The organism is Gryllotalpicola ginsengisoli DSM 22003 (assembly GCF_000419445.1).
Classification (GTDB): domain Bacteria; phylum Actinomycetota; class Actinomycetes; order Actinomycetales; family Microbacteriaceae; genus Gryllotalpicola; species Gryllotalpicola ginsengisoli.
The window spans coordinates 1-57671 of record NZ_AULK01000009.1 but is presented as its reverse complement, the minus strand read 5'-3'; the positions used below and the strand labels follow the sequence as shown (position 1 = coordinate 57671).

Genomic DNA, 57671 nt, shown 5'->3' with positions numbered 1-57671 from the left:
CGTCGGCTTCCGCAGACCCTCGATCACGCTGAGCGTGGTCGTCTTGCCGGCGCCGTTCGGGCCGAGGAGCCCGAAGATCTCGCCGCGCTCGATCGAGAAGGAGAGGTCGTTCACCGCTCGGCGGGAGCCGTAATCGACGGTGAGGCCGTCGACGACCAGGATCGGGTCAGTCACGATGCACCAGGCTAGAGCCTCGGCCGCACGCCGGGCCAGGTTTGAAGGCCGTCGATGTCATATCGGGTCGTGTCCGTTCGGTTGGCGTCATTTCAGGTGGAAGAGGAGCCAGATTCCCACGGCCGCCACGACCACGGCCGCCGCCGTCACGAGGGCGATGGTCAGGACCGCGCGGCGCCGCCAGGACAGGCGCGCCGCGACCTGCTCGTCGAGGATCGCGGACGTGTCGGCCGAGCGCGGGGTGCGGGGCGGGACGGTCCACTCGGCGTCGAACGGGGGCAGCTCGGTGACGGTGAAGCCGGCCCGCGTCGCATACCGCACGACGCTGCCGCTCGGGACCTCGGGCGGTCGGAACTCGAGCAGCGTGATGTCGTTCACGGGCGGTGCCTGCGGCGGCAACGCCCGCGCCACCCGGTATTGCGCGGCCTCTGAGGAGGCGCGCGGAACCACGCGGATCGTGTCGTCATGGGCCGCTTCCATGGGCACGGTGGGCGGGCCGTCGGTCGAAGCCGAGCTGTCGCCGGCGTTGTCCGGCTGCGGCTTCCGGCCGGTCACGACGGTCTCGTCGTCGGATTCGGGCTCCCAGGGCGCGTCCCCCGGCGGGCGGCCGGTCACAACGGTCTCGTCGTCGGGTTCGGAAGGCGCACCCGCTGCCGCCGCACGGCCTGTCACGACCGTCTCGTCGTCGGATTCTGCGGATGCATCCACCGCCGGCGGGCCGCCGGTCACGACCGTCTCATCGTCGGCGTCGGGCTGCGGAGCCGGCGGGCGGCCCGTCACGACCGTCTCATCCTCGGACTCGTCGGACTCGCCGGACTCGCCTGCGCGCGGCGCTGGGCGGCCGGTCACGACCGTCTCATCGTCGGCGCCGGGCTGCGGAGCCGGCGGGCGACCCGTCACGACCGTCTCATCCTCGAACTCGCCGGACTCGCCGGACTCGCCTGCGGGCGGCGCTGGGCGACCGGTCACAACGGTCTCATCGTCGGACTCGGGCTCCGGGGCCGACGGGCGACCCGTCACGACCGTCTCGTCGTCCGCCCCGTCGTAACCGCCGGACTCGTCGGCGGGCGGCACCGGGCGGCCCGTCACCACGGTGTCATCGTCGTCGAAGGGGTGCCGGTCAGGCATCCGTCGCCGCCTCGTGCTGCACGTCGACGACGATCACCGTCACGTTGTCGTGCCCGCCGTTCTCGAGGGCGCGGTCGACCAGTGCGCGCACCGCGTCGGCCGGGTCGGGGTTCGCCTCGAGCAGCTCGAACATGTCGGCCTCGGCGACCTCGCCGTGCAGCCCGTCGGAGCAGATCATCAGGCGCTCCCCCGGCTCGACCGGGTGCACCCAGTAGTCCGGCGGGCTGTCGGGGGCGCCCACCGCGCGGGTGATCACGTTCTTGTGCGCGAAGGTCTCGGCCTCTTCGAGGGTGAGCAGGCCGGCGTCCAGCTGCTCCTGCATGATCGAGTGGTCGATCGTCATGCGCTCGAACCTGCTGCCTCGCACCCGGTAGACGCGCGAGTCGCCGACGTTCACCACGAGCCAGTAGGGCACGCCGTCGTGCCGTACCTGCACCACTCCGGTCAGGGTCGAGCCCGCCCCGCGCGGCGTGTGGTCGCTGATCGACACGACCGACTGGTGCGCCTTGCGGATCACGTCGGCCACCTCGTCGGGCCGCACATCGCGCCGGCCGACGAGCGGCGTGAACGCACGGATGACCGCGGCGCTCGCCACATCCCCCGCGTCGTGCCCGCCCATGCCGTCGGCCACGATGTACACCGGGAACTCGGCCAGGTGCGAATCCTCGTTGCCCGAGCGGCGGTTGCCGCGATCCGTCGCCGACGCCGCGTGCAGCCCGCCCTCGGCCTCGCTCTCGACGACCGTCACCCGCTCGTCACCCGACGCGTCAGCCAACGGGAACCACCTTGATGCGCAGCTCGCCGAGCAGCACCTCGGGTGTCATCGGCGCGCGGTTGTGGGCGCCGAGCTCGGTCTCCGCCCCCGTGTCCGGGTCGACCAGCCACACGCCGTTCGTCGAGCCGAGGTCGGTGATCATCCACTCGCCGTCGATCTGCTCGAGCACCGCGTGCGAGGCGGACACCGATCGCTGCGCATCCGTCATGGTCACCAGCTGCGCGTGCGGGTACAACGGATGCTGCACCGGCCGCCTGCCGACGATGACCGCCGACCCCGTGAGCTCGACGCGGGCGCCGAGGTCGGACTCGACCCGGAAGCGCGTGCGCCGGCGCGCCGACACCACCGTCGCGTCGGGGTCGGGAGTGAAGCGGTTCTTCGAGATGACCGTCGCGTCGTCGGGCGCCTCGGTGCTCGCCGGCTGGGCGGGCGGGGTCGCAGAGCCGGGGGCGGTCGCGGGCCGGGGAGGCGCCGGCAGGTGCTGGTACTGCTGCGTCGGCTGCACGGCCGGGGCCGGCGGCGGCGCGCTCGGGGTGGCGGCGGGCACGGCCGGTGGGACGGACGATGCCGGCGGGGCGGCGTCTGCGGAACGCGTGGGCGACGGCGACGAGGCGGGCGCGGCGGGCGGGACGGACGATGCCGGCGGGGCGGCGTCTGCGGAACGCGCGGGCGACGGCGCGGGCGACGAGGCGGGCGCGGCGGCCGGCGCGGGAGCGACCGACGGGGGCGGAGTGATCCACTGCGGTGAGCGGCGGAGGGTTTCGGCGGGTGCCGCCGCGGGCTGCGCGGACGCCGGCGGGACCGGGGCGGAAGCCGCGGCCTGCGCGGACGCCGGGGCTGCCGCGGGGGCGGCGGGCGGCGACGACGCGGGCGGCCTGGCCGGAGCGTCGGCGGGCGGAGACATGCGGCCGATCAGCGTCGTGGAGGGCTGGGGCGAAGCATCCGTGAAAACGGGCGCGGCCGGGCCCTGCTGCGAACTCGCCCAGGAGCGCGACGCCGAGCGCGACGCCGAATCGTCGGGCATCGCCGCCGACGGCTCGGGCCGCGGGGTGAGCGACCACACCACCGGCTCGCCGCCGCCGGCCGACGGATTCGTCTCGGCGAGGCGGCCGAGCCCGAGCACGAGCGCCCACACCCACCACACCAGCACGGCGAGCACCGTGTAGCCGGCGCCCTTGCCGAGCCGGCGGTTGATGTTGTGGCTCGCCACGAACAGGACGATCGCGCCGACGGCCGACGCCCCCGGGATCACCAGCGCGATGACCCAGAACTCGCTGAACCCGCCGAGCCGGTACACCGTGGCGAGGTTCGCGAACGGGATCCACGCGCGCGACTTCGGCACCCCCAGCGCGGCGAAGATGCCGGAGAGCCCGATCGGCACGACGACGAGCCAGATGATCAGGCCGGCCGCGATCCCCGCCCACGCGAGCGTCGTCGCCACGGCGAGCGCCTGCGTGACCTGCGAGTCCATCAGCCTCGTCCTCTCCCGGTGCGGAAAGATCGCAGCGAGAATCTGGCGAACAGCCGCTTCCAGGTGGGGAAGCCGGCCGCGAGCCGTTCGAGCTGTTCGTCGAGCGTCGCCCAGTAGCCCTCGGCCGCCTGCGCAGGCGGATCGAATGCCCCGAACACCGCCTCGTCTGCGTCAGCAGCCAGTGTACGCAAGGCCCGCGGGTCGGCCGACCGCACCACCGACGCGTACAGCGTCGCCGCCTCGGCGCGCGTGCGCACCCCGGGCGCGGGCAGCCCAAGATCGACGGCGGCGTCGACGAGCTCGTCCCAGCCGGCGGCCATACGCTCGGCGGCGCTCGCGGCCCGCCTCCGCTCGCGGCGCCGCGCGGCCTTCACGATCAGCACCGACGCGAACGGCGCCGCGAGCACCATCAGCACCAGCACGATCGTGCCGCCGATCCTCAGCACCGGCACGAGCAGCTGCGAGTCGTGCGAGGTCTCGGTGTTGCTCTGCTCGGGTCGCCGGTCGTCGCCGCTCGGGTTCGCCTCGGGCGGGTTCTGCACCTGGGCGCCCTTCTGGTCGACCTCGGTGCCCTTCCACGGATAGCGCTGCTTGGTCTGGTCCGGCGACAGCGGCTGCGTGAACTGCGGCGTGGTGTCGACGGCGATCCACGTGTCATCCGCCCCCTTCACCTCGACCCACGCGCTCAGGTTCTGGCCGCGGCAGACGCCGTCCGCGCACGCCTTCACCCCGTCGTTCGCGCCGCCGGTCGCCGAGGCGGTGAGGTCGAAGCCGAGCACGACGCGCGCGTCGTAGCCGAGCGACTCGGCGATGAGAGCGGATGCCACGGCGAACTGCTCGTCGTCGCCCACCGCCGCAACGAGGTCGGCGTCGTCGGTCGAGTCGGTCTGCTGCTGCGCCCGCAGCAGGTCGGTGAACATGTCGCCGATGCGGTCCATCGACTCGCCGGCGGGGCTCGCCTGCCACTTGTACCCGGGCGCGGCCTGCCTGAGCTGAGCCACCCAGCTGTCTGCGTCCGGCACGTCGGATGCCGGCTTGTCGAGGGAGTGGCTGAGGTAGCCGCGGGCGCGCAGCCTGTCGATCAGCTTCTCGAGCCCGGCGCCGTCGGCGGAGACGCCCTGCTGGCGCACCCACTCGGTGAGGCTCTTGGGGATGTCGCTCGTCTGCGTGGCGGGCGCCGGGGCCGGCAGGTCGGCGAGCGTCTGCGACTGCGCCGAGCCGCTCGTCGAGGCGGCCAGGGTGTAGCTGTCGCCGCGGTGCAGCGGGTTCAGTTGCACGCCGGCGTCGGCATCCGTGTTGTAGTAGAAGCCGTCGGTGAGGCTGTTGGCGCGCGATCCGGCGAACGAGACCGAGCTGAGACCCGAGACGGTGGGCAGCCACGCCTCGTCCCAGTCGTCGATCGTGACGGTGACCTCGGCGTCGTCCCCCGCGCCGCCGGCCGTGAGCTGCGGGATGCGCTTGAACGCGGTGGCGACGTCGCCGGTCTGCGAGAGCACCTGGAACTGCTGCCCGTTGTAGTAGCTGAGCGTGGCCACCCGCAGCCGGCCGACCTTCGCCAGGTCGCCCTTCACCGTGAGCAGCGGCGTATCGAACTGCGACGGGGTGAAGGCGGTGCGGTAGGTGGTGAGCGGGCTCTCGTAGCGGCGCAGCTGCACGGTCGGGTCGATCGAGGTGCGCAGCACCTGCCGGTCGCCCGGCGCGAGGGCGGTCGAGGCGATCGGCACGGCGACGATCACCGCGACGAGGGAGACGCCGGCGGCCGCCGCCGCGCGCCGCAGCGTGGCCCAGCCGCCGCCGCTCGCGCGGTGCACCCCGCTCGCCGACTCGGCCGTGCGCAGGGACACGCGGCGGGCGTGCTGCGCCCGCCACACGAGGAAGCCGCCGCACAGTCCGAGCGCGAGCACGGCCAGCAGCAGCTGGAGCGGGGCGAGGACCCGGAACCCGAAGACCGAGATCGCGTCGCTCATCCTGCTCGAGCCGAACGCCGGCCCGAACGCGATCGGCACGAGCATCACCGGCACGACGGCGCCCTGGCCGCGCCGGCCGCGCAGCACCAGGGTGAACGCGACCAACGCGCAGACGAAGAGCACCAGGTAGAACGGCACCAGCAGCTCTTGATAGTGGCCGACGGGCAGCGGCACGGTGACGAGCCGCTTGAAGCCGAACACGGTCGCGCTCGCGAGCTGCCGGTAGCCGAGCGCGAGGTCGAGCCGGGACGCGAACGACTGCGGAATCGCGAGCGGAACGCCGAACGCGGCGTAGCAGAGGAGCGCGGCGAAGGTGGTGGCGAGCCACGACCAGCGCAGCATCCGCCCCAGCGCGGTCACGCCGTACGCGAGCGCGAGCGCCCCCGCGGCGGTGAGCAGCAGGTACGGCGTCTCGTAGATCGGCCACGCGGCGAACACCGCCACCGCGGCGAGCGCCACGATGAACGCCGCGTCGACGGCCGCCGCCGGGTCGTACGACCGTGCCCCGTGCCTGCTCATACGCCCGCCCTGCGCAGAAGGTGGCGGAAGTCGTCGAGTACGGCGACGGTGAACACGCCGATGCGGCCGAGCCAGCGGAAGCCGGGCTCCGCGCCGGGGTTCGCGATGACGGCGACCACCTGCACGCCCGGCGGGAAGTGCAGGGTCAGCTGGCTGAGCCGCTGCCGCTCGACGTTCGACCCGCACAGCACGAACACGATGGACAGGTCGCTCATGGCCTGGGTCGCGAGGTCGCACACCTCCTCGAACGCCATCGCGTACGGCGAGCGCTCGACGGTGGCGAGGTCGTCGAGCAGCGCGTTCGGCGTCGTCACGGTCAGCGACTGCATGGCGCGCACCGAGCGCCGGGCGACGTCGAGGATCTGGTCGCTGGCGAGCACGGCGACGTCACGGCCGTCACGGATGGCCCGCACGCCGAGCGACCCCGCCACCGACACGGCGAGCTCGTACTCGTCGTCGTCGGCGAACTCGCCCTCGTGCATGCCGAGCACGATGGCGAGCCGGCTGCGGCGCGTCTCCTCGAACTCGCGCACCATCAGTTCGCCGGTCTTCGCGGTCGACTTCCAGTGGATGTGCCGCTGGCCGTCGCCCGGCTGGTATTCGCGGATCTGGTGGAAGGAGATGTCCTCCGCCGCGATGTCGCGGGTGGGCGTGCCCTCGAGGTCGCGGACGAAGCCCGAGCTGGTGGACGGGATCGACACGGTCTTCGGATGCACGAAGAGCCGGTGCACCTCGGCCCACGACGCCTCCCGCTTCAGGGTGCCCAGCGGGTCGGTGCGCACGGTCGTGACGGGGCCGACGTCGATGATGCCGCGGCGGTGGGCCGGGATCACCACCTGCTCGGCGTGCGAGTGCCCGGGGCGCAGCAGCGGCACCCACAGGTCGGTGAGGCCCGCGCCGACGGGCACGTCGATGCGGCCGGGCAGTTCCAGGTGACGGGAGGTGTTGGTGACCTTCAGCTCGCCGGTCACGACGCTGCCGGCGACGACCCGGTCGACGGGCAGGCCGAAGTCGACGCTGTAGGCGAGCGTGCCGGCCAGGAACGGGATGGCGATCAGCAGCACCGCCGCCGAGATGAGGCCGGCGAGTACGAGCTCGATCCAGCCGAGCTCCAGCCCGACGGGCAGCAGCACGACGACGGCGAACAGCGCGAGCCATCCGACCGGCGTCACCGTGTCCGACACGCGCTTCCAGAACGACGTCGCCGCCGACTGGATCTCGCGCCACGACCGGACCGCCCACACGGCGATGCGCGCCCGCGTGCTCCACTGCTCCCTGGTGAAGTGCGTGGCGGTGCCGGTGGCGGTGCCGGAGATGGTGCCGCCGGTGGTGCCGGTCTGGTCGATGGTCACGCGGCGCTGCTCCTGACGGGAGGCACGACGTCGAGCAGGACCTGGCCGATCACGGCGGCGCCGGTGACGCCGTCGAACTCGGCCTCGGGGTCGAGCACGAGGCGGTGGGCGAGCGCGGGGACGGCGAGGCTCTTCACGTCGTCGACGGTCACGTAGCCGCGGCCCTGCGCGGCGGCCCACGTCTTGGCCGCCTTGGTGAGGGCGCGCGCCCCGCGCACGCTGACGCCGACCCGGGTCTGGCTCGCGGTGCGGGTCGCCTCGACGAGGCGGCCGATGTAGTCGAAGATCACCGGATCGACGTGCACCGCACGGGCGATGCCCGACATGCCGACGAGCGCCTGCGGGGTGATCACCGGGTTGAGCTCGTGCGGCAGCTCGCTGGTCGCCTCGAGGATGCGCACGGTGGCCGCCAGGTCGGGGTAGCCGAGGCTGGTCTTGATCATGAAGCGGTCGAGCTGCGCCTCCGGCAGCGGGTAGGTGCCCGCCTGCTCGATGGGGTTCTGGGTGGCGATCACGAGGAACGGCGCGCCGGTCGAGCGGGTGACGCCGTCGACGGTGACCTTGCCCTCCTCCATCGCCTCGAGCAGCGCCGACTGGGTCTTGGGGCTCGCGCGGTTGATCTCGTCGGCGAGCACGACGTTGGCGAAGATGGGGCCGGCGTGGAACTCGAACTCGCCGTTCTTCTGGTCGTACACGGTGATGCCGGTGACGTCGCCGGGCAGCAGGTCGGGCGTGAACTGGATGCGCGTCGACGTGCCGTGCACCGTCTGCGACATGGCCCGCGCGAGGCTCGTCTTGCCGGTGCCGGGCAGGTCTTCGAGCAGCAGGTGCCCCTCGCTCACCATGGCGGTGAACGCCAGCTCGATGACGTGCCGCTTGCCGAGCACCACCTGCTCGACGTTGTCGGCGAGCGCCTGGAAGGTGCTCTGAAACCACGATGCCTGTTCTTCGCTGATCGCCATGCGTGTGTTCCTATCCCCCGGTGCCCGGGTCTGCTGCTGCGGGCGCGACCTCGCACGAGTCGGGAGTCACGCTTCCGCCCGTGTAGCTGTCGAAGCCACCGGCCCCGAATGTGATCGTGTACTTCGTCACCACGACGTTCGTCGCGCCCGCCGGAATCGGCTTCGATGCGTCAGCGCCGGTGTGAGGCGTGCCGTCGGCCGCGGTGTAGCTGTAGGTCACGGGCTTGATCGACGCGCCGGCGGCGTCGGTGCCCTCACCCTGCAGCGTCATGCCGAGCGTGGTCTGGCCGTCGGTGGTCGTGCACTGCGCCGCGACCGAGTCGACGCGCATCTGGAACTTCGCCGACCCGGAGTTGCTCACCGTCACCTGCTTGCCGCAGTACTGGCCGAGTGCGCAGTACTCGGCCGTGATCTGCTCGGTCTCGCCGTAAGCGGATGCGTCGTAGCCGTCGAAGGTGAGCCGGTAGCCGCTCTCGATCGTGCCGCTGGTGCAGTCGGGGGCACCCTGGCCGAACTCGTAGTCGGGCAGGCCGTCGCCCTGCTGGGTGATCGAGTACGAGCATCCGGTCGGGGTGGGAGCGTTCGACTGGTCCCACACGAGCACCGGGTCGTCGTTCAGCTTCTGCTGCGCGACGCCGTACTGGTTCGTGTAGCAGGCCCACACGTCGTAGCGGCTGAACGGCTGCAGGCCGCTGATCGTCTGCGAGGACGAGGATGCGTCGCCGCCGTGCGCGAGCGGGTCGGCGTTGCCCGGGTAGAACGCGCAACCGGGGCTCGCCCCCGGGTCGGTCGCGACATAGACGATCTCGCCCTGCTCGGTGCTGCCGTTCTTGTCGACGACGGGGCTGCCGAGGACCGTGATCGAGCTGTCGGTGGTGCTCGTCTTGGCCGGAAGCGTGCTCCAGCTCACGCCCGGCGTGCCCGCCGTGACGACCGTGGTGCTCGCCGACTGCGGCGCCGGCGCGTCGCCCGGCGGCAGCGAGTACTTGCTCTGCGGGGTCACCGTGACGCTGGTCGGGGTGCCCGCCGGCGCAGAGAGCTGCTTCGTCGTCTTCGCCCCGCTCGAGGCTGTGATCGTCTGCGCCGGCTGCCCCCCGACCGTCACCTGGTACGACGCGGTCGAGTCGTCGGTGTTGGTGATGCTCAGGTTGAAGAACCCGGTCGACTGCGAGGTCTGGTCGACGTATACAGGGTCGGTGTCGAGGCTGCCCACGTCGGGGGTGCGGTAGGCCCAGGCATCCGTCGTCGCCGCGCCCTTCGACTCGCCGACCGCGTTGAACGCGCGCACCGTGTAGGTCTGCTTCTGCCCGTTCTGGCGGCCGCCGATCGCCTCGCACACGCCCGCGGCCGTGCAGCTGCCGACCCGCTTGCCGCCCACGTACACGTGGAAGCCCTCCAGAGCCGGGAACGCGCTGGCCGCGTCGCCCGGGGTCACCGTCAGGGTCACACTGTCGCCGGTGTAGCCGGTCTGCACCACCGCGGCGGGCGCGCTCGGGAAGCCCTGCAGGCTGAACGCGATCGAGCCGTCGCCCGATCCGGCCGCGCTGCGCCGGCCCTGCGCGTCGGTGACCTGGAACGGCACCGTGCAGGTGCCGCCGGGGGCGCTGTCCTTCCACGAGGCGGTCACGGTGGACGCATCCGCCGCCTTGAAGGTCACGCCCTCGCAGCCGGCCGCCGTCGACGAGACCCCGGCCAGCTTGAGCGGCGTGTTCGCGTACGCGTTCACCTCGCCGGGCGCGCCGATGACACGGATGCTGCAGCTGCCGCCGCTCGCCTCCGAGCAGGTCTTCGCCACCGATCCCCCGCGCGGCAGCGTCGACGGCGCCGGGCCGACCTTCAGCGTGATCACGCCCGACGGCACCGAGTAGCCGACGAGCGAGACGGTGACCGTCTGCTCCAGGCCGGGGCTCGCCGTGTCCTTCGCGCGCACGCTGAGCGTGTGGCCGTCGGCGCCGAGCGACACGTCGAACAGGGAGCCGTGCGGCGTGACCGTGTAGCGCAGCTGCGGGTGTTCGCCCGCGCCGCTCCACGTCGTCATGTCGGCGAGGTCGTAGCTGAGCGCCGGCTGCCCCGGGCTGACCGTGAGCGACGCGGGCCGCAGCGACGGCTCGGGCTTGAGCGGGGTGATCACGATCGGCACCGCGAGCACGGTGTAGCGGTCCTGACCGAACAGCTTCACCGGCACCTCGCAGGTGTCGGTCCACGGAGAGCCGCGCCCGGCCGCGTACGTGATCTGCGCGTTCACCGCGGTGCAGCTCGCGTTCTTCCTCGTGCCCGAGGCGGCCACCGCGTCGGACTGCACGATCAGCCGCTGCCCGCGCGGAACCGTGACGAGCTTGGTCATGTCGAACGTGGCCGAGTCGCCCTCCTTGACCTGCACCGGCTGCGCGTCGGATTTGAGCGCCAGGATCAGGTCGTCGAGGGCCGGCACGCGCAGGAATCCGTACGTCTTCACGCTCGCGCCCGAGAAGTCGCGCCCGGTCAGCTCGAACGGTACGAGCAGCCCGCCGTCGGGCACCGAGGCCACCTTCAGCTCGTCGCCCGAGACGGTGACCCCGCTCGGGTCGCCCCACAGCGACAGCTTCAGCGCGTCGACGTCGCCGCCGCCCCACGACACCTTGCCGGCGACCACGTCAATGCCGTCCGAGAGGCGGTCGCGGTCCTGCGCGGAGACGACCGTGTCGGTGACGACCGGGTAGTCGGGCACGTGCGCCGACACGACCTTCACCACGATCAGACCGGCCCCCACGTCGCCCTGCTGGTTCTTCACCGAGTAGGTGTAGGTCATGGTGCCGACGCGGTCGGGAGCCGTGATCACCACGGTGCCGTCGGAGGCCGAGCTGAGGTGCGACTTCAGCTCGCGGTACTCGGCGCTGCCCTTCTGCGCGGTGGGCACGACGCTGCTCAGCGTGAGCGTGCCCCCGGCGGGGTCGAGATCGTTGGCGATCGGATGCACCTCCACCTTGTTCTTCGCCCCCGCCTGCACCTGCACGTAGTCGCTGAAGGTCACCGGCGCCGGGTCCGACTGCGCGTCGAGCACGCCCACCCGCACCAGCGCCCGCGCCGTCTCGCCGTTCGAGTCCCGCACCTCGTAGGAGAACGACACCGGGCCCTTGGTGCCGGCGACGGAGCTGTACAGGATGGCCGACCCGTCGGCGGCGATCTGCGCCGTGCCCTCGTCGGGCTGGTCGACGATCCGCTCGAGCGACACCGAGTCCCCGTCGGGGTCGACGCCGTACCCGGAGAACGGGATGCGCACGGTCGAGCCCGCCACAACCCGGCCGGTGAGCGTCGTCGGTTGCGGCGGACGGTCGCCGCCGGCGGCGAGCACCCGCACGTGCACCTCCGCCTGGGCGCTCAGATTGGGACTGCCGGCCGAGTAGGCGGAGTAGCGCAGCACCAGCGTGCCGGCCTTGGACGGCGCGAGATAGCGCAGCGTCTGGCCGGAGGCGAAGCCGAGGCCGCCGCCCTTGGGCACGCGGATGCTGGTGGGGTCGAGCTCCACGACGTTGCCGTCGGGCCCGACGTCGTTGGCGAGCACCGGGATGTCGACCTGGGCGCCGGCCCGCGCGGTGACGGTGTCGTCGATCGTGATCGGCGCGGCCGGCTGCGAGGCGGCCAGCAGGTAGACGGTGGCGATGCCCACGGCCTCCATCGCGGAGTTGCCGGTGCCGTCGCTGACCTTGTAGCGGACCGTGCCGAGCAGGCCCGGCTGCTCGTCCCCGGTCGTGCCGCGCACGCGCAGCTGGCTCTGCCCGACCACGTCGACGTCGAGCGAGGCGCCGTCGGCAGGTTTCGGCTCCGGGTCGGAGAGCAGCAGCACCGCGCCGGTCGGGTTCTGCACCGCCTGGAACACGTCGACCGAGGTGTCCATCTGCGGCCGCACGAAGACCGTCACGGGCGTGGTGGACAGCAGTTTCTGGCCCGCCTTCACCACGGTGATCCGCACGGTGGCGGTCGCGGGCGCCTTGCGGTCGTCGGTGACCGTCATCGCGACGCTGTAACTGCCGGCCTTCGTCGCCGAGAACTCGAACGAGGTGCCGGAGCTGTCGATGCTCGCCTTCGCGTCGGTCCGGTCGGAGGGGGTCGCGGCGGTGATGGTGGGCGTGCCGACCGCCCCGCTGATGTGCGAGGACGGGTCGACCGTGATCGGCACGTTCTCGGCGGTCATCAGGCCGAAGTTCTCGACGGTGAGCGTCGGCGATCCGGTGACCGTCACGGTGAGGTCGCGTTCGGCGGTCTTCCCCTGCACGTCGGACACCGTCACCCGCACCGTGTGCCTGCCCGTGGCCGCGTTCGGCTCGGCCTGGATGGTCGCGGTGCCCGAGGAGTTCACGCTCACCGCGAGCCCGTCGTCGGCGGTGGCCGTGGCGAACATTGCGTCACCGTCGGGGTCGACCCACTGCGGCAGCACCGAGGCCGTCACGGTGCCGCCGCGCGGCAGCTCAGGGGTGGGCCACTTGTCCTTCTGCACCTCGGCGCACTTCGCGTCGCCGCCGCACCAGACCGGGGCGGCGTCGCCGCTCGAGTGCAGGCTGAGGTGCACGGTGGCCGGATGCTCGGCCTTGCGCCCGTCGGCCGTGGTGCCGTCGCTGATGTTGTAGGTGAAGGTTGCGCTGTCCGGCGCATCCGCCGACACGTCGACCGTGAGCAGCTGCCCCCCGCCGGCGACGTGCACCGTGCCGAACGCCGGATCGAGGCCCTTGACCGAGTCGGGCACGATCGACAGCACGTCGTCGTTGGGGTCGTGGTCGTTGAGCAGCACGGGCAGCGTGACGAGCGCGCCCGGCCGCACCCCGAAGGAGTCGTTCTCGGCCACGGGCGGCTGCGGGTCGGTGACCGTGGTGCGCTGCTGCGTGCTGACGGCGTTGTCCTGCGTCTGCTGGTCGAGCAGCGACCAGTTCTGCGAGCTCGGCACGAGCGTGCCGTCGGGCATCGTCCACACCCAGCCCTGGTCCAGCTCGTTGAGGATCAGATGCGAGCCGTTGCTGACGAACTCGGGGTCGGGGTCGCCGCCGAGGGACTTTCCGGAGTAGGACAACGCGTGGGAGGCGCCCTTCGGCGCCCCGTCGAGGTTCGCCTTGCCCGACCACAGCGTGCCCTGCCCCGAGGTGGGCAGCCAGGCGGCGAAGGCCCGGTTGTCCTGCCAGGCGGGGGCGGCCGGGGTGCCGAGGTCGTCGCCGCCGCCGAGCAGGGTCGTCTTCTTGCCCGAGGTCAGGTCGAAGGCGACGAGCCCGGAGTGGTCGGCGGCGAGCACCACCTGCTGCGCGTCCGACGACTGCTGCAGCACCGCCTCCCGGCCGAGGCCCGTGTCGATCGCGCCCTTGTGGCCGGCGATCCACAGGCTGGCGTGGTCGGGCGAGAGCAGTGCCCAGTCGTCGCCGACGGCGGTGAGGGTCGACCCGGGCTTCGTGGGGCCGCCGCTGACGGCATCCGTGCCCGTCACCCGGCCGCTGCGGATGTCGTACCGCAGCACGCTGTGCTCGCTGCGGGAGAAGCTGAACAGGGTGCCGTCGGGCGAGACGGCGATCGCGTCGGCGCTGTACGCGCGCTTCGACCCTGAGCTGTATCCGGCCGGCGGAACCGAGGCGCGCTGCGCCTTCGCCCCGTCCGAGACCTGCGCCACCGACACCTTGCCGTCGGCGGTCAGGTAGCCCACGAAGTCGCCCGCGTGCACCACCTCGGTGGTGCCGCTCGGCGTCTCGGCGAAGCTGTCGGAGTCGGCGGCGAGGTCGGCCGGCTGCGACTGGCTGACGGATGCGACCTTCGCGTAGTTCTGCGCGTACAGCAGCACATGGCCGGCGGTCTGCACGACGTTGCTCGCGCCGGCGGCGGTCTTCACCGTGTCGAGCTCGTCGAGGGCGGTGTTCACCCGCGCGTAGCTGTTGGCGCTCGACTTGAGCGCCCACACCGTGGTGTCGTCGACGGGCGTCTGCTTCACGTCGTAGCCCTGCGCGACGACGGCCCCGGTGACGAGGGCGGCGACGGCGACGACCGCCGCCACGACCTTGAACCAGGTGCTCGTGAGCACGTCGCGCGCGCGCGTCTGCTGCGCGGGCACTACACGACTCCCGACTGCACCAATGCGAAGACGGCCGCCCCCACGGCGAGCACGACGGCGCCGGCGACGATGCCGGCGATGGATGCGGCCGAGAGCCGGTGGCGGTCGGCGAGACGGTCGCCCTGGTGGGCGATGACGGTGCTGCCGCCCGTCTCGCGGCGGCCGAGCGGGGCGGCCGGGGTGCGGGTGCGTTCCGAGGTCACCGGCACGGTCGAGACGACCGCGCCGCGCACCGTGGTGTTGCCGAAGTCGGTCGGGGACGAGGACGGCGCCCACTCGTCGACTGCGAGTTCGAGCGGGGTCACCGCCAGGCCCAGATCGGATTGCGCCTGCTGCAGTTCCCGCGCCAGCTGCAGCATGCTGCGCTGGCGCGAGGCCGGGTTCTTCGACATGGTCGTCATGAGCGCCTGCACGACGACCTCGGGCACGTGGCTCGGCAGCGGCCTGGGGCGTTCGCGGATGATCCGCTGCCGCTGCTTCGCCCGCGAGTTCTCGGCCCGGTCGGGCTTCTCGAACGGCGCGTGCCCGGCCACCAGCGTGTAGATCGTCGCCCCGAGCGCCCACACCTCGCTCTGCACGGTGCCGGTGGTCTGCTCCTGCAGCACCTCGGGGGCGCTCCACGGCACGCTCATCGCGAAGACCTCTTCGTGGTGGCTGGAGGCCAGGCTCGTGGCGATGCCGAAGTCGGAGAGCACTGGCGAGCCGAACGCCGTGAGCAGGATGTTGGACGGCTTGATGTCGCGGTGCAGCACGCCGGCGCGGTGCGCCGTCTCGAGGGCGCTGGCCATCTTGATGCCCACGTGCAGGGCCCGGTCGACGGGGATCGGATCGCTGGCGCCGTTCTCGTCGCGGCGGATGAGCGGTGAGGGGCAGTACTCCATGACGAGGTACGGCCGGCCGTCGGCCGAGATGCTCGCGGCGTGCACGGTGAGGATCGACGGGTGCGGGCTCAGCTTCGCCATCACGTCGGCCTCGGCGTTGAACATGCGCAGCACGTCGGCGTCGACGAGGCTCGCGAGCAGCACCTTCACCGCGACCGAGCGGCGCGGCATGTCCTGCTCGTAGAGGAAGACGTCGGCGAACCCGCCCGTGCCGAGAGGGAATCGGTAGTCGTAACCCGAGAGCACGGGAGGCTGCGACGGCGGCCGGTGAGCCATCCGTTTATCCCCCTCCTCTCGAACGTGCCTCAACGATAACCGAGGCGTGCGGCAGATCGGCCCGCCCCACCCCCGAATGGGTGGGCGGCGGCGTCAGTCGCCGATGAGCCGGCCGAGCACGCCGCCGGCCGCGTCGAGGGCGGCCCTCGCGTCCGGCGCCGAGAGGCCCGTGGCGAGCATCGCGATGGCGAGCTTGGCGCCCCAGTCCGCCTGCTCGAGCGCGCGGACGGCCTGCGTCTCGTCGGCTCCGGTCGCCTCGCAGACGATGCGGGTCGCGCGGCGGCGCAGCTTGGCGTTGCTCGCCTTCACGTCGACCATCAGGGAGCGGTAGGTCTTGCCCAGGCGCACCATGACCCCGGTGGAGATCGTGTTCAGCACGAGTTTGGTGGCGGTGCCGGCGCCGAGCCGGGTCGAGCCGGCCAGCACCTCGGGCCCGACGGCCACCTCGATCGCGAGCTCGGCCGCCGCCGACACCGGCGTGCCCGTGTTGCAGGACAGGCCCACCGTGAGCGCGCCGCGCTCGCGCGCCCGCTCGAGGGCGCCGATCACGTACGGCGTGCGGCCGCTCGCGGCGATGCCGACCGCGGTGTCGGCGGCGCCCACCCCGGCCGCGTCGACGTCGGCGGCGCCTGCGGTCGGGTCGTCCTCCACCCCTTCGGCCGAGGTGACGAGCGCGTCCGGCCCGCCGGCGATGATGCCGACGACGATGCCCGGTTCGACGCCGAAGGTGGGCGGCACCTCGGAGGCGTCGAGCACTCCCAGCCGGCCGGAGGTGCCGGCGCCGACGTAGATGAGGCGGCCGCCGCGGCGCATCCGCTCGCTCGCCTCGTCGATGACGCGCGCGATCCGCGTCGCCTGCGCGCGCACCGCGCCTGCCAGGCGCGCGTCGCGGTCGTTCATCACGGCGACGAACTCCGCGGTGGGCAGCGCGTCGAGCGCGATTCCGGGGTGAGCGGATGCCTCGGTCGCCAGCCCGTCCACGTCGTCGGCCGCGCCGCTCATCGCACCCCCTCGGTTCCGCTGGCGCCGCCGGCGGCCCGCGCCGCGGACCTCGCGGTCCCGCTCCCGCGCCCCAGACCCTCGTACACGGCGTCGGCGACCGCGGCGCGCGTGCCCTCGAACGCGCCGCCCTCGCGCGTCGGGTGCACCCGGTTCGTCAGCAGCACGATGCTGATGCCCGCCTCGCGGTCGGTCTGCAGCGACGTGCCGGTGAACCCGGTGTGGCCGCGCGCCGCCGCCGCGTGCCGGCCCATCATGCCGAGCTGCCCGATGCGCAGGCCGAGGCTCGCGCCGTAGCCGCCGCGCGTGACGGGGCGGCCCGTGATCCCGGCGAGCCGGTTCCGCCACATCAGCTCGCCGAAGATGCTTCCGCGCCCTTCCCGGATCGCCTCGGTGAAGGCGAGCACGGCGCGGGCGGTGCCGAACAGGCCCGCGTTGGCACAGCGGCCGCCGAGCGCCCACGCGGTCTCGTCGTGCACGCGCCCGCGCACGAGCCCGCGATGCAGCTGCGGCTGCAGCTCGGTCGCGGCGGCCCGCTCGGCCGGCGGGTCGAAGCGAACGTCTGACTCGGCGAGCCCGAGCGGGTCGAGCGTCTCGGCGCGCACCAGCTCGTGCCACGGCCGGCCGCTCGCGCGTTCTGCGACGACCATGGCCGTGTTGTAGCCGGTGCAGGCGTACTCGAAGCGCTCTCCCGGCGCGGCCTCGAGCGGGGTCCGCAGCAACTCGCGGTGCAGCGCCTCGCGGCCCCAAGACGACGAGTCCACGAGGGGCGAGTCCATGAGTGCCGGCGCGTCGTCGGGCAGGGCGGCCAGGGCCGCGCGCAGCGGCGGCTCCCACCCGTGCCAGGTCGCCGGCAGCCCGGAGGTGTGCGTCAGCAGGTGCTCCAGCGTCACCCCCGCCTTCGCCACGTCGCGGTACTCGGCGACGGTGTCGGCCAGGGGGCGCTCGAGCTCCAGCACGCCGCGCTCGACCAGGCGCAGCAGCGTGTGGGCCGAGAACACCTTCGTGAGCGAGGCGAGGTCGAACAGCGTGTCGGGGGTGACCGGCTCGCGCGCATCCGTGTCGATCGTCTCGCCCGACGCGTCGACGGATGCCGCATGCCCGAGTTCGAACGCGAAGGCGGTGCGCCCGTCGACGGCCACCGCGACGGCCGCGCCCGAGAACGCGCCGGCCGCGAGGCGTTGCTCGAGCAGTCGCCGCACGCGCTCTTCGATCTCGTCCATCTGCCGCCAGCATACGAGAGGGCCCCCGCCTGGCGGCGGGGGCCCTCTGCGTTGGCGCCTCGGTCTCCATTCGCGCTGCGCGTGAGTCGACCGGCGGGCAGCTCGCCTTGGCTGATCGACTCACGCCGTCAGGCGCGAATGGAGATCACGGATGCGGTCAGTTGTAGCTGCCCGGCGTGTAGTCGTCGCTCGAGAACGAGTCGAAGTCGACGAAGCTCAGCGAGTTCTCGTCGAACACGTCGGTGTCGGAGAAGATGCGGTTCGGGTACCGCTCCGCCTTCGCCTCCTCGGTCGCCTCGACCGTCACGTTCCGGTACCGGTTCAGGCCGGTGCCGGCCGGGATCAGCTTTCCGATGATCACGTTCTCCTTGAGGCCGATCAGCGGGTCGCGCTTGCCCTCCATGGCGGCCTGCGTGAGCACGCGGGTGGTCTCCTGGAAGGACGCGGCCGACAGCCACGACTCGGTCGCCAGCGAGGCCTTGGTGATGCCCATGACCTCCTGACGGGCGGCCGCGGGCTTCTTGCCCTCGGCCAGAGCCGCGCGGTTCATCTCGACGAAGCGCGAGCGGTCGACCAGCTCACCGGGCAGCAGGTCGGTCTCGCCGTGGTCGACGACGGTGACCTTGCGCAGCATCTGACGCACGATGACCTCGATGTGCTTGTCGTGGATCGGCACACCCTGCGAGCGGTAGACGCCCTGCACGCCCTCGACGAGGTGCTTCTGCACCTCGCGGACGCCCATGACGCGCAGCACCTCCTTCGGGTCGACCGAGCCGACGATGATCTGCTCGCCGAGCTCGACGTGCTGGCCGTCCTCGACGCGCAGCGTGGAGCGCTTCAGGACCGGGTAGACGTGCACCTCGTCGCCGTTGTCCGGCGTGAGGATCACCTTGCGGCTCTTCTCCGTCTCCTCGATCTTGATCGTGCCCGCGGCCTCGGCGATCGGGGACGAGCCCTTGGGGGTGCGCGCCTCGAACAGCTCCTGCACGCGCGGCAGACCCTGCGTGATGTCGTCCGCACCGGTGGTACCGCCCTGGTGGAAGGTACGCATCGTCAGCTGGGTGCCCGGCTCGCCGATGGACTGGGCGGCGATGATGCCGACCGCCTCGCCGATGTCGACGAGCTTGCCGGTGGCCAGCGAACGGCCGTAGCACATGGCGCAGACGCCGACCGCCGACTCGCAGGTCAGCACCGAGCGCACCTTGATGCGCTCGACGCCGGCCGCGACCAGCTTGTTGATGAGCACGTCGCCCACGTCGTCGCCGGCCTTCGCCACGACCGAGCCGTCGGCGCCGGTCACGTCGGTGGCCAGCGTGCGGCCGAACACCGAGTTCTCGACGTTCTCGTCGCGCACCAGCACGCCGTCGGCGTCCGGCGCGGCGATGAGCAGGTCGAGGCCCTTGTTCGTGCCGCAGTCGTCCTCGCGGATGATGACGTCCTGCGACACGTCCACCAGACGACGGGTCAGGTAACCCGAGTCGGCCGTGCGCAGTGCGGTGTCGGACAGACCCTTGCGGGCGCCGTGGGTGTTGATGAAGTACTCGGCCACGGTCAGACCCTCGCGGTAGCTCGAGAGGATCGGGCGCGGGATCGTCTCACCCTTCGGGTTCGTCACGAGACCCAGCAGGCCCGCGATGTTGCGGATCTGCAGCCAGTTACCACGGGCGCCGGAGCTCACCATCCGGTAGATGGTGTTGTCCTTCTCGAAGTTCTCGCGCATGGCCGCCGCGACCTCTTCGGTCGCCTTGGTCCAGATGTTGACGAGCTCGAGACGGCGCTCGTTGTCGGTGGTCAGACCGCGGTCGTACTCGCTCTGGACCTTGGCGGCCTGCTTCTCGTACTTCGCGATGATCTCGGCCTTCTGCGGCGGCGTGGTCACGTCGGACATGGCCACCGTGACGCCCGAGCGGGTCGCCCAGTAGAAGCCGGCGTCCTTGACGCGGTCGAGCGTCGCGGCGACCTCCACCTTCGGGTAGCGCTCGGAGAGGTCGTTGACCAGCGCCGAGATCTTGCCCTTGTCGGCGACGGCCTCGACGTACGGGTAGTCCGCCGGCAGCGCCTCGTTGAACAGGGCGCGGCCCAGCGTGGTCTCGCGGATCGCGCTGGAGCCCTGCACGAAGCCCTCGGGCGCCTCGTCCTCGGAGAGGTAGAGGTTGTCGAGGCGGATCTTGACCTTCGCGTTCAGGTCGAGCGTGCCCTGGTCCTTCGCGAGGATCGCCTCGGCGACCGACGCGAACGCGCGGCCCTCGCCGACCGCACCCTCCTTGACCGTGGTCAGGTGGTGCAGGCCGATGATCATGTCCTGCGCGGGCAGGGTGACCGGGCGGCCGTCCGACGGCTTGAGGATGTTGTTCGAGGCGAGCATCAGGATGCGGGCCTCGGCCTGGGCCTCGACCGACAGCGGCAGGTGCACCGCCATCTGGTCGCCGTCGAAGTCGGCGTTGAACGCCGCGCACACGAGCGGGTGCAGCTGGATGGCCTTGCCCTCCACGAGCAGCGGCTCGAACGCCTGGATGCCGAGACGGTGCAGGGTAGGCGCGCGGTTCAGCAGCACGGGGCGCTCGCGGATGATCTCCTCGAGCACGTCCCACACCTGCGGGCGCGAACGCTCGACCATGCGCTTGGCCGCCTTGATGTTCTGGGCGTGGCCCAGGTCGATCAGGCGCTTGATCACGAACGGCTTGAACAGCTCGAGCGCCATCTGCTTGGGCAGACCGCACTGGTGCAGCTTGAGCGTCGGGCCGACGATGATGACCGAACGGCCCGAGTAGTCGACGCGCTTGCCGAGCAGGTTCTGGCGGAAGCGGCCCTGCTTGCCCTTGAGCATGTCGCTCAGGGACTTGAGGGCGCGGTTGCCGGTGCCCGTCACGGGGCGGCCGCGGCGGCCGTTGTCGAACAGGGCGTCGACGGCCTCCTGAAGCATCCGCTTCTCGTTGTTCACGATGATCTCGGGCGCACCCAGGTCGAGCAGACGACGCAGGCGGTTGTTGCGGTTGATCACACGACGGTAGAGGTCGTTCAGGTCGCTCGTGGCGAAGCGGCCGCCGTCGAGCTGCACCATCGGGCGCAGCTCCGGCGGGATCACCGGCACCACGTCGAGCACCATCGCGGCCGGCGAGTTGCCGGTCTGCAGGAAGGAGTTGACCACGCGCAGTCGCTTGATCGCGCGGATCTTCTTCTGGCCCTTGCCGGTGGCGATCTGCTCGCGCAGCGACTCGGCCTCGGCCTGCAGGTCGAAGTCCTGCAGCCGGCGCTTGATCGCCTCGGCGCCCATGTGCGCCTCGAAGTACAGGCCGTAGCGGTCGACCAGCTCGTTGAAGTCGGCGTCCTCCGGCTTGAGGTCGCCGACCTTCAGGGTGCGGAACGACTCCCAGACGCGCTCGAGGCGGGCGATGTCGTCATCGAAGGACTTGCGCAGCTGCGCCATCTCCTTCTCGGCGCCGTCCTTCACCTTGCGCTTCTGGTCGGCCTTCGCGCCCTCTTCCTCCAGCGCGGCGAGGTCGGCCTCGAGGCGGGCCAGGCGGTCGGCCACGGCCGCGTCGCGCTGGTCACCCAGGGTCTTGATCTCGAGGCGCAGCTCGTTCTCCAGGCCGGGGAGGTCGGCGTGGCGGCCTTCCTCGTCGACGGAGATGACCATGTACGCGGCGAAGTAGATGACCTTCTCGAGGTCCTTCGGCGCCATGTCGAGCAGGTAGCCGAGGCGGCTCGGCACGCCCTTGAAGTACCAGATGTGCGTCACCGGGGCGGCGAGCTCGATGTGGCCCATGCGCTCACGGCGCACCGACGACTTGGTGACCTCGACACCGCAGCGCTCGCAGACGATGCCCTTGAAGCGCACCCGCTTGTACTTGCCGCAGGCGCACTCCCAGTCGCGCGAGGGGCCGAAGATCTGCTCACCGAACAGACCGTCCTTCTCGGGCTTGAGCGTGCGGTAGTTGATGGTCTCCGGCTTCTTGACCTCGCCGTAGGACCACTTGCGGATGTCCTCGGCGGTCGCCAGGCCGATGCGAAGCTCGTCAAAAGTTGTTGCGTCGAGCAATTTCACTCCTACTAGAAAAGTTCTCTGTTATCGGCCCGGCTTCTAGATCTCGTCGATCGACGAGGACTCGAAGCGGGAGGAAATGTTGATGCCCAGCTCTTCCGCGGCGCGGAAGGCCTCGTCGTCGGTGTCGCGCAGGCTGACGGCGGTTCCGTCGGCCGAGAGCACCTCGACGTTCAGGCAGAGCGACTGCATCTCCTTGATGAGCACCTTGAAGGACTCGGGAATGCCCGGCTCCTGGATGTTCTCACCCTTGACGATGGCCTCGTACACCTTCACGCGGCCCAGGATGTCGTCGGACTTGATGGTCAGCAGCTCCTGCAGCGCGTAGGCGGCGCCGTAGGCCTCGAGGGCCCACACCTCCATCTCGCCGAAGCGCTGGCCGCCGAACTGGGCCTTACCGCCCAGCGGCTGCTGCGTGATCATCGAGTACGGACCGGTCGAGCGGGCGTGGATCTTGTCGTCGACGAGGTGGTGCAGCTTCAGGATGTACATGTAGCCGACCGACACCGGGTCCGGGAACGGCTCGCCGGAGCGGCCGTCGAAGAGCACGGTCTTGCCGGATGCGTCGATCAGGCGCTCCCCGTCGCGCGTCGGCAGCGTCGAGTCGAGCAGGCCGGCGATCTCCTCCTCGGACGCACCGTCGAAGACGGGCGTGGCGAGCTTGGTGTTCGGCGCGACCTCGCGGGCCTCCTCGGGCAGGTTCTTCGCCCACTCGGGGTCGCCCTCGATCTTCCAACCGGTCTTGGCGGCCCAGCCGAGGTGCGTCTCGAGCACCTGGCCGAAGTTCATGCGACCGGGGATGCCGAGCGGGTTCAGCACGACGTCGACGGGGGTGCCGTCGGCGAGGAACGGCATGTCCTCCACGGGCAGGATCTTCGAGATGACGCCCTTGTTGCCGTGACGGCCGGCGAGCTTGTCACCCGCGGTGATCTTGCGCTTCTGGGCGATGTAGACCACGACGCGCTGGTTGACGCCCGAGCCGAGCTCGTCGTCGCCGTCCTGCGCGTCGAAGACCTTGACGCCGATGACGGTGCCCTCTTCGCCGTGCGGCACCTTGAGGGAGGTGTCGCGCACCTCGCGGCTCTTCTCGTTGAAAATCGCGCGCAGCAGGCGCTCCTCGGCCGACAGCTCGGTCTCGCCCTTGGGCGTGACCTTGCCGACCAGGATGTCGCCGGGGGCGACCTCGGCGCCGATGCGCACGATGCCGCGCTCGTCGAGGTCGGCCAGCAGGTCCTGGCTCACGTTGGGCAGGTCGCGGGTGATCTCCTCCTTGCCGAGCTTGGTGTCGCGGGCGTCGACCTCGTACTCCTCGATGTGGATCGAGGAGAGGGTGTCGTCCTTCACCAGGTTCTGGCTGAGGATGATCGCGTCCTCGTAGTTGTAGCCCTCCCACGGCATGAACGCGACGAGCAGGTTCTTGCCGAGCGCGAGCTCGCCGTTCTCGGTGGCGGGGCCGTCGGCGATGACCTCGCCGGCCTCGACTCGCTCGCCGGGGTTGACGATCACGCGGTGGTTGTAGCTGGTGCCCTGGTTCGAGCGGTCGAACTTGCGCAGGTAGTAGTCCTGCGTGCCGCCCTCGTCGAGCTGCACCGTGACGACCTCGGCCGAGACCTCGGTGACGACGCCCGGCTTCTCGGCGATGACCACGTCGCCGGCGTCGATCGCCGCGTAGCCCTCCATGCCGGTGCCGACCACGGGGCTCTCGCTGCGCAGCAGCGGAACGGCCTGGCGCTGCATGTTGGCGCCCATCAGGGCGCGGTTGGCGGCGTCGTGCTCGAGGAACGGGATCAGCGAGGTCGCCACCGACACCATCTGGCGCGGCGAGACGTCCATGTATCCGATCTGGTCGACGGGGACCAGGTCGACCTCGCCGCCCTTCTCGCGGGCGAGCACGCGCTCCTCCGCGAAGGAGCCGTCGGCCTTCAGCGGCGCGTTGGCCTGGGCGATGATGAACTCGTCCTCCTCCGCAGCCGTGAGGTAGTCGATCTGGTCGGTGACCTTGCCGTCGACCACCTTGCGGTACGGCGTCTCGATGAAGCCGAAGGAGTTGATCCGGGCGAACGACGCGAGCGAGCCGATGAGGCCGATGTTCGGGCCCTCAGGGGTCTCGATCGGGCACATGCGGCCGTAGTGCGAGGGGTGCACGTCGCGCACCTCGACGCCCGCGCGCTCACGGGAGAGACCGCCGGGGCCGAGCGCCGACAGGCGGCGCTTGTGGGTGAGGCCCGCGAGCGGGTTGTTCTGGTCCATGAACTGCGACAGCTGCGAGGTGCCGAAGAACTCCTTGATCGCGGCCACGACGGGGCGCACGTTGATCAGGGTCTGCGGGGTGATCGCCTCGATGTCCTGCGTGGTCATGCGCTCGCGCACGACGCGCTCCATGCGGGACAGGCCGGTGCGCACCTGGTTCTGGATCAGCTCGCCGACGGCACGGATGCGACGGTTGCCGAAGTGGTCGATGTCGTCCACGTCGATGCGGATGGTGACGGGCTTGCCGTCGCGCACGCCGTCGATCTCGGTCTGGCCGTCGTGCAGGGCGACCAGGTACTTGATCGTCTTCACGACGTCCTCGACGGTGAGCACCGAGTCGGTGAGCGGCTTGTCGAGGCCCAGCTTGCGGTTGATCTTGTAGCGGCCGACCTTCGCGAGGTCGTAGCGCTTCGGGTTGAAGTAGAAGTTGTCGAGCAGCGCGCGGGCGGCCTCGGCGGCCACCTGCTCGCCCGGACGCAGCTTGCGGTAGATGTCCTTGAGCGCGTCCTCCTTGGTGAGGATCATGTCCTTCTCGAGCGTCGACTCGATCGAGGCGAAGCCCTTGAACTCCTCGGCGATCTCCTCGCCGGTCATGCCCAGCGCCTTGAGGAACACGGTGACCGACTGCTTGCGCTTGCGGTCGATGCGCACGCCGACCTGGTCGCGCTTGTCGATCTCGAACTCGAGCCAGGCGCCGCGGCTCGGGATGATGCGGGCGCTGTAGATGTCCTTGTCGGAGGTCTTCTCGGGCGTGCGCTCGAAGTAGACGCCCGGCGAGCGGACCAGCTGCGAGACGACGACGCGCTCGGTGCCGTTGATGATGAAGGTGCCCTTGTCGGTCATGAGCGGGAAGTCGCCCATGAAGACCGTCTGGGTCTTGATCTCACCGGTCTGGTGGTTCATGAACTCGGCCTCGACGTAGAGCGGGGCCGAGTAGGTCTTGCCCTTCTCCTTGCACTCGTCGATCGAGTACTTCTTCTCCTCCAGGAACGGGTTGGTGAAGGAGAGCTGCATGGTCTCGCCCAGGTCCTCGATGGGCGAGATCTCCTCGAAGATCTCGTCGAGGCCGGAGCGGGTGGGCAGATCCTGACGACCCTGCTCGAGTCCTTCGGCGACGCGTGCCTTCCACGCATCGTTTCCGACGAGCCAGTCGAAGCTCTCGGTCTGCAGAGCGAGCAGATCCGGGACGGTGAGGGTGTCGGTGATCTTGGCGAACGAAAGACGAGAGTGGCCTCGTCCGTTCTTCGGGTTGGTGGGCGATGCGTTGCGAGCAGCAGCCAAGGAAATAACCTCCGAAGGCCCCTCGGCGGGAAGGGCCTGACAGTTACTGACGGTCTGGACGAGACTCCCACGTGTGCTCTATCTGACTGGACCCACGCTGTATGGTGGGACCGCCCGGAGCACGCATGTCTTTAACAAACACAGCCGACCGCAATATGAAGGCATGACGTTAGGGGGAGCGCAAAGGTCAAGTGTATAAGGGTGCGACACTCCTTGTCCACCCGTTCCTTGACCTTTCTCCGCACGAGGGGTATAAGCCCCGCCGAGCTTCGGCGATCCGGCGCGGAAATCCGCGGAATCCTGCCCCGCGCGGGCCGCCGCTCAGACCTCCGCGTCCGCCTCCAGCCCGAGCACGAGCTCGTTCTGCGGGCTCGACGGCAGCGGGTGGAACCCGAGCCGGCGGTAGAAGGCGCGGGCGCCCCGGTTCTGCTCCCCCACCCCGAGCTGCACCCCGGGGATGCCGCGGGAGCGCAGCTCGGCCAGCAGCATCCGTATCAAGGCGCGCCCGAGGCCCTGCCCCTGCAGCTCGGGCAGCAGGTCGATGTGCAGGTGCGCCGGGTAGCGGTCCTGGTCCGGGCCGATCATCCGCTCGGGCTCGTGGCCGGTGCACACCATGCGGTCCTCGGCGCTCTCGACGCGCACGGGCGACGGATGCCTCGCCGCGAAGCCCGGCAGCCATTCGGCCCGATAGCGGCGCACGAAGTCGCGCGTGTCGGCGGCCGCCAGTAGATATCCCGCCACCCGCGTGCCGGTGTCGACGACGAACGCGAGGTCGGGCTGCAGGGCGAGGTAGGGGCCGGCATAGATGTCGGGCAGGAGCGTGTCGTCGGAGAACAGGCCCGTCGCATCCGTGCCCGAGTCGCCCGTCTTGACGCACACGTCGTAGACGTCGTCGCGATCCCGCGGCTCGTACCGTCTGATCTGCGCCACGCGGCTACTCTTCCGCACCGGCCGGGCCTTCCGCGCTGCCCAGGGCCAGCGCGATCGCCTGCGACCTGTTGCGTACGCCGAGCTTGGCGAACAGGGCGTTGATGTGGGTCTTCACGGTCGCGACGCTCACGTAGAACTGCGCGGCGATCTCGCTGTTGCTGCGGCCGCGGGCGATCTCGGCGAGCACCTCGGCCTCGCGGCGGGTGAGCAGCGGGAAGCGGGAGTGGAGCGCGGCGGGGGTGGGACGCGCTTCGAGACGCGCCGGTTCGGCGCTCCTCAGGGACCCCCCTTCGAGACGCGCCGGATCGGCGCTCCTCAGGGACCCCCCTTCGAGACGCACGGGCTCGGTCAGCGCGTCGATCAGGCGGGCGCCGACTTCCGGCGCGAGCGTCGTCTGCCCGCGCGCGACCGAGCGGATCGCGGCGGCGACCTCGGCGCGGCCGGCGTCTTTGGTGAGATAGCCACGTGCTCCGGCCTTGAGCGCCGACACGATCGACGCGTCATCGGCGAAGGTGGTGAGCACGAGCACCGCGGTCGACGGATGCGCCGCCACGATGCGCTCCGTCGCGCCGGCGCCGTCGAGCCCGGGCATCCGCAGATCCATCAGCACGACGTCGGGCAGCTGCTCGTCGGCGAGCGCCACCGCCTGCAGGCCGTCCTCGGCCTCGCCGACGACCTCGACGTCGGGCAGCAGGTCGAGCACGGTGACGAGCCCGTCGCGCACGATGGCCTGGTCGTCGGCGACGAGCACACGGATCGCTCGGGCGGTCTGCTCCTCCACGGGGATCAATGTTCCTCGAGGCACGCCTCGACGTGCACGACGAACTCTCCGTCGCGCGGGCCCGCCTCGGCGCGCCCGCCCGGCAGCGCCCGGAAGCGCTCGGCCATCCCGGCGATGCCGTGGCCGCCGCCGGCGGTGCCGGTTGCGCCGCTGGTGGTGTCGGTTCCGCCGGCGGCGGTGCGGGTTCCGCCGGAATCGAGCCGCATCGGATTGCTCACGGTCAGGGCGAGGCGGCCGCCGGCCGCTGTCAGCTCGGCGCGCACCGGCTCGCCCGGCGCATGCCGGCGGGCGTTGCTCAGCGACTCCTGCAGCGCGCGCTCGAATGCGCTCGCGACGGGCGCGGGCACCGCCGCGGGCGGCTCGCCGAGCTCGACGCGGGCATCGATCCGTCCGCCGAGCTCGCGGTGTGCGCGCAGCAGCCGCTCGACGGCCCCGCCGAGGTCGCGCGGGCCCCGTTCCACCGTGCCCGGCTCGTCCGGGCTGCGCAGCGCCGCGACGGCCCGGCGGGCATCGCCGAGACCCTCGGCTGCGAGGGTGCGGGCCTGGGCGACCTTGGCCGCGGCATCCGTCACCCGGCCCGACTCGAGCAGCGCCTGGGCCGCGTCGAGCTGGATCACCAGCCCGCCGAGCGAGTGCGCCAGCACGTCGTGGACGTCGCGGGCCGCCGCCTGCCGGTCGGCCATCAGGGCGGCACGGGCCTCCTGCTCGCGCAGCTCCCGCTGCCGGGCATCGAGCGCGCGGGCCTGGCGGGTCGCCGCGTGCGCCTGGCGGCGGGAGACTCCGATGAGCAGCCACACGGCGTTACCCGCCTCGTACGACCACACCGCCATCGCGTCGGAGTGCGCGGCGAGGCATCCGATCGGGGACAGCGCGAACGACAGCAGGGCGGCCGCGACGCCCACCCAGACCGGCTCGAACTCGTCGGAGATGGCGACCACGATGACGATGCCGAGCGGCGGCAGCAGGATGCCGTTCGTCGACGGCACGGCGAGCGCCGCGGCCGCGACGCCGACGAAGATCACGACGCGGCGCACCAGGCGGAGCACGGGCGGACCGGGGACCTCGAGCGACGCGAGCCCGCGGGGCAGCAGCTGCACGGCCGCCCACGCCAGCAGGGCGATCACGAAGGCCGCCGTGAGCCATGCGCCGTGGCGGCCGGGGAAGGGGCCCGAGAAGAAGGCGTACGCGACCACCGCCATGCCGATGCCGTTGAGGGCGAGGGGCAGCAGGCGGCGGTCGCGTGCGCTCATGGGGTCTATCTTGACGGCTCGGCCGGTTCGGGCGGCTCGGCCCGTCGCCAGGGTCAGCTGCCCTGCTCGGCCGCGGGCCAGACGCGGGCGCTCTGCCGGTGCCGGTCCAGGCGGTAGGCGAACACGGCCGTGCGGGCGGCCCGGTTGGCCGCGAGCACCAGCAGGATGACGCCGCTCGAGAGCGCCGCGGCGGCGCCGAGGTGCTGGGCGAAGACGTCGACGCCGATGCGCACCGCGATCAGCACGAACCACAGCACCAGGCCGAGCCATCCGGTACGGCTCTCGTACTCGACGGGGCCGTGGGTGCCGCCGCGGCCGCCGTCGACGCGCTTCGCCTCGTAGGCGGCGACCGCCTGGGGGCTGAGCCGGCGGAAGTGGGCGATGGCGCCCATGACCGCCCCGATGGCCAGGCTGAGGGTCAGTTCGATCGCGAGCGTGGCGATGTCGACGGGACCGAGCACGAGCTGCTTGCTGCCGGTGACGATGGTGCCGGCGCCGATCACGCCGAAGATCAGGGGGCCGCGCCACATGCGGGCGGGGTCGACGGGGCGCCAGGTCATCTGGCGGTAGCAGATCCACGCGATGGCGGCGAGGCCGAGCAGCGCGTAGGCGAAGTACTGGAGGTTCAGGCTCATGTCTTCGATGCTCCCGGCCCCGGCGGCCCGGGCCCACCACCCTGGGGTGGAGCGCGGGTGGAGATCGGGCGCCGCGGCCGGGTCGGGGGCCGAACTCAGGAGGAGCGCGGAGGCGAGGGGGATATGAGCTCGAGCATCCGTATGTCCTGAATTCGGTCGCCGGGTGCGCCGGTCAACGATGCCGGTCGGCGCGGACGATCTCGAGGATCACGGGTTCCACCTCGTGCCAGCGGAAGAGGATCTGCCCGTAGGTGAGCCGGAGGGGCAGGTAGCCCTGCCTGATGAGCTCGAGGTCGCGCTCGCGATCCTTGGCATAGCTGTCGGCCTTGTCGTGGAACTCGCGGCTGTCGCATTCGATCACGAGCCGATTGCCGACGAGCAGGTCGACGAAGCCGACACCGGGAATCGGCACCTGGGTGCGCACCGCGATGCCGAGCCGCCGCAGGCGCACCCGCACCAACGACTCGGTGCCGGATTGGCTCGCGGCGTCGCACCAGGCGAGGAGCCGGCGACACCGCTCGGGTGCGCCGGCGAACGCTGTCTCGAGCGACCGCATGGAGATCAGCCGCTTGTTCAGAGCAGAGTCGATCACGGCGACCGCGTTCTCGAACAGCTGGCACATCGCGACGTGCAGCAGCACGACCGCGAGCGGCAGGGCATTCGCGCCGGTGACCAGTTCTGCGCACCAGTGCACGCACAGCGACGCGGCGCGCGGCAGCCGCAGCCGGCTCGCGTGCAGTGGCACGGCGACGTGCAGCTTGCCGTCGTCCCAGGTCCAGAGCCCGCCGGCGCGCGTGGCAGAGGTCGAGGTACGCACGCCCCCGACGCGCACGGCCGCCACGGCGGCCGGATCGGCGCCGGGCAGGGAGTACCACCCGTTGCGAACCCTCAGCAGCCGTCTGCAGGCGACGCCGCGCGCCAGTGCGCGCTTCGTGCGGCGGTCGGTCGAGCGCACGCGCGCGGCTCCCCCGCACTCCGCGATGTGACGTTCGATGCGATCGAGTTCGGCGTCGGTTTCCATGAGCCCCTGACGATGCCCGATGCTGGGGCGGCGGGATGCGGCAACGGCCGCATCTGGGGACAAGTCGTGGAGCGGGCCGACTGTGCGGGGGCGGTCGACGGTGCTGCGGGCGACCGAATTCAGGAGCAGCGCGGAGCGAAGCCGTATATCGCCTCGAACCGGCGCTCATCCTGAGTTCGGCCCACTGGACCGCATAGCCACGACTTGTATCTATGATGGAGGCCATGGCTTCCGCACCCCTCACCTCGGCCCCCGCCGGCGAGCGCGCGTACGCGGACGTGCGCGACCGCATCCTGAGCGGCGAACTCGCCGGCGGCGACCTGATCAGCGAAGGGGAGGTCGCCGCCCGGCTCGGCATCAGCCGCACGCCCGTGCGGGAGGCGTTCCTGCGCCTGCAGGCCGAAGGGTTCATGAAGCTCTACCCGAAGCGCGGCGCCCTGATCGTGCCCATCGCCCGCTCCGAGGCCCGCGACGTCATCGAGGCGCGCGAGCTGGTCGAGGCGCACGCCGCCCGGGTCGTCACCGGCGACGCCGCCCGCACGACGGCCCTCGTCGCGCAGCTGCGGCAGAACCTCGAGCTGCAGCGCAGCACGGTGCGCGACGGCGACCTCGGCGCCTACGCCGCGGCCGACGCCGACTTCCACAGCACGATCGTCCAGGCGGGCGGCAACGAGCTGATCATCCGCTTCTACGAGAGCCTGCGCGCCCGCCAGGTGCGCATGATCGCGACCTCCGTGCCCGGAGCCGTCGCCGAGTCCGTCATCGCGCAGCACGAGGCGCTGCTCGCCGCGATCGACGCGCGCGACGCCGACCGCTTCGCCGCTCTGCTGCACGACCACCTGAGCGAGGTGCACGAGGTCCTCATCCGATGACGCCCGCTGATACCTCTCCGAGGACGACGAGATCGGATGCCCCGGCCCGCACCCCCTCGCGGCGCCCGTGGCTGCTCGCCTGCGCCGCCCTGTTCGCCGTCGCCTGGGGCGGCAACGAGTTCACCCCGCTGCTCGTGATGTACCGCCAGCGGGACCACCTCGGCGCGGTGACCGTCGACGCCCTGCTCGGCGTCTACGTGCTGGGCATCGTGCCGGCGATGCTCGTCGCCGCCCCGCTCTCCGACCGGTACGGCCGCCGGCCGCTGATGGTGCCCGCGCCGTTCCTCGCCGCGCTCGGCAGCCTGGTGCTGGCGTTCGCGTACGGCAGCCCGGTGCTGCTCGGAGTGGGGCGGGTGCTGTGCGGCATCGCGCTGGGGCTCGCGATGGCGGTGGGCACCGCGTGGGTGAAGGAGTTGTCGCAGCATCCGTTCGAGGACGCGCCGGCGGCGACCGGGGCGACCCGGGGCGCACTGTCGCTGACCGCCGGGTTCCTGCTCGGGGCGGTGGCCGCCGCGGCGCTCGCGCAGTACGCGCCGCTGCCGCAGCAGCTGCCCTACCTGGTCTGCGCGGGGCTCTCGCTCGCCGCCGGCCTGCTCGGCGCCCGTGCGCCGGAGACCCGGGCGCGCGGAGCGCGGGCGAGCCTCGCGCAGCTCGCATCCGATCTGAAGGTGCCTGCGGCCTCGCACCGGCGCTTCATGCTCGTCGTGCTGCCCGCCTCGTCGTGGGTGTTCGGCACCGCCGGCAGCTCGTACGCGGTGCTGCCCGCCGTGCTCGCGGGGCGGGTGCCGGGCGAGCAGATCGCGTTCTCGGGCCTCTTGTGCCTCGTGACCCTGGGCGCGGCGTTCCTGGTGCAGCCCACCGCGCGGCGGCTGCACAGCCCCCGGTCCGCCCTCGGCATGGTCGTCGCGATGGCCGCCGCAGTGGCCGGCATGCTGACCTGCGCGCTCGCGACCGCGACGCTCAGCCCTGCCGTCGCGATCGGTGCGGCCGCGGTGCTCGGCGTCGGCAACGGGCTGCTGATGCTCGGCGGCATGCTCGAGGTGCAGCGCATCGCCCGGCCCGACGACCTCGCGGGCCTCACCGCCCTGTACTACTCCGCCGCGTACGCGGGCTTCTTCATCCCGGCGATCCTGGCGGCGCTGTCGCCGTGGGTGCCCTACCCGGTGCTGTTCCTCGCGGGCGCCGTGATCGGCGGCGGATGCATCGCCGTGATCGCCGCCGCGGGCGGCCGGCACCTGCACCGGCACGGCGAGCGGCCGCAGACCCGCCCCCTCGATGCGGCGGCCGCGAAGTAGCCTGAAGGGGTGAGCGACGACCCCTCGGTGATCCTCAGGCACTCGGGCTACCGCGCGGTCATCGAGCCCGACCGGTTCATCCCAGGAGCGTACGAGCTGGTGGTCGACGGCACGCCGCAGTCGCATGTGAACCTCGAGGACCCGCAGAGCCTGTTCTTCGAGTACATCCAGCGCATGGGCAACGTGATCGACCTGATCGGCGAGCCCGGCGAGCCGATCACCGCCGTGCACCTCGGCGCGGGCGCGATGACCCTGCCGCGCTACATCGCGGTGACCCGCCCGGGCAGCCGCCAGCAGGTCATCGAGCTGGAGCAGGAGCTCGTCGACCTCGTGCGCGAGCACCTGCCGCTGCCGCGCGGGGCTCAGGTGCGGGTGCGCTACGGCGATGCCCGCGAGGTGCTCGGCAAGCTGCCGTCGGGGCTGCGCGGCCAGGCCGACCTCGTCGTGATCGACATCTTCAGCGGCGCCCGCACCCCGGCGCACGTGACGAGCGTCGAGTTCTACCGCGAGGCCGTCGCCCTGCTGAAGCCGACCGGGATCGTGCTGGTCAACATCGCCGACGGCCCGCCGCTGCGCTTCGCCCGCGGCCAGGCCGCGACGCTCGCCCAGGTCGTGCCGCATGCCGCCGTGCTCGCCGAGGCGCAGGTGCTCAAGGGCCGCCGCTTCGGCAACTTCGTGCTCGTGGGCTCGCCGGCCGAGCTGCCCGTGGCGTGGCTGCCGCGGCTGATGGCCGCGGGGCCGCACCCGGCGCAGGCCGTCTTCGGCGCCGACTTCGACGAGTTCGCGCGCCCCGGCGCGATCGTCACCGACCAGACGGCGCTGCCCTCCCCCTCGCCGTCGCTGAACGTGTTCCAGGTCAGGCGCGGCGGCTAGGCGCACCGACGATGGGCGATCGGATGCTTCGCACCACCCGCCGCGTGAGCGCGGCGGTCGCGGCATCCCTCGCCCTCGCCCTGCTGCTCGCCGGCTGCTACCACCGCGATTCGGCGGGCCCGACCACGTCGCTCAGCGCCGTGCCGTCGGCGTCCGGCTCGGCGGCGGCGTCCGCCACCTCCTCCCCGTCGGCGTCATCGAGCGGCTCGGCCCGCGCGACCCCGACGCCGACCGCCTCGGCCGAGACGACCGGGCACTGGGTGCTCGCCGGCGAACCGCGCACGCTGGAGACCGGGCTCGAGGGGCCCTGGTCGATCGCCCGGCTGCCCGACGGCACGACGCTGATCAGCGAGCGCGACTCCGGACGCATCCTCGAGCGCACGACGGACGGCGCGATGCGCACCGTCGGCACGGTTCCGGGCGTCGTGCACGACGTCGAGGGCGGCCTGCTCGGCCTCGCGCTGCTGCCCGGGAACCCGCGCGTGCTGTACGCCTACGAGACCACGGCGGACGACAACCGGGTCGTGCGCATGGCGCTCACCGGGCCGACGGGGGCGCTGGCGCTGGGCGCGGCGCATCCGATCGTCACCGGCCTGCCGCACGCGGCGAACCACAACGGCGGGCGGCTCGCCTTCGGCCCGGACGGCATGCTCTACATCACGGTGGGCGACGCCAGCGATCCCGAGCGGGCGCAGGACGTCGACTACCTCGGCGGCAAGCTCCTGCGGGTGACGCCGACCGGCGCGGTGCCGGCCGGCAACCCGTTCCCCGGCTCCCCGGTGTGGACGCTCGGGCACCGCAACCCGCAGGGTCTCGGCTGGCAGCCCGACGGCACGATGTGGGCCGCCGAGTTCGGGCAGGACACCTGGGACGAGCTGAACCGCATCACGAAGGGCGCCAACTACGGCTGGCCGCTCGTCGAGGGCATCGGGCACCGGCAGGGCCTCACCGACCCGGTGCTGCAGTGGTCGACCGACGAGGCGAGCCCGAGCGCGATCGCGGTGGTGGGCGACACGGTCTTCATGGCGGGCCTCGGCGGGCAGCGGCTGTGGGTGGTGCAGCTCGGCGCCGGAGGGACCACGGCGAAGGCATCCGCCCAGCTCGTCGGCACGCTCGGGCGCATCCGCGACGTCAAGCTGGTCGCGCCGTGCACGCTGTGGCTGCTGACCAACAACACCGACGGGCGCGGCAGCCCGCGCGCCGGCGACGACCGCCTGGTCGAGGTGAAGATCACGCGCTCCGGCTGAGCGCGGCTGGGCGTGGCATGACGAGCGGATGCCGCGGCCGCGGTTACCCTGCCTGGCGTGAGCAGCATCATCCTCGGCTACGATCCGGAGACTCTTCGCGAGCGGGTCGACCTGGTGGAGGTCGGCCATCGTCTCGCCGAACTCGGCGATCTGCGCAGCAGGGACGCGCTGTGCGAGAAGGCCTGGCTGCTCAAGGTCGGCGGCAACCTCGACGACGCGCTCGACACCGCCAACGAGGCCTACCGGCTCGCCCGCTTCACCGGCGACCGCCGCTCGCTGCAGCGGCCGCGCATGATCCGGGCGCAGGTGCTGCAGTACCTCGGCCGCTACGAGGAGGCCCTCACCGACCTCACCGCGTGCATCGAAGAGGCGCACACGCACGAGTGGCACCACCACGAGGCGTTCGGGCTGCAGCACCGCGGCAAGGTCTACTTCGACCAGGGCGACGACGAGCGCGCGGTCGCCGACTTCGCCGAGGCGCTGCGGCTGCGCAAGGAATTCGCCGCCCCTCAGGACCAGGTCGCGTCCTCCGAATTCGCGCTGGAGACCGCCAAACGGCGGCTCGAACACAATGTCGTACCGCTGTTCTAGAGTGCGAGCGTGTCTGATCTCGCCCGCGTGCGGATCTGGGCCGACGCCCTGATCCGGCTCCACCTCGACCCCGCCGTGTGGAGCTTCGGCTTCGACAACGCCAAGAAGCGCGCGGGCCTCACCGACTACTCGAAGAAGCGCATCACGGTCTCCCGCTACCTCGCCGCGCGCTGGGGCGACGACGACGTGCACCAGATCCTGCTGCACGAGGTCGCGCACGCGCTGGCCGGTCCGGCCGCCGGGCACGGGCCCGAGTGGCGGCGGATGGCGCGGCAGATCGGCTACGTCGGCCGCCGCACCCACGACGGCGAGACCGCGACCGAGCTCGCCCCCTGGGTCGGCACCTGCCCCAACGGCCACGTGCACTACCGGCACCGCAAGCCGACACGGGCGCTGTCCTGCGCCACCTGCTCGCGCAGCTTCTCCCGCGCCTACCTGATCTCCTGGACCAAGCGCGAGATCTCCTCCGCGACCCGCCGCGCCGCGGCCGCCGCCTCCGACTTCAGGTGAGCCGGGTCTCTTCCGCCTGAGCCGCGCGCCGCGGCATCCGTACCCCCCCTTGGCTGGCCAGGATGCCCGCAATGATGATCAGCCCGCCCAGCGGTTCGTTCCAGTGCATGGATTCGCCGAGCACCAGCACGCCGAGCACGACGCCGACGACCGGCGAGAGGTAGGTGACGGTCGAGGCGCGGGCCGGGCCCCAGTCGCGCACGATCTTCGTGTACCAGATGTAGGAGATGCCCGTGCCGAGCACGCCGAGCGCCACGACCGCGGCCACGACCGGCAGGTCGAGCGAGACCGGACCGCGGGCGTCGAACGGGGCGAGGACCAGCGTGAGCAGAGCCGCCACCACCATCTGCACCGTCGAGAGCGTGGTCGAGTCGTAGGGCAGCCCGGTGAGGAAGCGGCGCATGTAGAGCCCGGCGATGCCGTAGCAGACCGTCGCGCCGAGGCAGGCGAGCTGCGCCGGCAGCGTGCCGGCGAGCGCGGAGGAGCCGGCCAGCTGCCACGGGGCGACGAGCACGAGCACTCCGGCCATGCCGACCAGCAGGCCTGCGAGCTGCCGGCCGCTCAGCCGCTCGCGGCGCAGCAGCAGCGGCGTCAGCAGGAGGGTCATGATCGGCGTGCTGGCGTTGTAGATGCTCGCCAGGCTGCTCGGCACGCGCAACTCGGCCCAGGCGTACAGGGTGAACGGCACCACGCAGAACAGCGCGCCGACCACCAGCATGTGGCCCCACAGCTTGAGCTCGCGCGGCCACGGCCGCCGGGTGACGAGCATGATCGCGGCGAGCGCCGCGGCGCCGAGCACGATGCGCCCGACGACGACCTGCGCGGGCGACAGGCCGGTGAGCCCGACCTTGATGAAGAGGAAGCTCGCGCCCCACGCGGTGGACAGGGCGAGGAACGCCCAGACGGTGCCACGGGCGTTGCCGGTCTGCGTCGTGCGCCCAGTCGTCATGGGCCCAGTCTGGCGGCGACCGGCGACATCGGGTGTCTCGGTGACCTCGGTCGACTCACTCGACGACCTGCACGTCCTTCCAGAACGCGACGTAACCCGAGAAGTCCTTGCCGACGCGGTCGAACGCGGTCGGATACGGATGCGGGTAGCTCCATGCCCGGTCGGGGTAGGGCTGCCCGTCGACGGTGACGGTGTAGTACTGGCACTCGCCCTTCCAGGGGCAGGTGTAGGGGGTGGGGCTCTCGCTGAGGTACTGCCCGGCGACGCCGGCGGGCGGGAAGTACCAGTTGCCCTCGATGCGGATGAGGTCCTCCTCCGGGGCCTCGGCGATGATGGTTTCTCCGAGTACGGCCTTCATGCGGGAGCGAACCGCGCGGCGCCGGGAGCTATTCCGTCTGCTGCTCGGCGCGCGGCACGGCGCGGAAGACGCCGTCGCGCATCACCGGCACGACGTCGGACACGTCGAGCTGCGCCGCGATCTTCACGTCGTCGAGCTGGCCGACGGCTGCGAGCTCTTGACCCGATACGGATGCGGTCAGCAGGTGCTTCACCGCCCCGCGCAGCCCCGCGAACGCGGCGGCCGCGACGGCGGCCTCTGGTGAGCAGAAGTCGATGCCGAGCTTCTGCAGCGCCTCCACCACGGCGCCGGCGGCGAGCTGGTCTTCGACGGCGGGGCGCAGGCTGTCGTCGGCCCGCCGCTCGCCCGAGGCGACGACGGCGACGTTTGCGCGGGTGCCGAGCTGCTGCTGGTAGGCGAGCACCCAGCGGGCCACGGCCGAGAAGTTCCGCAGGTTCGCCGCGACGACGGGAACGCCGAAGCCCGCCGCAGCGGCGGCGACGCGCGAGCCGTTGAGCGAGAGCACGACGAGCCGCCCGGCGCCGGAGGCCGCCGCGTTCTCGGGCGTCATGCTCGTCGGAGAGAGCGTGAGGCCGGCTTCGCCGCGGCGACCCGCGAGCTTCGCGCCGACGGCGGCGGCGTAGGCGGCGGCCGCCTCGCGGTCCATGGTCGGGTACGGCTCGACCTCGAGCCCGAAGCCCGCCGCGAGCTCGACCGTGGTGGTGAACGAGATCGTGTCGACGAAGACGATCACGCCGGCGCCCGGCGCGATGCTCTTCAACCCGTCGATCCCCCAGTCGAAGCGCACCTCATATCGGGTCTGCGTCGTCTCGGCCGGCTGCGGTTGGGGCATGCAGCCAACCTATCGGGGTGCCGGTGGCGCTTCGAGACGCGGCGCTTCGCGCCGCTCCTCAGCGGACTGGAGGGGCGAAACGGCGGCGCTTCGGGACGCGGCGCTGCGCGCCGCTCCTCAGCGACCCGAGGGGCGAAACGGAGGCGCTTCGGGACGCGGCGCTGCGCGCCGCTCCTCAGCGACCCGAGGAGCGAAACGGCGGCGCTTCGAGACGCGGCGCTTCGCGCCGCTCCTCAGCGACCGGACCAGCGAGACGACGATAGTCCTTGGCCGGCGCCTCTCCGAGCGCAAGAGAATCGGTCCGCGACCAGCGACGGGGTGCGGCGACCGCTTTTCTTGCGTTCGGAGAGCCGCCGGAAGAGGAGGGCCGTCGGCACGCGAGAACGGCGGAGATGCGACGCGACCGTTTTTCTTGCGTTCGGAGAGGTGCGCAGCGGCGGGACGTTTCGAAAGGTGCGCGGCGGCGGGACGCTTCGAGACGCGGCGCTGCGCGCCGCTCCTCAGCGATCTGGGGAACCGGGGGATCCGACGCGCGGGAACCGGAGAATCTGAGGCGCGTTGAACCGGGGATTCGAGGCGCGGGGAAGGCAGGGGCGCGCGTGGGCTAGACTCGTCGGGTGGCGCCGCTCTGTGTGCGCCCCCAAGCGTCGTGAATCGACCCGTTCTGTTCTGACGGCGCACCGCGCTGGCACTCGTCCGCGTGCGACCGATCCTCGCAGCATCCGTCTGCGCTCTCATGCCAGGAAAGGCATACCACCTCCATGACTTCTTTCGCCGAACTCGGCGTTCCCGCGCCCATCGCCGCAGCCCTCGCCCGTGACGGCAAGACCGAGGCGTTCCCCATCCAGGTCGCGACCCTGCCCGACTCGATCGCCGGCCGCGACGTGCTCGGCCGGGGCAAGACCGGCTCGGGCAAGACGATCGCCTTCGCGATCCCGCTCGCCGCGCGCCTGGGCGAGGGCAGCCGCGGCGGCCGCAGCCGCCAGCCGCGCGGCCTCGTGCTCGCCCCGACCCGCGAGCTCGCCACCCAGATCGACCAGACCCTCGCCCCGCTCGCCGAGGCGATGGGGCTCACCACGACCATCATCTTCGGCGGCGTCAAGCAGGCCCGCCAGGAGGAGGCGCTGCGCCGCGGCGTCGACATCGTCGTCGCGACCCCCGGCCGCCTCGACGACCTGATGAAGCAGGGCGTGCTGTCGCTCGACCGCATCGAGATCACCGTGCTCGACGAGGCCGACCACATGGCCGACCTCGGCTTCCTGCCGGTCGTCACCCGCATCCTCGACAAGACGCCCCGAGGCGGCCAGCGACTGCTGTTCTCCGCCACGCTCGACAACGGCGTGGACCGGCTCGTGAAGCGCTACCTGCGCGACGAGATCCTGCACTCCGTCGACGAGGCCACCTCGCACGTCGACGCGATGACCCACCACGTCTTCGCCGTGGAGTCCACCGCCGGCAAGGACTCGCTCGTGCGCGAGCTGGCGCGCGGCGCGGGGCGGCGCATCCTCTTCATGCGCACCAAGCACCAGGCCAAGAAGCTCGCCAAGAAGCTCACCGAGGCCGGCATCCCCTCCGTCGACCTGCACGGCAACCTGTCGCAGAACGCGCGCGACCGCAACCTCGCCGCCTTCCACGGCGGTTCGGTGCGGGTGCTCGTGGCGACCGACGTCGCGGCGCGCGGCGTGCACATCGACGACGTCGAGCTCGTCGTGCACGTCGACCCGCCGACGGAGCACAAGGCGTACCTGCACCGCTCCGGGCGCACCGCCCGCGCCGGCTCGGCCGGGGACGTCGTGACGATAGCCCTGCCCAACGAACAGAGCGACCTGCGCGCGCTGCTGCGCAAGGCAGACATCAAGGTCGGCTTCCAGACCGTCACGGCGGCATCGCCCGAGGTCTCCCGCCTGGTCGGCGAGCCGGTCGCGCTCGTTCCCTACGTCCGGACCGAGGCGCCCGCCCGCGGGCAATCGACCGGTGGACGCTCCACCGGCGCGAACGCGCAGCGCAAGCGCGCGCGCCGCGAGGGCGGCGGCCAGGGCGGCCAGCAGGGCGGCCGCGGCCGCTCCGGTCAGGCGGGCCAGGGCGGCGTACAGGGCGACCGGCGTCGCCGGGGCACGGATGCCGCAGCCGGCACTCCCGCGCAGCGCGGCGGTCAGCAGCGCTCCGGTCGCGCCGGGGGCGCTCGGCCCGAGGCATCCGTGCGCCGCGAGTCGAAGCCGAGCTACTCGACTTCGACGCCGGGCTCGGCGGCCGGTCGCACCCGCGCCCCGCGCCGCGCCTCGCGCCCGTAACCGGCTCGCCGCCGCGCGGCCCCCTAGCCTGAGAGCCATGGGGCAGATCATCGTGCGGGCGGCGACGCCCGCGGACGTGCCGGGCATGGCCCGGGTGCACGTGCAGGCGTGGCAGGAGACCTACCGCGGCATGGGCATCGACGACGAGCTCGACGACCCGGGTTTCATCGAGCGCCGGAAGCGCACATGGACGCTGATGCTCAGCGACCCGCGCTTCACTGCGTACCGCATCGCGGTCGCTGAGCACGGTGGCGAGATCGTCGGCATCGCGCAGGCAGGCCCGAGCCGCGACGACGACGCAGCTCACCCGTGGCAGCTGTACGTGCTCTACCTGCTGGCCGCGCATCACGGCAGCGGGGCCGGGCAACGGATGCTCGACGCCGTGCTCGGCGACGAGCCATCCGTGCTCTGGGTGGCCGACCCGAACCCGCGCGCACAGGCGTTCTACCGGCGCAACGGGTTCGTGGCGGACGGGCGGGAGCTGGTGGACGGGCTCCGCGAGATCCGCATGGTGCGCGGGTAGGGGCGCGCGGTCTCCATTCGCCGCTGCGCGGCGAGTCGACCGGCGTGCGCCCGCTGCGCGGCGAGTCGACCGGCGCGTGGGGCGGACGCCTACGCGAGCGCGCCGACCGAGGCGAGCGCCGCGCGCACCAGCGCGCCGCGGCCGCCCTCGAGCTCGTTGCACACGGCGTCCGACGCGGCCTCGGCCGGGGTGAGCCAGGTGAGCTCGAGCGCGTCCTGCCGCGGCTCGGTGGTGCCGGTGACCGGCACCACGAAGGCGAGCGACACGGCATGCTGCCGCGCATCGAAGTACGGGCTCTCCGTCGGCATCGGGAAGTACTCGGCGACCGTGAACGGCACCGGCGAGGCCGGCAGCAGCGGGAACGCCATCGGCCCGAGGTCCTTCTCGAGGTGCCGGAACAGGGCGTCGCGCACGGTCTCGCCGTACATCACCCGGCCCGAGACGATCGTGCGGATGAACTCTCCGAGCGGCGTCGCGCGCAGCAGCAGGCCGACATCGATGACCCGCCCGAGGCCGTCGACGCGCACCGGTACGGCCTCGACGTAGAGGATCGGCATGCGGTGCCTGATCTGCTCGAGCTCGATGTCGCTCAGCCATGCCGGTCCGTAGACGGGCTCCTCCGCGGCGGGCTGGTCCTCGGGATCGGGATCGGGCGTGCGCACTGCCATGCCCAGCACTCTAGGAGCACGGGCGCGCTGCACCCAACGCGGCACGGGTCGCGTGTCAGCGGCGCGTGTTGGAATGGTGCGGATGGGCGATGCTCTGGAGCGGTTCTCCGCCCCGACCCGCGAGTGGTTCGGCGGCGCCTTCAGCGCGCCCACCGACGCCCAGCTCGGCGCGTGGGAGGCGATCTCGTCGGGCCGCAACACGCTCGTCATCGCCCCCACCGGCTCCGGCAAGACGCTCGCGGCGTTCCTGTGGGCGATCGACCGTCTGATGAGCGATCAGGCGCTGACGGATGCCGTGCGCGCCCGCACCGCGAAGACGCGAGTGCTCTACATCTCGCCGCTCAAGGCCCTCGGCGTCGATGTCGAGCGCAACCTGCGCAGCCCCCTCGTCGGCATCGCCCAGACCGCCAAGCGCTTGGGGCTCGACGCACCCGACGTGAGCGTGGGCGTGCGCTCGGGCGACACCCCGGCCGGTGAGCGGCGCCGGCTGCTCACGCATCCGCCTGAGATCTTGATCACGACGCCCGAGTCGCTCTATCTCATGCTCACGAGCGGCGCGCGCGAGACCCTCGACCAGGTCGAGACGGTGATCGTCGACGAGGTGCATGCCGTCGCCTCGACCAAGCGCGGCGCGCACCTCGCGGTGTCGCTGGAGCGGCTCGACGCGCTGCTGCCGAAGCCGGCGCAGCGCATCGGCCTGTCCGCGACGGTGCGGCCGCCCGAGGAGGTCGCCCGGTTCCTGTCCGGGTCGACCCCGACCACGATCGTCGCCCCCGCCTCGCACAAGCGGTGGGATCTGCGGGTCGTTGTGCCGGTCGACGACATGCGCGAGCTGCAGTCGGGGCCCGACTCCGACAAGCAGGGCGGCACGATGTGGACCCACGTCGACGAGGCGGTGCTCGACGAGGTGCTCGCGCACCGCTCGACGATCGTGTTCGCCAACGGCCGGCGCACGACCGAGCGGCTCACCGCCCGGCTCAACGAGCTCTATGCGGAACGGCTCGGCTTCCCGGCCGAGGCGCCGACCTCGTTCCCGGCGCAGCTGGTCGGCTCCTCGGGCACGACGGGTGCGGTGGCGACCGAGGCGCCCGTGCTCGCCCGGGCGCACCACGGCTCGGTGTCGAAAGAGCAGCGGGCCGCCATCGAAGACGACCTCAAGACCGGTCGGCTGCGCTGCGTCGTCGCGACGAGCTCCCTCGAGCTCGGCATCGACATGGGCGAGGTCGACCTGGTGGTGCAGGTGGCCGCTCCCCCGTCGGTGGCCAGTGGCTTGCAGCGCATCGGCCGCGCCGGCCACCAGGTCGGCGAGGTGTCGAAGGGCGTGATCTTCCCGAACCACCGCGCCGACCTGGTGCAGTCGGCGCTCGCGACCGAACGCATGCGCGCCGGGCTCATCGAGCAGATCCGGGTGCCGCAGAACCCGCTCGACATCCTCGCCCAGCAGACCGTCGCCGCCGTCTCGGTCGGACCGGTCGACGTCGACGGATGGTTCGACACCGTGCGCCGCGCGGCACCGTTCGCCACCCTGCCGCGCAGCGCCTACGAGGCGACCCTCGACCTGCTCTCCGGCCGCTACCCCAGCGAGGAGTTCGGCGAGCTGCGGCCCCGCGTCGTCTGGGACCGCGAGCGCGGCGTCCTCACCTCCCGCCCCGGCGCGAGCCGGCTCGCGGTCACGAGCGGCGGCACGATCCCCGACCGCGGGTACTTCGGCGTGTTCATGGTCGGCGACGAGAACGGTATTGCACGCCGAGTCGGAGAGCTCGACGAGGAGATGGTGTACGAGTCGCGGGTCGGCGACGTCTTCGCGCTCGGCACCACGAGCTGGCGCATCCAGGAGATCACGCACGACCGGGTCATGGTCACGCCCGAGTACGGCGCGCCGGGGCGGGTGCCGTTCTGGCACGGCGACGCGATCGGCCGGCCGGCCGAGCTGGGCGAGGCGCTCGGCGTCTTCACCCGCGAGCTGGGCACGGCGATCGAGACGGATGCCGCGTCCCGGCTGCGCTCCGACGGACTGGACGAGCGCGCCGTGCGCAACCTGTTGACCTACCTCGCCGACCAGAAGACCGCGACCGGCCACCTGCCCACCGACAAGACGCTCGTGGTCGAGCGGTTCCGCGACGAGCTCGGCGACTGGCGCATCGTGCTGCATTCCCCGTACGGCATGACCGTGCACGCGCCGTGGGCGCTGGCGGTGGGGCAGCGGGTGCGCGAGCGGCTGGGGCTCGAGGCATCCGCTCTCGCCGCCGACGACGGCATCATCGTGCGGCTGCCCGACTCGGACGCCGAGCCGCCCGGCGCCGAGCTGTTCGCCTTCTCCCCCGACGAGCTCGAGCAGCTCGTGACCGAAGAGGTCGGCGGTTCGGCGCTGTTCGCCGCCCGGTTCCGCGAGGCGGCGCAGCGGGCGCTGCTGTTCCCGCGCTACGACCCCGGGCGGCGAATGCCGCTGTGGCAGCAGCGCATGCGCAGCGCGCAGCTGCTCGAGGTGGCGCAGAAGTACCCGCAGTTCCCGATCATCCTCGAGACGATGCGGGAGTGCCTGCAGGACGTCTACGACCTGCCCGCGCTGCGCGACATCGCGAAGCGGATCGAGCAACGGCGCATCCGCCTGGTCGAGACCACGACCGACCGGCCGAGCCCGTACGCCTCGACGCTGCTGTTCGGGTACATCGCGGCGTTCATGTACGAGGGCGATGCGCCGCTGGCCGAGCGCCGGGCGGCCGCGCTCACGGTCGACACCGAGCTGCTGGCCGAACTGCTCGGGCGCAGCGAGTTGCGCGAGCTGCTCGACCCGGCGGTCATCGAGCGGGTCGAGCGGGAGTTGCAGCGGCTGCCCGAGGATCGGCACGCGCGCGGGCTCGAGGGCGTGGCCGATCTGCTGCGCATCCTCGGCCCGCTGTCGACGGAGGAGCTCGCGGCACGGTTCGCCGGCGACGAGGCGGAGCTCACGTCGCACCTGGATGAGCTGGTGCGGGCCAAGCGGGCGCTGCGCGTCGCCTGGCCGGGGCGGTTGGGCGGCGCCCGCGGCGGTGACCCCGCGAAGGCGTCGGCGCAAAATACGCAAAATACGAATTTTTCGCACTCGCAGGGTCGAGACGCGCAAAATACGGATTTTTCGCACGCCTGGGCCGCGATCGAAGACGCGCCGCGCCTGCGCGACGCGCTCGGGGTGCCGCTGCCGATCGGGGTTCCGGTCGCGTTCGTGGAACCCGTCGCCGACCCGCTCGGCGACCTGGTCGGCCGCTACGCCCGCACCCACGGGCCGTTCTCCGCCGCCGAGGTCGCGGCGCGGTTCGGGTTGGGTGAGGCCGTCGTCGCCGACGCGCTGCGCCGCCTCGCGCACGAACGCCGGGTGACCGAGGGCGAGTTCCGCCCGCACACGACCGGGGTGGAGTGGTGCGACTCCGAGGTCCTGCGCCGCCTGCGCCGGCTTTCGCTGGCCGCGCTGCGGCACGAGGTCGAGCCGGTCGAACCGGCCGCCTACGCGCGGTTCCTGCCCGACTGGCAGCACGTCGGCACCAGCGTTTTCGGCAGCGTGGACGGCGAAAACGCGGGTTCGCCGGGCGGGGACCGGCGAACGATCAACACCAGCAGTTTGAAGGGCGTCGACGGCGTCGCATCCGTCATCGAGCAGCTCGCGGGCGTGCGCGTGCCCGCCTCCGCGTGGGAGACGCTCGTGCTGCCCGCCCGGGTGCCCGACTACCGGCCGGCGATGCTCGACGAGCTGACCGCGAGCGGCGAGGTCGTGTGGGCGGGCGCCGGGACGATCCCGGGCCGAGACGGATGGCTCAGCCTGCACCTCGCCGACAGCGCGGCGGTCACCCTCGCCGCGCCGATCGACTTCGAGACCGACGCGCTGCAGCGCGAGATCCTCACCACGCTCGGCGCGGGCGGCGGATTCTTCTTCCGGCAGCTCTCCGACGCGGTCGGTTCGCAGGACGACGCGGCGCTCGAGACCGCCCTGTGGGATCTGGTGTGGGCGGGGCTCGTCACCAACGACACGCTCGCGCCGGTGCGCGCACTGACCGGCGGCAAGGCGGCGCATCGGCGGCCGCGCACAGCGCCGCGCTCGCGTATGTTCCGCGGCGGGCGGGTGCAGCTCGCGGCGGCGACCATGTCGCGGCCGGCGGCGCCGACCCGCACCGGGCCGCCGACGGTCGCCGGGCGCTGGTCGCTGCTGCCGCTCGGCACCGCCGACGCGACGCTGCGCGCGCACGCCGCGGCCGAGACGCTGCTCGACCGGTACGGCGTCGTCACCCGCGGCAGCGTGCAGAACGAGGGGCTGCCCGGCGGCTTCGCCCTCGCCTACCGGGTGCTCTCCGAGTTCGAGAACACCGGTCAGGTGCGCCGCGGCTACTTCATCGAGACGCTCGGGGCGGCGCAGTTCGCCAGCGCCCCGACCGTGGACCGGCTGCGCGGCTTCACCCTCGATGAGACGGCGCCGCCGCCGCTGTCCACGGTGACGCTGGCGGCGACCGATCCGGCAAACCCCTACGGCGCGGCCCTGCCGTGGCCCGACCCGCCTGCCGGCGAGAACGGCGCGGCGACCGGCCACCGGCCCGGCCGCAAGGCGGGCGGGCTGGTCACCCTCGTCGACGGGCGGCTCGTGCTCTACATCGAGCGCGGGGGGAAGACCGTGCTGGCGTTCAGCGACGACCCGGCCGTGCTGGCCGCGGCCGCCGCCTCCGTCGCACAGCTGGTGCGCCGCGGCGGGGCCGAGAAGCTCGCCGTCGAACTCGTGAACGGCGCGTTCGTGATCGGCACTCCGCTCGGCGACGCCCTCACGGCGGCCGGCTTCACCGAGACGCCGCGCGGGCTCAGACTGCGGTACTGAGGGGCTGCGGGGCAGAGCCGGCCGGGATAATGGCACGACGATGGACATCCCCCGCGCCGACCTGGTGGTCACAGCCGAACTGGCCGGGCGGCTCGTCGCCGAGCAGTTCCCCGAGCTCGCCGGCCCCGTGCGGCTCGTCGCACAAGGCTGGGACAACGCACTGTTCCGCCTGGGTGACGCACTGTCGATACGGATGCCTCGGCGCGAGGCCGCCGCACACCTCATCGAGCACGAACAGCGGTTCCTCCCCGAGCTGCAGCGGCTCGTCGGCCTTCCGCTCCCCGTGCCGGTCGCGGCAGGCCGGCCGGCCGAGGGCTACGCCTTCGCCTGGAGCGTCGTGCCGTGGGTCGACGGCATCAGCGGTGCGCACGCGACGCCCGCGAAGCGCGACGCGTACGCCCCGAAGCTGGCCGAATTCTTCGCCGCCGTGCACGTTCCCGCCGCGCCGGACGCACCGCACAATCCCGTGCGCGGTGTGCCGTTGACGACGCGGACGAAGGCCGTCGAACAGCGGCTGACAGGCCTCGCCGGGCGCCTCGCGCCCGGCGAAGCGGAGGAGCTGCGGGCTCTCTGGCGGGCCGGGGTCGAGGCATCCGTCTATGCCGGCGCGCCGGTGTGGCTGCACGGCGACCCGCACCCGGGCAACGTCGTGCTCGCGGATGACGGGACGCGGCTGGCCGCCGTCATCGACTTCGGCGATCTCACGGCGGGGGACCCTGCGACGGACCTGTCCGCCGCCTGGCTGCACTTCGGCCCGGAGGGCCGGCGCGCGTTCCGGTCGCGCTATGCGGAACTGCGCACGGTCGACGAGGACACGTGGGCGCGGGCGCGCGCCTGGGCGGTTTCGATCGGCAGCGCGGCCCTCGCCGCATCGGACGGCTCGGGCGCGATGGCCACGATGGGCAGGGCTGCCCTCGACCAGCTCCTGGACGGCTGACCGCCGCGCGGAAGAGATTCCGCGCGGCGCGCCGGGTCACCAAGCGGGACACGCCGCTGCACGTTCCGGATCCCTTCCGCGCGGGCGCGCGGCGTCCCTCACCCGGCGAGCGCCGCGGCGGCCGCCGCCCGGGCGGCTTTCGGGTCCGCGGCGGCGGTTGCGGCATCCGCTGCGGCCACGCACTGCTGCCGGCTCACGCCGCGCAGCGCGAACGCGACCGCGTCGAGTGCGCGCGGGGTCATCGACAGGCTCGTCACGCCGAGGCCGGCGAGCACGGGCGCGAGCGCGGGGTCGGCGCCGGCCTCGCCGCACACCCCGACCGGCTTGCCGCAGGCGGCGCCCGCCTCGCCGACCAGCCGGATCAGCCGCAGCACCGCCGGCTGCCACGCGTCGGTGAGCGCGGCGAGGGCGGCGAGCTGCCGGTCGGCGGCCATCGTGTACTGGGCCAGGTCGTTGGTGCCGAGGCTCACGAAGTCGACCTCGGCGAGGATCTCGGCGGCGCCGAGCGCCGCCGCGGGCGTCTCGATCATCACACCCACGCGCCCGATGCCGTGCCCGCGGGCGAGCTCGGCGAACGCGCGCGCCTCGGCGGGGGTGTCGATCATGGGCGCCATGACGGATGCCTCGGCCCGTTCCGCCTCGGCCGCCGCCGCGATCGCGCGCAGCTGCTCGTCGAGCAGCTCGGGCCGCCTGCGACTCGTGCGGTAGCCGCGCACGCCGAGCGCGGGGTTCGGTTCGGCGTCGGCGGTGACGAAGGGCAGCGGCTTGTCCGCCCCCGCGTCGAGGGTGCGCACGATCACCTTGCGTCCGGCGAAGGCGGCGAGCACCGGACGGTACGCCGCCACCTGCTCGTCGAAGCCCGGCGCGTCCTGCCGGTCGAGGAACACGAACTCGGTGCGGAACAGCCCCACCCCCTCGGCGTGCGCGGCGGCCGCCGCCTGCGCATCGGCGCCCGAGCCGACGTTGGCGAGCAGTTCGACGCGCCGCCCGTCGGCGGTGCGCCCATCGCCGTCGAAGGGGGGCGCCGCCGCCTGGGCGGCCACCACCGCCACCCGCTCGGCCGGCGGGTCGACGACCACTTCGCCGGTGCCGCCATCGATCAGCACGGTCGCACCCTCGGGCACCTCAAGAGCGGCGGGCGAGATCACGGCGGGCAGGCCGAGCGAGCGGGCGAGGATCGCCGTGTGCGAGGTCGGGCCGCCGGCCCGGGTGAGCAGGCCGACGCAGTGCGTCGTGCCGAGCAGCGCGGCATCCGCCGGCGCGAGATCGTGGGCGGCCAGCACGAACGGCTCGTCGCGCTCGGGGAGCCCCGGCTCGGTGCGCCCCGTCAGCCGCGCGACGACGCGGGCGCGCAGGTCGCGCACGTCGGCGGCGCGCTCGCGCATCGCCCCGCCCTGCGCGGCGAGCCGGTCGGCGAACGCGCCGATCGTCTCCCACACGGCGCGCTCGGGCAGCTGACCGCGGGCGGTCACGCGCTCTGCCGCGGCGTCGGCGAGCGCGCGATCGGATGCGAGGGCCGCGGTCGCCTCGAGCACCGCCCGCGCCTCGTGGAACCGGTCGTCGGAGAGCTCCTGCGCGCGGTGCTCGAGCGCCGCGCGGACCGCGTCGAACGCGGCGGGGATGCGCTCCGCGGCCGCGGCGCGGTCGGTTTCGGGCACGTCGCCGTCGGCGGGTTCGGCGATGGGGTCGGGCATGCGCACGACCGGTGCGACGGCGACGCCGGGGCTGACGCCGATCGGCTCGACGGCCCGGTCTCCCCCGCCGGCCGACTCAGGCGCAGCCGCCCCGCCGGCCGCGTGCTCTCCATTCGCCGGCTGCGCCGCCGAGTCGACCGGCGCGCGAGGCGCTGCGCCCCCGCCGGCCGACTCAGGCGCAGCCTGAATGGAGGCCGCGGGCCGCTCGACGGGGACGACCCCCTCGCCGAACCCGTCGGCGGCGAGCCGTTCGATCTCGGCGACCGCCGCGGCGGCATCCGTGCCCCGTGCCTCGACCTCGACCTCGTCCCCGTGCCGCGCGTCGAGCACGAGCAGCGTGCTCATGCTCGAGGCGTCGGCGGCCACGTTTCCGGTGCGGCGATTGCGCAGGCGCACGGTGGCCGCGAAGCCGCCCGCGACCTCGGCGAGCGCGGCGGCCGGTCGCGCATGCAGCCCGCCCGGGTTGAGCAGGGTGATCACGGCGGATGCCTCGGGCGGCGCTTGCCCCCCGCCGGCCGACTCAGGCGCAGCCTGAATGGAGGCCGCAGGGGGCGCGTGGTCTCCATTCGTCGGCTGCGCCGCCGAGTCGACCAGCGCCGGCGGCTGCTCGCCGCCAGCCGACTCAGGCGCACCAGCGGGCTCCTCGAGCTGCGCCGCCTTGGGCGCGAGGGCGCCGAGCGCCTCCTGCGCCACCTGGTCGAGCGAGCCGCCGGCAGCCGCGCGCACGAGCCCGGCGACCAGCCCTTCGACGATCGGCGCCGCGGTCAGCCGCACCGGCGCGTCGCTGGAGCGGAATTCGAGCGCGAGCTCCGCGCTCAGCACGGCCGAGCCGAGGTCCATCAGCACGAGCACGCCGTCGGGGCCGGCGACCTCGTCGATGGCCTCGGCCACTCGCGCCGCATCCGTGCCGAGCCCGCCGTCGGCGGTCCCGGCGGCGAGGGCCACCTTCGGCCCTTCGCCGTGCACCATCTGGCCGGCGAGGTCGATGGCCGCCGCGGCGAGCGCCGCACTGTGCGAGACGACGACGATGCCGATCATCCGGTCGCGCTACTTCCCGGCGAGCGTGTCGTCGAGCGCCTGGAAGAGCAGCGTCGCCGAGGTCGCTCCCGGGTCGAGGTGGCCGGCGCTGCGTTCGCCGAGGTAGCTGGCGCGGCCTTTCCGCGCGACCAGCGGCACGGTGGCGTCGCGGCCGGCCGCGGCGGCCTCGAGCGCGGCGTGCGCGGCCTCGGCGAGCGAGGAGCCGCCCGCCACCGCCCCGTCGTACGCCTCGAGCGCGGGGGCGAGCGCGTCGTACATGGTCTTGTCGCCCGCCTCGGCCTTGCCGCGCTGCACGACGCCCTCGAGACCGGCTCGCAGCGCCGCCCCGAACGCGGTCGCGTCGGCCTCGGCGACGGCGCCGAGCGAGGTGCCCAGGCGCAGGAAGAAGGTGCCGTACAGCGGCCCGCTGGCGCCGCCGACGGTCGACACCAGCGTCATGCCGGTGCGCTTGAACAGGTCGTCGGCGGTCTCGGCCGGCGTCTCCTCGAGCTTGGCCACCACCGCGGCCATGCCCCGGTCCATGTTGGCTCCGTGGTCGGCGTCGCCGATCGCCGAATCGAGTTCGGTCAGGTAGCCGCGGTTTCCCCCCACGAGCTCGCGGAAGCGGCGCAGCCAGGCGGTCAGCTCGGCGATCCCGATGGTCGTCTCCGCCATCACACCCCCCACCGCAGGCCCGGCGTGTTCACCGGCGCATCCCACAGCCGGATCAGCTCGTCGTCGGCCTTCAGCACGGTCAGCGAGCACCCGGCCATGTCGAGCGAGGTGATGAAGTCCCCCACCAGCCGGCGCGCGACGGTGACCCCGGCGGCCTCGAGCAGTTTCACGACCTCCCCGTACATCAGGTACAGCTCGATGAGCGGCGAGCCGCCCATGCCGTTCAGCATCACGATGGCAGGCGAGGCGGTGAAGTCGAGGTCGGCGAGCACGGGTTCGACGAGCATGCGGGCGATATCGGATGCCGGGGCGAGCGGCACCCGCCGCCGGCCCGGCTCCCCGTGGATGCCGATGCCGATCTCCATCTCGTCGTCGGGCAGGTCGAAGGTCGGCTTCCCGGCCGCCGGCACGGTGCAGCTCGTCAGCGCCATGCCCATCGAGCGGCCCGACTCGCTGACCTGCCGCGCGAGTGCGGCGACCTCGGCGAGAGGGCGGCCCTCTTCGGCGGCGGCGCCGACGATCTTCTCGAGCAGCACGGTGGTGCCGACGCCGCGGCGGCCGGCGGTGTAGAGCGAGTCCTGCACGGCGACGTCGTCGTTCACGACCACGGTCTCCACCTGGGCTCCGGTCTCGGCGGAGGCGAGCTCGGCGGCCATCTCGAAGTTCATGACGTCGCCGGTGTAGTTCTTCACGATGTGCAGCACCCCGGCGCCGAAGTCGACGTTCTTGGTGGCCTCCTGCACCTGGTCGGGAGTGGGCGAGGTGAACACCTCGCCCGCGGCGGCCGCGTCGAGCATGCCGAGCCCGACGTAGCCGCCGTGCAGGGGCTCGTGCCCCGAGCCGCCGCCCGAGACGAGGCCGACCTTGCCGGAGTCCTTGGGGGTCGCGCGGTAGACGATGCGGTTCTCGTGGTCGACGCGGACCTCGGGGTGCGCCGCCGCGTAGCCGACGAGGGAGTCGGCGAGCACGCGGTCGGGGTCGTTGATCAGCTTCTTCATCGAAGGCGTCTCCTCGTTCGGGTCGTCGATGGTGATTCGACATTGCCGAATATCCCGCCGCTATGATCGGGATGTCAAGGGCCCGCACAGATGTGCAGACCGGGTGTTCGTCAACGGGGAGACACCGTGATCCAGGCCATCGATCGCGCGGCGCGAGTGCTCGCGTCGCTGCAGGGGGCGCGTCACCTCGGCGTCGCCGAGCTGGCCTCCGCGCTCGAGCTGCCGCCCTCGACGGTGCACGGCATCGTCAAGTCGCTGCAAGCTCACGGGCTCGTGGCCAAGGAGCCGCACGGCAACCGGTACATGCTCGGCCCGGCCCTGCTCAAGCTCTCCAACGTCTACCTCGACACCCTCGACGTGCGCGCCCGCGCGATGCGCTGGACGGCCGAGCTGTCGCGACGCAGCCGGCTCGCCACCCGACTCGGCGTCGAGCTGTTCGACGAGGTCATCGTGATCCACCACGACCCGCGCCCGGACGGCACCGAGCAGATGCCGGAGACGGGGCTGTCGATCCCCGCGCACGCCTCGTCGATGGGCAAGGTGCTGCTCGCCTACGACTCCGCCCTGGCGAGCTCGATCCTGGGCGACGGCGAGCTGCGCGCGCTCACCGGCGACACCGTGACCGACCCCGCCGAGCTGCAGGCGCAGTTCGCCCGGATCCGCGAGCGCGGCTACGCGGAGGAGGTCGACGAGGCGATCCTCGGCGAGGCGTCCCTCGCGGCCCCGATCGCCGACCGTGCGGGAACGGTCATCGCCGCCGTGTCGGTCGTGCTTCCGTCGACGACGCTGCCGGCGAGCGGCGACGTCGTCAATGCGCTGCGTGAGGCGGCCCGCAACATCTCGCGCGAACTCGGGGCCGCCGGGTGGCCGCCGCGGGCCGCCGTCGACCCCGAGTAGCGCTCGCTCGACGGATCCGCCCCTACTGCACGTCCTCGTCGACCCAGTCGAAGGTCTTCGTCACAGCCTTCTTCCACAGCCGCAGCTGCCGGTCGCGCTCCGCGGGGTCCAGCTGCGGCTCCCAGCGCTTGTCCTCCTGCCAGTTGGCGCGCAGGTCGTCGAGGCCCGACCAGAACCCGACCGCGAGGCCGGCGGCGTACGCCGCGCCGAGGGCCGTGGTCTCGGCCACGACCGGCCGCACCACGGGCACGCCGAGGATGTCGGCCTGGAACTGCATCAGCAGGTCGTTGGCCGTCATGCCGCCGTCGACCTTCAGCTCCTCCAGGTCGACACCCGAGTCGGCGTTGACCGCGTCGAGCACCTCGCGGGTCTGGAAGGCCGTCGCCTCGAGCACCGCGCGGGCGATGTGCGCCTTGGTCACGTAGCGGGTGAGGCCCACCAGTGCGCCGCGCGCATCCGATCGCCAGTACGGGGCGAACAGTCCCGAGAACGCCGGCACGAAGTAGGCGCCGCCGTTGTCCTCGACGCTGCCGGCGAGCTGCTCGATCTCCGGCGCGCTCGAGATGATGCCGATGTTGTCGCGCAGCCACTGCACGAGCGACCCGGTCACCGCGATCGAGCCCTCGAGGGCGTAGTGCGGCTTCTCGTCGCCGATCTTGTAGCCGACGGTCGTGAGCAGCCCGTTCTTCGACCGCACGATCTCCTCGCCGGTCTGGAAGATGAGGAAGTTGCCGGTGCCGTAGGTGTTCTTCGACTCCCCGGTGTCGAACGCGGCCTGGCCGAAGGTGGCGGCCTGCTGGTCGCCGAGGATGCCTGCCACCGGCACCTCGCGCAGCAGGCTGGAGGATTCGACCTGCCCGTACACCTCCGACGAGCTCTTGATCTCGGGCAGCATCGAGCGCGGCACTCCGAACACCTCGAGGATGTCGTCGCGCCAGCTCAGCGTCTCGAGGTCCATGAACAGAGTGCGTGAGGCGTTGGTGACATCGGTGACGTGCACGCCGCCGTCGATCCCGCCGGTGAGGTTCCACAGCACCCAGGCATCCGTGTTGCCGAACAGCAGGTCGCCCGCCTCGGCCTTCTCGCGCGCGCCCTCGACGTTGTCAAGGATCCACTTGATCTTGGTGCCGGAGAAGTAGGTGGCCAGCGGCAGGCCCACGATCTCCTTGAAGCGGTCGCCGCCGCCGTCCTTGGCGAGCTCGTCGACGATGTTCTGGGTGCGGGTGTCCTGCCAGACGATCGCGTTGTAGACCGGCTTTCCGGTGGTCTTGTCCCACACCACGGCGGTCTCGCGCTGGTTGGTGATGCCCACGGCGGCGATGTCATGGCGGGTGATGTCGGCGCGCGACAGCGCCTGGCCGATCACCTCGCGGGTGTTGCTCCAGATCTCCAGCGGGTCGTGCTCGACCCAGCCGGCGCGGGGGAAGATCTGCTCGTGCTCGAGCTGGCCGGTCGAGACGATCGACCCCTTCTTGTCGAACACGATGGCGCGGGTGCTCGTCGTGCCCTGATCGATCGCGATGACGTAATCGCTCATAACGGATGACTCCTTCGTCTGTTTCTTCGTCGGTGACGCCTGCCCGGCCGACGGCCTAGTCGAGCTTCTCGTCCCCGATGGTCTTGGCCAGGGTCAGGCCGCAGGTGAACTGGTAGACGAGCCCGCCCACGAGTCCGCCGACGATCGGGCCGAGGATGGGAACCCAGAAGTACGGAGCCCCGTGCTGGTCGGTCCATGCCGTCTTGTACCCCGTGAACCACTCCATCAGGCGAGGGCCGAAGTCGCGGGCCGGGTTGATCGCGTAACCCGCATCGGTTCCCAGCGCCATTCCGATCACGACGATGACCAGGCCGACGAGGATCGACACCATGACCAGGCTCGGGTTGGTGTTGCGCGGATCGGTGATGACCATGATCAGGAACAGCAGCACCGCGGTACCGATCATCTGGTCGACGAAGGCGATTCCCTGGGTGACGTTGAGGCCGTTGTCGCCGTTGCCGGGCAGCGTCGAGAAGATCCCCTGGCTCGTGTAGCTGAGCTTGGGGTCGAGTGCCTTGATCGGGTTCCAGTAGTCGATGCGGATGATGAGGGCCCCGAGGAACCAGCCCACCACCTGGGCGCCGATGTACGGGCCCACCTTCGCCCAGGAGAAGCCGCGGAACACGGCCATGGTGATCGTGACGGCCGGATTGAGGTGCGCGCCCGTGACCTTCCCGGCGACGAGGATGCCGAGCATGACGCCGAATCCCCAGGACCAGGCGATGCTGTCGTGCCCGCCGAGACCGCTCTTCGAGGTCACCACCTGGGCGACCACGCCGGTGCCGAATACGGCGACGATCAGCGAACCGAACATCTCGAGAATGAGCTCGCCGGTCAGTCCGGCCAGGATGCTTCGGGAGGGCGGGGGCGTCACCGGCCACTGCGGGACTTCCGGCTCGGCGTGTCCGGGCGGTGGCGCACTCAGGTTCTCGTCCATTTCTCGTCCCCTTTGACTTGGTGGTGCATCGTGCGGGTCGCGCCTGTGTCCGCATCCGCGGCGTCGGCCTGCGACTCCCCTGAACGCTACTGACGTGCGGGGGACGGCAACAAGCTTCCCGGGCTGCACATTCGTGCAATCTGCAGTGCGTTCGACCATGCCGAACGCACTGCAGCCCGCCACGCGCGCCGAGCTTGCGCAGACGGACCGGATGCGTCAGGCTCGATGCACAGATGTGCAGGCGACCCGGGAGGCACTGACGGACCGCAAGACGCAGGACGCGCTCACCGCTGCGAACCTCTACTACATGCAGGACCTCACCATGGAGGCCATCGCCGACGAGATGCACACCTCGCGCTCGTCCGTCTCCCGGCTCATCGGCTACGCGCGCCAGACCGGCCTGGTGACCATCGCCATCCGATCGCCCGACGAGTCGGTCCCGCGGCTGCGGACGGAGGTCGACGAGCGCTTCGGCATCGCGAGCCACATCGTGCCCGTGCCCGCCAACGTAAGCGAGGTCGACCGGCTCGAGCGGGTCGCCACCGTCGCCGCCCGCACGCTCGACCGCTTCGTCGACTCGGGCATGACCGTCGGCATCGCCTGGGGCACGACGATGAGCGCGGTGAGCCGGCACCTCGTGCCCCGCAAACTTCACAGCGTCGAGGTGGTGCAGCTCAACGGCGCGGGCAACCAGTACACGACGGGTGTGGTCTACGCGAGCGAGCTTCTGCGGCGGTTCGGCGAGGCGTTCTCGGCGGTGACCCACGAGTTCCCGGTGCCGGCACTGTTCGACGACCCGCTGACCCGCGAGGCGATGTGGCGGGAGCGCAGCATCAAGCACATCCTCGACGTGCAGCACCGGATGGATCTGGCGATCTTCGGCCTCGGCACGCCGTTCTCGGAGGTGCCGAGCCATGTCTATTCGGGCGGATACTTGAGCGCCGAGGACTACGAGGCGCTCGAGGCCGCCCATGTCGTCGGCGACGTCGCCACCGTGTTCTTCCGAGAAGACGGCTCGTGGAACGACATCCCGCTCAACGCCCGGGCCAGCGGACCGGGCGTGAGCGCCATCAAGCGCACGGCGCGCCGCGTGTGCATCGTGGCCGGCCCGGCCAAGGTGGTGAGCCTGCGCGGCGCCCTCGCCGCCGGTCTCATCACCGACCTGATCGTCGACGAGGCGACGGCATTCGCCCTGCTCGAGTCGGTCGGCGCGGTCACCCCGCGGCCCCGCACACGCGGCAGGCGCCGGCCCGCGCTCGCGCGCTGAGGGCCGGCGCCTGCCGGGAGGGCGCGGCTCAGGCGGCCGGGCCCTCGGTCAGGGTGACGGTCGCGGTGTGGCTCGCGCCCGCCGTGTCCGTCCAGGTGACGGTGACCCGGTCGCCGGGCTCGTGCTCGGCGAGGGCGGCGGTGAGGTCGTCGGAGGAGGAGATCGCCTGGCCGTCGAGGGCCGTGATCACGTCGCCGGCTTCGAGGCCGGCCGCGGCGGCCGGGCCGCCCGAGACGACTCCGGCGATCTGCGCGCCGGCGACGGTGGACGAGTCGCCGAACTGCGCGCTGCTTCCCGCCGAGGCGCCGAAGCCGCCCGCGGCCGAGCCGGACTCGGCCGAGTCATCCGTGATCTCGACGCCCAGGAAGGCGGGGTAGCCGATCACGATGCCGTCGCCGGACTGGCCGGCCACGATCTTCTCCGCGATGCTCAGCGCGTCGTCGATGGGGATCGCGTAGCCCTGCGCCGCGCCGCTCGCGGCGGCGGCCGTATCCATGCCGATCACCTCTCCGTCGGCGTCGTAGAGCGGGCCGCCCGAGTCGCCCGCCTCGATGGCCGCGTCGGTCTCGATCAGCCCGGTGAGCGATTCAGATGCGACGGATCCCTCGGCCTCGGTCGTGATCGACTGGTCCAGCGCCGTCACTTCGCCCTCGGCGGCGAGCAGTTCGCCCCCGCCTCCGGCGTTGCCGACGCCGATCACGTCGTCGCCGACGTGCACATCGCCCGCGGTGTCGAGGTCGGCGGTGGTGAGGCCCGAGGCGTCCTTCAGCTGCAGCACGGCGACGTCGTCGGTGGCGTCGGTGCCGACGACGGTCGCGGTGTAGGTCTTGCCCGTGGTCGGGATCTCGACCGAGATCGAGGTTGCGCCTTCGATCACGTGGTTGTTGGTGAGCACCTCGCCGCTCGAGGTGAGCACCATGCCGGTGCCCGCGGCCTCGGAGCTCTCGTAGCCGAGGGTGGTGTCGATCAGCACGATGCCCTGCTGCTGGTCGGCGGTCGCCTCGGTCTGGGTCTCGGAGGTGGTCGTGCCGGTCTGGCCCTGCGAGGTCGAGCCGCCGCCGCTCGAGCCGCTCGAGCCGCTCGAGCCGCCGCTCGAACCGCTGTCGCCGAAGCCGCTCTGGCCGGAGCCGCCGGAGAACCCGTAGCCGGGGACGCTGCCCGAGCCGGACGATCCCTGCTGCCCCGTCGTCGACTGCTGCACGGTGTCATTGCTGGGGCCGGCGACGGCGTAGCTGACGCCGAAGGCGCCGCCGATGCCGATCACGGCCGCCGCCGCGGCGGCGCCGAGGGCGATGCTCAGCGTCTGGCGCTTGGTGAAGTACTCGCGCTGCGGAGCCGTCGGGGCCGCGGGGTACGCGGCCGGCTGCTCCGGAGCCTCTCCGAAGGATCCGTTCGTGTCGCTCATGTGCACCATGACAACGCGCCGCTCCGAGAACGGCCCATGGCGTTTCTATGAGACCGCTATCGCATTTCCGGAAGGTGCTCGAAAGCGCGGACGCACCGGCCCCGTCGACTTCCCGGCCGAGCGGAGTGACCGGCCGGAAACGGATCGAAAAACTCCGACGGACCCCCTTTTCAGGGGTCATGTTCTCCCCTACTGTTGGGGTCAGCGGTCGCGTCCCGTTGAGTGGTGGAGTTTCTCGACACCGTGCGGGTCAGCTGGGTTTGATTATGCAGCTTTGAGTTCGGGGATCGCCACCTCCTCGGGCGTTTCGGTGAGGAGTTTCATGGACTGCTCGCTGAAGTAGCGGCGGTCGCCGGCGTCCCATTCGTCGTGCTGCTCCACCAAGACGGCCCCGGCGAGGCGCAGCAGCGCGGCGGGGTTGGGGAAGACGCCGACGACGTCGGTGCGGCGTTTGATCTCCTTGTTCACCCGCTCCAAGGGGTTCGT

41 protein-coding genes (1 of these 41 running past the window's edge) are annotated in these 57671 nt (G+C 72.1%); 12 read left to right on the top strand and 29 right to left on the bottom strand.

Annotated features, from left to right (window positions below):
• The 18 genes from H563_RS0112900 to H563_RS0112815 form a co-directional block, all read right to left on the bottom strand.
• Positions 1-174 carry the beginning of an ABC transporter ATP-binding protein gene (locus tag H563_RS0112900; protein WP_022883012.1) on the bottom strand. Its footprint begins 594 nt before the window's first position, so the window shows 174 of its 768 coding nt (coding positions 1-174); it begins with the start codon at positions 172-174; its stop codon lies off the left edge, out of view.
• Between the two features lie 87 nt (positions 175-261).
• Entirely contained in the window at positions 262-1302 is a 1041-nt protein-coding gene (locus tag H563_RS0112895) for a hypothetical protein (RefSeq protein WP_022883011.1), read from the bottom strand.
• Positions 1295-2077 carry a PP2C family protein-serine/threonine phosphatase gene (locus tag H563_RS16715; RefSeq protein WP_081416299.1) on the bottom strand — a complete coding sequence of 261 codons (783 nt, stop codon included), beginning with the start codon at positions 2075-2077 and terminating at the stop codon, positions 1295-1297. The genes H563_RS0112895 and H563_RS16715 overlap by 8 nt, the downstream gene beginning before the upstream one ends.
• Positions 2070-3548, bottom strand: coding sequence for a DUF5684 domain-containing protein (locus H563_RS0112885; RefSeq protein ID WP_022883009.1), 1479 nt, complete (start codon positions 3546-3548; stop codon positions 2070-2072). Before H563_RS0112885 ends, H563_RS16715 begins: the two co-directional genes overlap by 8 nt.
• Positions 3548-6034: a transglutaminase domain-containing protein gene (locus H563_RS0112880; protein WP_022883008.1), complete on the bottom strand. Its 2487-nt coding sequence runs from the start codon at positions 6032-6034 to the stop codon at positions 3548-3550. Before H563_RS0112880 ends, H563_RS0112885 begins: the two co-directional genes overlap by 1 nt.
• Positions 6031-7386 carry a DUF58 domain-containing protein gene (locus H563_RS0112875; protein WP_022883007.1) on the bottom strand — a complete coding sequence of 452 codons (1356 nt, stop codon included), beginning with the start codon at positions 7384-7386 and terminating at the stop codon, positions 6031-6033. The genes H563_RS0112880 and H563_RS0112875 overlap by 4 nt, the downstream gene beginning before the upstream one ends.
• Positions 7383-8348 (bottom strand): AAA family ATPase, encoded by a 966-nt coding sequence (locus H563_RS0112870; RefSeq protein ID WP_022883006.1) that lies wholly within the window; start codon positions 8346-8348, stop codon positions 7383-7385. The genes H563_RS0112875 and H563_RS0112870 overlap by 4 nt, the downstream gene beginning before the upstream one ends.
• 10 nt (positions 8349-8358) lie before the next feature.
• Positions 8359-14409, bottom strand: a complete 6051-nt coding sequence (locus tag H563_RS16710) for an Ig-like domain-containing protein (protein ID WP_022883005.1) — start codon at positions 14407-14409, stop codon at positions 8359-8361.
• Positions 14409-15566: a serine/threonine-protein kinase gene (locus H563_RS0112860; RefSeq protein WP_022883004.1), complete on the bottom strand. Its 1158-nt coding sequence runs from the start codon at positions 15564-15566 to the stop codon at positions 14409-14411. Before H563_RS0112860 ends, H563_RS16710 begins: the two co-directional genes overlap by 1 nt.
• Positions 15567-15659: 93 nt before the next feature.
• Complete coding sequence (murQ, locus tag H563_RS16705) at positions 15660-16568, bottom strand: N-acetylmuramic acid 6-phosphate etherase (protein WP_022883003.1); 909 nt, start codon at positions 16566-16568, stop codon at positions 15660-15662.
• Positions 16565-17788: a serine hydrolase domain-containing protein gene (locus tag H563_RS16700; RefSeq protein ID WP_022883002.1), complete on the bottom strand. Its 1224-nt coding sequence runs from the start codon at positions 17786-17788 to the stop codon at positions 16565-16567. Before H563_RS16700 ends, murQ begins: the two co-directional genes overlap by 4 nt.
• 157 nt (positions 17789-17945) lie before the next feature.
• The gene (locus H563_RS0112845; RefSeq protein WP_022883001.1) at positions 17946-21827 is read right to left on the bottom strand and encodes a DNA-directed RNA polymerase subunit beta'; all 3882 of its coding nucleotides are present in this window, start codon (positions 21825-21827) and stop codon (positions 17946-17948) included.
• A gap of 42 nt (positions 21828-21869) precedes the next feature.
• Positions 21870-25361, bottom strand: a complete 3492-nt coding sequence (gene rpoB, locus H563_RS0112840; protein WP_022883000.1) for a DNA-directed RNA polymerase subunit beta — start codon at positions 25359-25361, stop codon at positions 21870-21872.
• A gap of 321 nt (positions 25362-25682) precedes the next feature.
• Positions 25683-26291: a GNAT family N-acetyltransferase gene (locus H563_RS16695; protein ID WP_022882999.1), complete on the bottom strand. Its 609-nt coding sequence runs from the start codon at positions 26289-26291 to the stop codon at positions 25683-25685.
• A 4-nt stretch (positions 26292-26295) separates the two neighbouring features.
• Positions 26296-27072, bottom strand: a complete 777-nt coding sequence (locus tag H563_RS16690) for a response regulator transcription factor (protein WP_022882998.1) — start codon at positions 27070-27072, stop codon at positions 26296-26298.
• Positions 27073-27077: 5 nt separating this feature from the next.
• On the bottom strand, positions 27078-28322 hold the full coding sequence (locus H563_RS18010; protein WP_051142754.1) for a sensor histidine kinase: 1245 nt from the start codon (positions 28320-28322) through the stop codon (positions 27078-27080).
• Between the two features lie 53 nt (positions 28323-28375).
• Positions 28376-28957, bottom strand: coding sequence for a hypothetical protein (locus H563_RS16680; protein WP_051142753.1), 582 nt, complete (start codon positions 28955-28957; stop codon positions 28376-28378).
• Positions 28958-29129: 172 nt separating this feature from the next.
• Positions 29130-29978 (bottom strand): endonuclease domain-containing protein, encoded by an 849-nt coding sequence (locus H563_RS0112815; protein ID WP_081416298.1) that lies wholly within the window; start codon positions 29976-29978, stop codon positions 29130-29132.
• 224 nt (positions 29979-30202) lie between these two features.
• On the opposite strand from H563_RS0112815, the gene H563_RS0112810 reads away from it, so the two are divergent.
• Genes H563_RS0112810 through H563_RS0112785 form a run of 6 tightly spaced genes read left to right on the top strand, consistent with a single transcriptional unit; the run spans position 30203 to position 35366 of the window.
• Positions 30203-30850 (top strand): GntR family transcriptional regulator, encoded by a 648-nt coding sequence (locus H563_RS0112810; protein WP_022882997.1) that lies wholly within the window; start codon positions 30203-30205, stop codon positions 30848-30850.
• Positions 30847-32145, top strand: a complete 1299-nt coding sequence (locus tag H563_RS16675) for an MFS transporter (protein ID WP_022882996.1) — start codon at positions 30847-30849, stop codon at positions 32143-32145. Before H563_RS0112810 ends, H563_RS16675 begins: the two co-directional genes overlap by 4 nt.
• Positions 32146-32154: 9 nt before the next feature.
• The gene (locus tag H563_RS0112800) at positions 32155-33018 is read left to right on the top strand and encodes a spermidine synthase (protein WP_022882995.1); all 864 of its coding nucleotides are present in this window, start codon (positions 32155-32157) and stop codon (positions 33016-33018) included.
• 23 nt (positions 33019-33041) lie between these two features.
• Complete coding sequence (locus H563_RS0112795; RefSeq protein WP_022882994.1) at positions 33042-34265, top strand: PQQ-dependent sugar dehydrogenase; 1224 nt, start codon at positions 33042-33044, stop codon at positions 34263-34265.
• Between the two features lie 57 nt (positions 34266-34322).
• Positions 34323-34856 carry a tetratricopeptide repeat protein gene (locus tag H563_RS0112790; RefSeq protein ID WP_022882993.1) on the top strand — a complete coding sequence of 178 codons (534 nt, stop codon included), beginning with the start codon at positions 34323-34325 and terminating at the stop codon, positions 34854-34856.
• A gap of 9 nt (positions 34857-34865) precedes the next feature.
• Positions 34866-35366: a SprT-like domain-containing protein gene (locus H563_RS0112785; RefSeq protein ID WP_022882992.1), complete on the top strand. Its 501-nt coding sequence runs from the start codon at positions 34866-34868 to the stop codon at positions 35364-35366.
• Here the strand turns inward: H563_RS0112785 and H563_RS0112780 are convergent.
• The 3 genes from H563_RS0112780 to H563_RS0112770 are packed head-to-tail and all read right to left on the bottom strand — an operon-like array spanning position 35359 to position 37505.
• Positions 35359-36315, bottom strand: a complete 957-nt coding sequence (locus tag H563_RS0112780; protein WP_022882991.1) for a DMT family transporter — start codon at positions 36313-36315, stop codon at positions 35359-35361. The genes H563_RS0112785 and H563_RS0112780 overlap by 8 nt on opposite strands.
• Before the next feature lie 55 nt (positions 36316-36370).
• Positions 36371-36673: a DUF427 domain-containing protein gene (locus tag H563_RS0112775; protein WP_022882990.1), complete on the bottom strand. Its 303-nt coding sequence runs from the start codon at positions 36671-36673 to the stop codon at positions 36371-36373.
• 28 nt (positions 36674-36701) lie between these two features.
• Positions 36702-37505: a 2-phosphosulfolactate phosphatase gene (locus tag H563_RS0112770; protein WP_022882989.1), complete on the bottom strand. Its 804-nt coding sequence runs from the start codon at positions 37503-37505 to the stop codon at positions 36702-36704.
• 761 nt (positions 37506-38266) lie between these two features.
• On the opposite strand from H563_RS0112770, the gene H563_RS0112765 reads away from it, so the two are divergent.
• A complete protein-coding gene (locus H563_RS0112765) occupies positions 38267-39796 on the top strand; it encodes a DEAD/DEAH box helicase (RefSeq protein WP_022882988.1) in 1530 nt (509 codons plus the stop codon).
• A gap of 37 nt (positions 39797-39833) precedes the next feature.
• Positions 39834-40319 carry a GNAT family N-acetyltransferase gene (locus H563_RS0112760; RefSeq protein WP_033210837.1) on the top strand — a complete coding sequence of 162 codons (486 nt, stop codon included), beginning with the start codon at positions 39834-39836 and terminating at the stop codon, positions 40317-40319.
• Positions 40320-40408: 89 nt separating this feature from the next.
• Here H563_RS0112760 and H563_RS0112755 read toward each other — a convergent pair whose 3' ends face one another.
• Positions 40409-40987: an NUDIX hydrolase family protein gene (locus tag H563_RS0112755; RefSeq protein WP_022882987.1), complete on the bottom strand. Its 579-nt coding sequence runs from the start codon at positions 40985-40987 to the stop codon at positions 40409-40411.
• A gap of 82 nt (positions 40988-41069) precedes the next feature.
• Between H563_RS0112755 and H563_RS0112750 the strand changes: the two genes are divergently transcribed.
• Both H563_RS0112750 and H563_RS0112745 read left to right on the top strand, forming a co-directional pair.
• Positions 41070-45821 carry an Lhr family ATP-dependent helicase gene (locus H563_RS0112750; protein ID WP_022882986.1) on the top strand — a complete coding sequence of 1584 codons (4752 nt, stop codon included), beginning with the start codon at positions 41070-41072 and terminating at the stop codon, positions 45819-45821.
• Positions 45822-45861: 40 nt separating this feature from the next.
• Complete coding sequence (locus H563_RS0112745) at positions 45862-46758, top strand: aminoglycoside phosphotransferase family protein (protein WP_022882985.1); 897 nt, start codon at positions 45862-45864, stop codon at positions 46756-46758.
• A gap of 98 nt (positions 46759-46856) precedes the next feature.
• Here H563_RS0112745 and ptsP read toward each other — a convergent pair whose 3' ends face one another.
• From ptsP to dhaK, 3 genes are read right to left on the bottom strand one after another with little or no spacing between them, the layout of a single operon-like run.
• A complete protein-coding gene (gene ptsP / locus H563_RS17760) occupies positions 46857-49490 on the bottom strand; it encodes a phosphoenolpyruvate--protein phosphotransferase (protein WP_022882984.1) in 2634 nt (877 codons plus the stop codon).
• A gap of 9 nt (positions 49491-49499) precedes the next feature.
• Positions 49500-50144: a dihydroxyacetone kinase subunit DhaL gene (gene dhaL / locus H563_RS0112735; RefSeq protein WP_022882983.1), complete on the bottom strand. Its 645-nt coding sequence runs from the start codon at positions 50142-50144 to the stop codon at positions 49500-49502.
• Positions 50144-51142 (bottom strand): dihydroxyacetone kinase subunit DhaK, encoded by a 999-nt coding sequence (gene dhaK / locus H563_RS0112730; RefSeq protein ID WP_022882982.1) that lies wholly within the window; start codon positions 51140-51142, stop codon positions 50144-50146. Before dhaK ends, dhaL begins: the two co-directional genes overlap by 1 nt.
• A gap of 126 nt (positions 51143-51268) precedes the next feature.
• On the opposite strand from dhaK, the gene H563_RS0112725 reads away from it, so the two are divergent.
• Positions 51269-52039, top strand: a complete 771-nt coding sequence (locus H563_RS0112725; protein ID WP_022882981.1) for an IclR family transcriptional regulator — start codon at positions 51269-51271, stop codon at positions 52037-52039.
• Between the two features lie 22 nt (positions 52040-52061).
• On the opposite strand, the gene glpK is transcribed toward H563_RS0112725, so the two are convergent.
• Both glpK and H563_RS0112715 read right to left on the bottom strand, forming a co-directional pair.
• Complete coding sequence (gene glpK, locus H563_RS0112720) at positions 52062-53576, bottom strand: glycerol kinase GlpK (RefSeq protein WP_022882980.1); 1515 nt, start codon at positions 53574-53576, stop codon at positions 52062-52064.
• Positions 53577-53631: 55 nt separating this feature from the next.
• On the bottom strand, positions 53632-54513 hold the full coding sequence (locus H563_RS0112715) for an MIP/aquaporin family protein (RefSeq protein ID WP_022882979.1): 882 nt from the start codon (positions 54511-54513) through the stop codon (positions 53632-53634).
• Between the two features lie 211 nt (positions 54514-54724).
• Here H563_RS0112715 and H563_RS16670 point away from each other — a divergent pair, with 211 nt between their 5' ends.
• Positions 54725-55780, top strand: a complete 1056-nt coding sequence (locus H563_RS16670; protein WP_081416303.1) for a sugar-binding transcriptional regulator — start codon at positions 54725-54727, stop codon at positions 55778-55780.
• A gap of 28 nt (positions 55781-55808) precedes the next feature.
• Here the strand turns inward: H563_RS16670 and H563_RS16665 are convergent, their stop codons facing one another.
• Positions 55809-57185, bottom strand: coding sequence for a S1C family serine protease (locus H563_RS16665; protein ID WP_081416302.1), 1377 nt, complete (start codon positions 57183-57185; stop codon positions 55809-55811).
• Between the two features lie 264 nt (positions 57186-57449).
• Positions 57450-57671: transposase (locus H563_RS16660; RefSeq protein ID WP_022880575.1), on the bottom strand; the 222-nt coding region annotated here is incomplete at its 5' end.

Coding starts and splice junctions, on each gene's coding strand:
- H563_RS16680 (WP_051142753.1), bottom strand. CDS start 28,957: ATGAGCCTGAACCTCCAGTACTTCGCCTACGCGCTGCTCGGCCTCGCC.
- H563_RS0112780 (WP_022882991.1), bottom strand. CDS start 36,315: ATGACGACTGGGCGCACGACGCAGACCGGCAACGCCCGTGGCACCGTC.
- H563_RS0112770 (WP_022882989.1), bottom strand. CDS start 37,505: ATGCCCCAACCGCAGCCGGCCGAGACGACGCAGACCCGATATGAGGTG.
- glpK (WP_022882980.1), bottom strand. CDS start 53,576: ATGAGCGATTACGTCATCGCGATCGATCAGGGCACGACGAGCACCCGC.
- H563_RS0112765 (WP_022882988.1), top strand. CDS start 38,267: ATGACTTCTTTCGCCGAACTCGGCGTTCCCGCGCCCATCGCCGCAGCC.
- H563_RS0112745 (WP_022882985.1), top strand. CDS start 45,862: ATGGACATCCCCCGCGCCGACCTGGTGGTCACAGCCGAACTGGCCGGG.
- H563_RS16700 (WP_022883002.1), bottom strand. CDS start 17,788: ATGGACGAGATCGAAGAGCGCGTGCGGCGACTGCTCGAGCAACGCCTC.
- H563_RS16675 (WP_022882996.1), top strand. CDS start 30,847: ATGACGCCCGCTGATACCTCTCCGAGGACGACGAGATCGGATGCCCCG.
- H563_RS0112810 (WP_022882997.1), top strand. CDS start 30,203: ATGGCTTCCGCACCCCTCACCTCGGCCCCCGCCGGCGAGCGCGCGTAC.
- H563_RS0112815 (WP_081416298.1), bottom strand. CDS start 29,978: ATGGAAACCGACGCCGAACTCGATCGCATCGAACGTCACATCGCGGAG.
- H563_RS0112755 (WP_022882987.1), bottom strand. CDS start 40,987: ATGGCAGTGCGCACGCCCGATCCCGATCCCGAGGACCAGCCCGCCGCG.
- murQ (WP_022883003.1), bottom strand. CDS start 16,568: ATGAGCGGCGCGGCCGACGACGTGGACGGGCTGGCGACCGAGGCATCC.
- H563_RS0112750 (WP_022882986.1), top strand. CDS start 41,070: ATGGGCGATGCTCTGGAGCGGTTCTCCGCCCCGACCCGCGAGTGGTTC.
- H563_RS0112795 (WP_022882994.1), top strand. CDS start 33,042: ATGCTTCGCACCACCCGCCGCGTGAGCGCGGCGGTCGCGGCATCCCTC.
- H563_RS0112775 (WP_022882990.1), bottom strand. CDS start 36,673: ATGAAGGCCGTACTCGGAGAAACCATCATCGCCGAGGCCCCGGAGGAG.
- H563_RS0112880 (WP_022883008.1), bottom strand. CDS start 6,034: ATGAGCAGGCACGGGGCACGGTCGTACGACCCGGCGGCGGCCGTCGAC.
- H563_RS16665 (WP_081416302.1), bottom strand. CDS start 57,185: ATGAGCGACACGAACGGATCCTTCGGAGAGGCTCCGGAGCAGCCGGCC.
- H563_RS0112715 (WP_022882979.1), bottom strand. CDS start 54,513: ATGGACGAGAACCTGAGTGCGCCACCGCCCGGACACGCCGAGCCGGAA.
- dhaK (WP_022882982.1), bottom strand. CDS start 51,142: ATGAAGAAGCTGATCAACGACCCCGACCGCGTGCTCGCCGACTCCCTC.
- H563_RS0112885 (WP_022883009.1), bottom strand. CDS start 3,548: ATGGACTCGCAGGTCACGCAGGCGCTCGCCGTGGCGACGACGCTCGCG.
- H563_RS16670 (WP_081416303.1), top strand. CDS start 54,725: ATGCGTCAGGCTCGATGCACAGATGTGCAGGCGACCCGGGAGGCACTG.
- H563_RS18010 (WP_051142754.1), bottom strand. CDS start 28,322: ATGAGCGCACGCGACCGCCGCCTGCTGCCCCTCGCCCTCAACGGCATC.
- H563_RS0112760 (WP_033210837.1), top strand. CDS start 39,834: ATGGGGCAGATCATCGTGCGGGCGGCGACGCCCGCGGACGTGCCGGGC.
- H563_RS0112895 (WP_022883011.1), bottom strand. CDS start 1,302: ATGCCTGACCGGCACCCCTTCGACGACGATGACACCGTGGTGACGGGC.
- H563_RS0112860 (WP_022883004.1), bottom strand. CDS start 15,566: ATGGCTCACCGGCCGCCGTCGCAGCCTCCCGTGCTCTCGGGTTACGAC.
- H563_RS0112870 (WP_022883006.1), bottom strand. CDS start 8,348: ATGGCGATCAGCGAAGAACAGGCATCGTGGTTTCAGAGCACCTTCCAG.
- dhaL (WP_022882983.1), bottom strand. CDS start 50,144: ATGGCGGAGACGACCATCGGGATCGCCGAGCTGACCGCCTGGCTGCGC.
- ptsP (WP_022882984.1), bottom strand. CDS start 49,490: ATGATCGGCATCGTCGTCGTCTCGCACAGTGCGGCGCTCGCCGCGGCG.